Genomic DNA, 57,671 nt, shown 5'->3' with positions numbered 1-57,671 from the left:
CCAGTGGCCAAGTAATCCATAAAGAAATCGGTACTGGCATCACGGGGTGATTCGTAATACCCCAGGCCGTTCTGGTATTTATAACCCGACAAGACCGCAATGGGCTCAAAGCCCGATGCCCGACTATCTTTCAGGTGAACATATTCCATTGCCCGATCGGTCTTTAAGACCAATCGAACTTTGATCAGATCGCCAGGCTTCAGGCTTGTTTGTTGCGTTACGGGTGTTATAACCGGGCCACTTGGTGAATCATGCTGTACATATAGAGTTTTCTGAACGGATAAACCCGCGCTGCCAGGCATGACCTTATCCAGTGGTTCGAAATGCTGCCAGTATAAAGCACCCCAAGCTGGCCCGTCTGCTTTTTTCGTGATTTGAATTACACCCATTGCCGGTTTGATTTCGGAGGACGAGTAGGTCACTTTTTCGTAGCCGGTAATCGCATCGGCCTTTGTCACGCGACTTTCGATGGGTTGCCCACCCAGGCTAACCTGCGTTGTAACGCCCATACCCAACCAGTCACTTCCTCGAAGCAGCAATGCGTATATGGCCTCGGTAGTAGCCTTAGTCGATGACCACGATTGCGTCTGTTTCTGCCGAAGCAACCAGCGTTTCATATCATCGACTTCGGCCTGAATCGGGTTGATTTCGTCGAATGCTTCGATCAGATAGGCTTGTGTTTCAATGGGTGTCTGATACCAATATAAACCACTCTGATTATCCGGCCAGTACATACCCATCTCCTCGGACTTTCGCGACCGTTCGCGCATTGAGTTTACAATACCGTTGGCTGTTTTTGTATCGCCAAAGCGATTTAATGCCATTGCCGACAGGGCCTGTCCCTGTAAACTCTGATTTAACCAGTCGTCCGCTACGCGTTTTTTAACGTAGGCCAGCACAGTTTTATCCACAGGTTTATCGAGGTAAAAGCTACGGGCATATAGGTATTGCGTTGCCGAGAAATACCAGGGTGCAATCCGTTTATCTTTCGTTTTTTGTTCTTCTTTCTTCTGCTCATCAACCCAACGCTTCATTTCGGCATCAGCGTAGTGAATGGCATTGGTTTGCATCTCGCTTAACTCTGACTGCATCGCTTTGGGGAATTGGACGCCCAATTTCTGTAAATGGCCGAATCCGCTCAGGATATGCAGCGTTATGGACAAATTGGGTATTGTTCCACCAAACCAACTAAAGCCTCCTCCGGTCAGTTGAAGTTGCTTCAATTTCTCAAACGCCCTCAACTGCTCGCTCTCCATCCGGTTAGCATCCAGAAGCTGCCCTAGTTTCGCCTGCCGATCACTTTCGGAACGTGCATCGGCCAGCCAGGGCGAATTTTCCAGCGATACGGCCCTTAACTCTTCATTTTTTTCTAACGGGCTCTTAGGAGGATTTTTCTGCCATTCGGCAATTACCTGCTTAAACGCTGGCTTACTGGCCACAATTTGTGTCGCTAAACTATTGGCATACAACCGACTAAACAATTGCTCAGCGCACTCATAACGGTACTCCATCAGGTAAGGCAACGATTGCAGCGCGTACCAACTTGGGTTGCTCGTGACCTCTACCGTCAAGCGTTCGTGTTGTACAGGCAGCTCTGGATTGAGGCCCGTAAGCGGTTTAAGCTCAAATTCTTTCGTCTCATGGCCATTCACCCAAAACGGCTGAGAGTCTGTTACGAGCATCCGATTAGGCAGCACGGGCACTGTAAATTCTTCGCCATCCGTAAACGTACCCGACTGAGCGGTAAAGCGGCAGGTTACAGCCTCCAGATTGGCCGGTACGATTAACGTCCAGCCCACGGCCTGCCCTTGTCCGGCAGCCACGTTAACCACCGTTTGGGCGCTGGCGAGTTTAAGTTTCTGATTAATAGGCTCACCCGTAAGTGCATCCAGCAAGGTAAGGCTTGCGGTTACGGGCAATGATTTTTCGCTTAGGTTATTGATGCGGGCTGTTACCCGAATGGTATCGCCTTCGCGCAGGAACCGGGGCGAGTTAGCCGTAATCATCAACTCTTTCTGCGTAATAATCTCACGCTCCAACGTACCTGTTTTTAGGTCTTTCGTATGGGCAAAGGCCAGCAACCGCCAACGCGTGAGTGCTTCGGGCATCGTGAATTTCAGGATAACCCGCCCTTGCTCGTCGGTTTTGAGTTGTGATAAAAAGAAAGCTGTCTCGTTGAAATTTGTACGTGGGTTGATAAGTGGGGCTTGAGTTGATTGCGGATTCGATTCGCTATTGGCAGCCTGTTTCAATTCCGCAAAACTCATTCCCTCTGCTTTGGTCCGTGCCGCAGGAGCGGCATCTGCCATTGGGGCAGCCGCCACACTCATTTTAGCCATCGCCCCGCCCCTGATAGACATACCGGTGGCATACGGTCGGCCCAGATACTGAAGATCCATGCCTTGCCCACGTAATCCACCCGTCAATCGGTCATAGTTGCGAATGGGCACCGATGGCTCAGGTTTAGTGCGATAAAAGAGCGTATTGGCCGACTGAATACCAAAGCTGCTTGACTGCCATTCGTTGAAACCGGGCGAGTACAGTTGATAGAACGAGGTGGGCCAGTCGAGTCGATTAAATACATCCAGGGAAGCATCGTATAACGTGGCCACCAATTCGGCAGGCGCTTTATCTAACCCACCGATTTTCAACGTCCACTCTTCACGCTCACCGGGTTTGAGTTTAGTACGGAAAGTTTGCGTTTCGATCTGGAGTTCCTTGTTGGAGAAAGGCACATTAATCGTCTGCGATTTCTGATACATTCGCCCATTTTGAACCATCGTAAACTGTACCCCAAACCCACCACGCTGCTTTTCGGTAACGGGCAAGGTTACGCGCCGAGGCCGACCATCCGTTTTCAGCCATTCCTGCCGGGTAACTCTCTGATTTTCTTCCACGGTCATCAATACCCAGCCAGGCTGACTGTTACCCACCCAGAAAATGGCTTCTTCGCCCGGTTCGGCAGTGGCTTTACGAACCTGCACCCAGCTGTCGATACGGGCCGAAGCAGTCGGCTGCTTGTCGTTCACAAACGCAAAAAAGGCCTGCTCTTTTGTGCTTTCGCCACTCGCACTCGTAACGGTTAATTCCGCTACATATTCGCCGGGCGTGAATCGGCTTAGATCGGGCTTAATAAGCGAGTCGGCGGGGCTTGTGATGGTTTGCTGTTGAACCATTTCGCCCTTTGGCCAGGAGCGCGGATCGTTTTTATTCGCGAATACGTCGTTCGGGAATAGCTTTTCGAACTCCGCTTTGCTCAGCAGTTGACGATCGGGCCTGCTCCACAACCGATTCCGCAACGGCCGGGTTGGGGGTTGAAGTCGGTAAATTTTCAACTGCCCCGTTGCCGATACCTTCTCGCCCGATTGATTGGTGATACGAACCGGAAAGCTCGCTGGAACATCGCTCTCAATCTGCGCCGGAATAGCCAGACTAATTTGCAACGCCGAGTAGCCAATACGTAGCGTTTGGGTGGCACTACGCGTTTCTCCGGCCTTGTCTGTTACATCAATCGTTACGTCGAAATCAAAAATCGGGTTGCTCTCCCGAGCCTGGTCACGATCAGGAGTCGCCGTAAACGAAATACGCAGGTTGCCTTGCGCATCTGTTTTGGCAGTACTGTTCACGATTTCGGCCTGATTGTTATTTCGTGGGCTTATATTCCGGCCCCAATACCCCCAATCCCAGCGCGGACGAAGTTTCCGAACAACCCGATAACGCACATCGGCCCCATCGACAACGGCTCCCGAGAATGTTTTTACCTCAGCAGAAAGCTCAACCGTCTGACCTAGCTTGAATGCCTGCTTTATGGGCTGAATTTTCACCTCAAAGGTTGGGCGTTTATATTCCTCGACCCGAATACTAGTGCTTCCGTAGGGCGTCTGTACTATCATTTCGCCTGTCAACCGACCAACGGGGGCTGTGAAGCTGGCGTTGAACGTACCGAACTCGTTCGTTTTTAGCGTTTGCGTGGCAATCCGTTCGCCATTTTGATCCAGAAAATCGAGCGTAACATCCTGACTAGAACGAACGGCAAACACATTCTCTTTGCCTGCATACAGCAACCCTTTCACATAAATAAGCTGACCAGGCCGGTAAATGGCCCGATCAGTGAACAACTTGGCATAGGTCTGCTCCTGTTCCGCTGGTTGCCCATCGTTGTATCGATAAAAATATTGCTGATCCGACAAAAGCGAATCGTACCCATTGGTAATTAAGTAGTAGAAATTTGCCTGCGAAGGCATATCGCCCGGCTGAATCTTCGTCTGTCCATTGTCGTCGGTTATAAACCGTTTTCCAGCAATAGAAGGCCGATTTGTGGCGCCTACAATCGAAACGGAAGCCTTTTTGATTGGCTCACCCGTTACTCGATTGGTTACGGATACGGTCGTAAGCTGTCTTGATTGGGCAGTAGCTAACTGGCCCGAAAAATAACTTAACGCCGAGACGGTAAAGACTGCATATTGAACGGACTCGGTTTTCTCCTGAAACGCATTATCCGTCGTTGCCAGCAGCAGATAATGGCCTATCGGTAAGCCCGCCAACGGTAGTTCAACCGAATGTTGATTCAAATCGCCATCGTCTGGTAACGCAACACTCTTTTCTACGACAGCCGTACGTTTTAGCCACGCGCTGTATAGTTTTTTCTTCTGTTCCTCATTCGGATAATTGTCTCGATACGTCTGTACGTACGAAGCGGATACCCGAACAATTCGATACGTGACCTTTGCCACATTCTGATAAGTCAACAGGGCCCGGAATGGCTTCTCCGGACTATTCACCTGCTCAACCTGAACGGAATAAGTAGGTAGCAGGAGTCGGTACAATAATTGAGCCGCTTGTTTGCCCGACATCGTTTTGGGAAACCGCTTGACCAAATCCCGGCAAATGTCGGCAGCCTGCTTCCGGTTCCAGCGGGAAGGATTGGGCTTTATGGGCTCTGAGGTTGGCTCATCGCTATCGTCCAGCGGGCGAACAGGATTTCCATAGTTTGTCAGAAACTCAGCCAGTTGGTAGGCGTAAACGGCTTCGGATGGCTGATTTTTAAACCGGGTAATTTGCGTTTCAAGGGCTTTTCGATAGAGTGAATCCCGTTCTGGCAAACTACTAGTTCGGTGTACAAATGCCAGGCGCAAAACGTCGGCATCGACGAGTGCATCTGGCGTAGCATCCGATACATGAAACGCCAGCAGTTGTTGGTACAGCCGCAGTGCCTGATAACGTCCTGATAATGAATCCAGACTCTGAATTGACAGCTTGATAAATGCCTCAGGAGCCGCAAAGTAATTTGGCTGATCTAACTCAAACCGAAAAACGGGTTTTAATAAATCAGGTTCGGTATTCTGGAAAAAACTGATAGCGCGATGCGCCAACAGGTCGTACAGCGTAGGCCATAGTAATCGTGCTTCGGGATCGCCTTTTTCCAGGAGCGCATCATACGTAGCGATGGGCGTTTTCTGGAGTAACTCACTTGGCTGAACCGAAGCGAGATAGGCCGACGTAACCGCTTCAACCAGGTGTGGGGCATCCCAGGTGGTAAAATTGTTGGTCGAGTCCGCTGGAGTCGTTGGTTTTTGCGGTGTTGCATTTCCCGCACCTACCGTGGCTCGATTATAAAATTTGTAGCGGTTTTGCTGAAAATAACGCCAGTACACCTCAGCCAATGCCGACTCTAACACAGACTTAGCAGGTTTGGGGGTTTCCTGAACATCAGTCCGCAGCGACTGAATCAATTCGACATACGCGTCCTCATCGGAACTACTACGAAAAATCATCCGGGCTATAGCGGCTTTTGCTAGCTGCGGATAATTTTTCTGGCCCTTGGCTTCTTTGTATATGCGATTGGCGATTTCCAGCGCCGATTTTGGCAGTCCTTTGCCCGCCAGCGAGTCAGCGCGTTTCCAATCTCGGGCATAGTCGGGTTGTGGCTTAGGTTGTTCTGGTGCGGCCAAGGTAAATAGGGCTATAAAAAGTGTCAGGAACTGGTGCATAGTTGATATTAAAAAGCAATCGTTGGGATAGATGAACAGCGTGCTGTTTTTTCACAACGTTTGTCACTATGACTCTGGTTTAGTGGAAAGGGTTTAATACTATCCATTCAGTATCTTTAGCCTTATCTACTAGCCAACGATCAATCTTATGCCCAACATCTTACTATTCATCGCTTACCTCGTCACATTACACACTCCACCAAAGCCCGAAAAAACATATCCAATCGGGCAGATTAAAACTAATAAAGGCGAGATACTTTTCTGGCTGTATGACGAAACGCCCAACCATAAGGCAAGCTTCATTAAACTGGCGAATCAAAACTATTGGGATACGCTTACCTTCAATCGGGTTATCAATAATTTCGTTGCACAAGGTGGCTGCCCTGATACGCCAGCCGGTTTTGCTGATTCGCCTTATCTACTGAAACCAGAATTCAGACCGACCATTCGGCACATTTATGGAGCGGTTGGTGCCGGACGTGATAATAACCCGCAAATGCTCTCGGCAGGTTGTCAATTTTATATTGTGCAAAACAAAAAGGGCGAACATCGGCTCGACGATAAATTCACCGTATTCGGTCAGGTTTTTAAGGGGATGGAGGTTGTTGATGCGATTGTTGCCGTTAAAACCGATTCTACCGACACACCCTTATCACCCATCAAATTGGATGTGAACGTGCTCAACCTAAGCGCAGCGGATTTAAAAAAGCTGGGCTATACGGTTAAAGATTAGTTCAGCAAATCATTCCACGACTTCGTGATGGTAGATGTAAGCATCTGCCATCTTAGGTTTCTCAAAACCTACTTTCATTCGTTAGGTTTTGAGAAACCTTCCTGTGTCGGTTACTAATAACCGACACCACATAGAAAATTAACCCTACTGCTTCAACAAAAACGCCGTTAAATCAGCTAGTTGCTGATTCGATAAGCCCATCGCTGTAGGGTCAGGCATGAGGCTGGTTTTATATTGTTTTCGAGAGAAAATAGCATCGGCAGGAATTGTGTGTTTGGGTCCTTTTATGCCTCTGATAACCACAGCCTGCTCATTGTCGCTTACTAAAAAACCGTAATAGGTATTTCCCTTTTTCGTCGTGATTAGCCAGGGTTCGTAGCCGAAGGCAATACCTGCATTCGGGTGAATGATGGCATCTAATAACCCGTTTTTATCGAATTTCTGATGAATCTGCGTCAGTTCAGGACCAACGTCGGCTCCAAATTCACCGTGCCGATGGCAGGTAGCACAGTTGGCTTTGAAAATCGTTAGGCCATTTTGCCCGTCGCCCGTTAACATAGCAACCTGAGCAATGGCAGGGTCCGAACTACTGGCAGTCGCCAGCACAACGGGAGCTGTTGGGGTAGCAGTTGGAGCTGGTGTCGGAACTGACGTTGGGGTTGACGGCACGGCCTGCAAGGGAGCAGCTTCAACAGCGGTAGACTCTTTTGCTACGACTACTTCAGGTTTGGGCAAGAAATATTCTTTCGCCATTGTCCGAACGGTCTGATCGGAATTTTTTAGAATCGTTGGCGCTACAGCCTTTATTAATTTATCCGAGAGCTTTTTATCGGCGGCCAGCCCAACCAGAATTTTGCCACCTTCAGCGTCACGGGCCATTTCCAGGGCGACTTTTCGTTTTTCGGCATCGGTCTTGTATTCATCCAAAAGCACCTGCCGATTGGTTAACATTCTCTGTTCTTCGTCCGACACCTTGGTTGGCATCACTTCATCCCAATTCAGGAATTTGGCCCAGTCGTTACCGCGTCGGAAATTCAGCCAATACAACGCTTGTTCAGCCACGTCTTTATCGGCTGATTTCGACAACTCAGCCATTGCCTTAGCAGCGGATTCGCTTTTAATAAAACCTATTGTAACAATAGCCTGCTTTCGGGCATCAGCCGTCAGGGAGGAAGCTTCAGCTCGTTTTTTTAGCATGGTCACAGCCGATGGTGGATGTAGCTCCCAAACGAGATTAGCCGTTTTCTGATCCCAGTTGACTGGATTTTCGGGCATGGTTTGGCGCAGGTTGAAGAACAAGGCTTCCTCTTTTCCATCTGCCGCTTTCCCCAGGGCATCCAGATACCACCGATCCTGACCGTCGTAACCTTTCACTAAATTCATCAGCATAAATCGGCATTCGTCATAGGGAACATCGCGTAAGGCAATTGCCACTTCCCTCCGAACAGCAGGACTCCGATCCGTTGCCAGATTCCCCAACAGCGGCAACAGCGCCTTTTGCGAAGCCGTCAACGACTGAATGGATTTAGAATTTTCGGGCGTTATACTTCGCAAGGCCCGAAGTGCCGCAACCCGAACAGGTGCATCAACCGCTTTTAAAAGTCGTTCTACTTCAAATTGTCCTTCAGCACCGAGTTGAGCCAGCAGAAAAATCGCTCGTGCCCGATAAAACTGATTTGGCGAGGAAAGCAACGCCATAACCGGCTCAATAACCTTTTCGCCCTGTTCGCGCAAGGCCTCAAAGCCCAGCATTCGCACGTTAACGGCTGGATTCAGAAGGGCTGCAATTTGACCCTGCGTTGTTCGAAGATCAATTTTTGGCGCTTTTAGGTTCTTGCCTTTAGGCGTTATGCGATAAATCCGCCCATAACCTTTATGATCCTGCATTTGGTGACCTCCTACAATTGGATCATACCAATCGGCAATGTAAATGGCTCCATCTGTACCAACCGCTACATCGCTAGGCCGAAACCATTTACGCGTATCATTTTCGACCGCATCCCATTTGTAATTTGGGTCTACTTCGGGAAACGAACTGATGAAATCGGTGCGCGGAAGTCGATAACCTGCCCCCATCGGCTCTGGTTTGTAGCCAAAAATCACATTACGCCCAGCCTCGGCACTGAGCAGCATACCCCGGTACTGTGGCCCAAGCTCATCGCCTTCATACATAACCATTCCCGTAGGCGAGCCCGCACCTGTAATATCTCCGGAAGGCATAACCCCCGGATCTTCCTGGTGCCAGTGGGCGGTTGGAACCGTTTGACCGGGCCGTTGATCACCCTGCCAGTAGCGGGTACCATCGCTACTGAAATAGCCCGCATTTCCACCTTCCATTAACCAGCTTGTGCGGCAGGCAACCACCTGGTCGTCGTTATCATTTTGCCACATGTTGCCGTACGAATCCAGCGCAGTTTCGTAGTTATTCCGAAAATTATGCGCCATTACTTTCAGGCCCGAACCATCTGGATTAACGCGCAAGGCCATTCCACCCGTCCAGACTCGGCCATCGTCGCTAACCTGGTTACCCCGATTTAGTTTATTGTAAGGCGTCCCACCTACGTACAAACTACCAGAACGCAATGTCCAGCCTTCGGTATCAGTAACAATGTGTGGGCCAGCATTTCCGGTGTTGAAATAATACCTTCCGTCGGGTCCGGCAACAACTGCATGGAGCGAGTGATCGTGATCTAATCCGCCGAAACCGGTCAGCATAATTTCCTTTTTATCGGCTTTATCGTCGCCGTTCTCATCGGTATAGATAATCAGATTGGGTGAGGCCGAAACGACAACTCGATTACCAATAACTGCAATTCCCATAGGTGACACCAAATCGGGGTCTGTTACAAAGACTTTGCTATCATCGGCTTTGCCATCACCATTGGTATCTTCCAGAATTACGATACGCTCCCCTTCCGGGTGATTCAGTCGGCTTTCGGGCTTATTATTGAATTTTCGATAGTTAACGGCTTCGGTGATCCAGACCCGCCCTCGGGCATCGATGTCCATATTGGTCGGGTTGTAAAACATGGGGGCTTCAGCCCAGAGCGTCGCTTCAAGATCGTTGGGGAGATAAAGTGTGTTTGAATCGGCCACCGTCGCAATGTGTCGGTGCGGATTTTGCTCGAAATCTGGAGACAGATTCAGTTGTGGATTTGATTGAAACGTTTGCCCCGCCAGATACAAAAAACCGACTGTAGTGAGCGCGAAAGGATTCAGCGAAAAGATTGTTTTCATTCGTTACTTACTTCAGGTTCCAGGTTTAAGGTTTCACGTGCCATGTTATGCGCTGGAGTGATTTTGCGTCAGCCAACCTGGAACATGAAACCTTAAACTTGAAACAATAAAAAATCAACTAAACAGCGTTCTAACCGTCTTATTATTATCAATATAACTTTCCAGCATCGGCTTACCCTTCGGAACAGCTCCTTCAATTTGCAACCAGCCGGTATAGCCAATTTCGTCTATCACCTGCCGAACTTTTGACAAATCAACAATTCCCTGACCGAGCAGATGGTCGTTTTCTTTCAGGTGGATTTCGCAGATATGGTTTTTACCAAGTGTACGAATTTCGTCAAAAATAGGATAACCCATTACGGAAGAATTACAGACATCGTAATAAACCTGGATTGCTGGCGAACCCACGGCATCCAGAATAGCCATATGTTCGGCCGCCGATAGCCAGGATTCGATACCCAGAACAACGCCCGCCTTTTCGGCTTTGGGGGCAACCGCTTTCAACCGATCAATCACAACCTGGGTTCCTTTTGGATCGTTACGCAGATCATTATTGCTAAAAAAAGCCAGCAACACGTTTTTTACACCCAACGAATGAGCTACGTCTACGCTATCCTGTACCCATTGTTCGGTCCGAGGATCTGATTTATACGGTATTTCATTCAGCAAACCGATAGCCAAACCGCCAATGGCAACGCCCGCCTGTTTAGCCGCATCTTTGAAAGCACGCTGCATTTCGGGGCGCCGTAGATGGTCCTGATCGGCCTTTGTATTCAAACTAAGCTGTACCCCATCCAGCCCAATTTGCTTAGCCACTTTAAATGAATTTATATCGCCCGTCGGACCAATTGACCAATCGCAGGCACCAATTTTGAACCTACTTTTAGTTAAAACTGGGTAAGTCATGCCTGGATACAGTAAGGTCGACAAACCGATACCCAATGAGTAACGTAATGCATTGCGACGTTTCATACATTCTTAAGCGCTAAGGGAGTTTACCAAAGGTACGTATCTATAAAACATCAAGCATTAATTATCGTAGAACGTATATAATTGTAATAAGAAAATAGTTTTTTTTATGCGCGCTTCCAACTGTTTGATAGTGAGTGCGGTCATAGGGTTGTCAACGTTGCTATGCAGGATGAATACCAATTAGTCGAAGGATGCCGACGGCAGGACCGGATTGTGCAGCGACAGCTCTATGAGCGGTTTGCCGGGAAGCTCTTTGTCGTTTGCAAACGATATATCAAAGATCCTGACGAAGCTGAAGATGTATTACAGGATGCGTTTATAAAGGTTTATCAGCACATCGACTCCTTCCGATTCGAATGTCCGCTGGAAGCTTGGTTAAAACGGATCGTGATTAATACGGCGTTGAAGTTTTTGCGAAAACAAAAGCCCTGGGAACATACCAGCGATGTGCAGGAATTGGCCCCAGTGCTACCCCAGGCCGACGAAAGTTTGCCTGCGCTGAATTATAAATATTTGCTTCAACTGATTCAGGAACTTCCTCCCGGTTGTCGCACCGTGTTTAACTTATATGCAATTGAAGGTTATAACCATCCCGAAATTGCTGAGTTACTCGACATTGCCGAAGGAACATCTAAATCACAATATGCCCGCGCCAGAAATCTACTGCAACAAAAACTACAAGCTGATAAACGATTTGCAGATGGGTATCCTGCCGAAGGACACTCGTGAAGAATAACGAAGATGGACGAATTAGATAAAAATAGACCGGACGATTTCTGGCGGAAGGCATTCGATGAAGCCGCCGAGACACCTCCTCTTCGGGTTTGGGATTCTATCGAACGTCGATTAGATGAGTCTAACGACACGAAGATAATACCACTCTGGGGATTGGGGCTGATTTCGTCGCGACCAGCTGCCTGGGGAATGGGCGTGGCTGCTGCGGTAACATTACTACTAATTGGGTGGTGGGCTGGTTCTGCTCAGGTAGGTAGCAACCAACCTGCTACAATTGCCCAGCATAGCGAGTCAAGCGAACGGATAAACAACAAGACGCTTACGCCTAAAAGCACGAACGTAGACGAAGCATTGGCTCAGTCTTCACCTGAAGTTACTCCCACTAAGAAATCAGGCTTGTCTTCGGCGAGAGTAGGTTCGGATGCTTCGTTAACTGCATCGACGATTGGCGAACAAACCAGTCGTGTGCTGGCTCAGATCAAAGCTAACACGGATACAAAAGACCAATCGATTATTAGTCAACGCATGGCGATGAGAGCTAGTCTTGTGATGGGGACTAAAAGTTCATCAATACCGCCAGGTATCGAAAATGGGGCGCTTTCGTTGGCTTCTGGTGGGTCTATGTCTGTTAATTCTTTTGCGGCCCGAACAGTAGCAACAACAATAGAACCGTCGAATTCATCGAAAATAGCCCGCTTTGAACCTCTTTCAGGAAAATCATTGCGCTTTCGTGATATAAGTCAGATTCATCGTATTGTCTGGCACCGTCCTACAGAGGTGGCGCTAACGCCAGAAACCTTCAAATCCAAACAAAAGAGTCGTGATGTTTGGGCGTCGGCCACGGTTATGCCCGGTTCATTCAACCCGATGGTAGCCGTACAAACGACTTCCATTGCGAATGCGAATTATGCCAATCTGAATGCATCAAAAAATACAACAACCGGCTCATCGATTAGTAGTCGGGCTAATTTTTCGGTTGCTTACCAGGCTGGTGCTGGTGTTCAGTTAAGCGAACGGTGGTCGTTAGAATCCGGGATTGGCTACTTATCTGGACGGTCAACCGTTGAAACACCGGCTCAGACATCAGCAGCCTCGCTTGTAGCGCTTACCGGACGCAATACAACATCGGGGAACTTGTATGTAGATGCGCTGAAAAGCAGCTTCCAAGGTAATGATCTGGCAGCCGCTTCACCCGTTTTTACTAATGGTGCGGGCAATGCCTATCAACAGGCAAATTACGCCGGTTCAATACATCAGATTCTGACGAATAATTACCAGTATATGCAGGTACCTCTTCAGGTAGGTTACCAGCTTCGCCCTCGCAAACGGCTCAGCTTAGCTGTACTCGGCGGGCTGATTACCAATATTTTCGTTCGAAACACAGTGGGTAATGAAGTGGTTGTTACGGCAAAGGATGGCGTCTACCGTCCTCTTTCGCTGGCGGCTACGATGGGGGCTCGCCTACGCTATCGACCTACTCAGCAATGGTCAGCTTCGCTGGCAGGTGTTTATCAGCCTTCGTTGGGATTAGGGACTCAGCCTGAGGCACAGGTGCAAACTCACCCGACTTCTGCTGGTATGAGTTTTGGCGTTGATTACCACTTTTGATTTCTCGTATCATGAAAACCATCTCAATTGCCGTCTTATTTCTTGTTGGTTTGGGCCGTTGTACAAGCAGCCTCTCGCCCCAGGAATCAATTAGTGATGACTTAATTATCCGTACGGGAACAAGATTCGGAATGTGTATGGGTACGCAATGTGTAAAAGACTTCGTTTTTAACGGGACCAGCGTTACCCTAACCCAGAAAAACGTACAACCTCGAGCACAGTCTACGTCTCAAAGTTGCCAATCAACCATTAGCCTCTCCGACTGGCAAAGTCTTAAAGCGAATGCTAATCTGGATGCCTTTAGTAAAAAAGATACCATAATCGGTTGTCCCGATTGTGCCGACGGTGGAGCCGAATACATAGAATTACAGCTTGGTGAACAGAAGCACCGAGTTACCTTTCCATATGGGGAAACTATCCCTGGTTTCGAGTCGCTGGTAAGTTCTCTACGGAGCCAGCGCGCAACGACTAAAGACTGTTTATAGCCTATTCTTGTATTGATATTTACTATACCTCTGTACCAATACAAGCTAAAAAACGTAAAGCGCTATGAAATCGACCCTTTTTTCAACGTTATTGACGGTTACAGCGGGTGTTTTTCTAACCACTATTAGTTGTAAAAATAGCGACGTCAGCCCACCGCCGAGTACAGCGAGCGACTTGCGCGTATCGGCACCTTTTGCCAGTCAAACAACCCAGTTTGCGTTCGATGTCTCCAAGCAGGTAGTTGCCGAAGAAGGACAAACGAATAACGTCTTTATTTCTCCGCTGAGCCTACATATTGCGTTAGGCATGATCCTGAATGGAGCCAACGGACAAACGGCTCAGGAGATTCAGAAAACACTGAAATTAGATACTCAGACTCTCGCCGAAGCCAATAACACCTACCAGAATCTACTAGAGAATCTACCCGGTGTAGATTCTAAGGTTACGCTCTCTTTGGCCAACTCAGTGTGGTATCGGAATACGTTTTCGGTGGAAACTTCTTTCCAGGATTTACTGAAACAATCGTTTCAGGCAGAAGTATCGGCGCAGAATTTCGACGATGCGGCTACAGTGGGTAAAATCAACAATTGGGCAAGCCAGAAAACCAACGGTAAAATCCCGAAAGTACTTGACCGGATTGAATCCAGCGATATCATGTTTCTGATGAACGCACTGTATTTCAAAGGGAACTGGACAACCCAATTCAAACCTGAGCAAACGATTGACAGTCCGTTCAAACTAGCATCGGGCACAACAACAACTGTGCGGATGATGCGGCTTAATACGGCGTTAAAACACGCTTCCCGGTCAACGTATACCGCTTTTGAACTACCTTATGGCTCCGGCAACTTTGCCATGACGGTGTTATTACCTACTGAGAGTACGACTGCCGATGCGCTGATAAATAGCTTCAGTGGTGACGAATGGACACAGCTACAACAAGCCATGACGTCGAGTATGATTGATATTGGGTTGCCTAAATTCACGCTGACTTATGCCATCAATCTAAACAAAACACTGAGTACGCTCGGTATGCCAACGGCCTTCACGGATGGAGCTGATTTCACGAAAATAAACAAGCAAGGCGGACTTACGCTTAGCTTTGTAAAACAGAACACATTTGTGGCTGTAGATGAGCAAGGGACCGAAGCAGCAGCCGTTACAACTGGAGGCATATCGGTAACGTCGGCGCCTGTACCTATTCTGTGTAATCGCCCCTTTATCTTTGTCATTCACGAAAAAGCGTCGGGCACTATTCTTTTCGTCGGTAAAATTGCCGATCCCACTAAAACGAGTAACACATGAGATTCGTAGCCATTAGCTGCCTGATGCTTATTACGTTGGTCCTGAGTCAATGTACAAAATCTCAGCCCGAATTAGCGCCAAAAATAGCAGAGCTGATTGGAACCTGGCAGCTTGTTGACTCCGATTCTACGTACGCCGTAACACTCATATTCACCTTAGATACCGACAACCCACCGCACGATATTACCTCATTTAAAGCCAGTGGTAAGTCGTCGATCAATACATACAACCTGAATTTATTTGCCGCTATTGATGGTCTTATGGTGGCCGACCAGTTGGGGAGTACAAAAGTAGCCGGATCGCCTGCGGCAACGCAGTTTGAGCAACAGTACTTCAAGAATTTGAAAGCGGTTGCCCGCTTCGAATTACCAACAGCCAATGAATTAAGGCTATATCATGGTGGCGATTTACCCCGCGTATTGGTGTATAAAAAACTGAACTGATTATGAAAACTGTACGAATCCTCCCCTTTACTATTTTTTTAATTCTATTGGTTTTCAGCTGTGAAAAACGCATTTGCGGTTGCGTTTTCCCGCCATCTCCCCTATCCGGCGAATGGATGCTAACGACTATTACCTACGGCTTATCACAAAAAACAGTCACCGCTGCAGACGCCGGTTATTCTGAAACGTTGACTATCGATGGTGTTACAAATTCGGGTAATTTCCGAAAGGTGCGGAACGGATTACCTATTTCAGACAGCCGCTATTCGCTCTCATTTACAAAGGGCGGCAGCACCGAAGGAATCATTTATTTTGAGAAAGATACCACACAACAAGATTTCCGGCTTTCCGAAACGGTGCTCTATTTAGGTGAGCGTATTCCACGTGGAGCCGTTATTGCCGATGGTTCGACCTACGCGTATAAAAAACAATAATTGCCTTTTTGTGTAAGATCAATATTGCCCGGTCGTGTTCAAGACAGCCGGGCAATTTATTTTCCAGACGGTTCCAACGCTTTCATATCACAGAGAATCATTGTTTTAGCCAACAACCATGATCTCTATGAAAGCTTATATACTCGCCTTAATTCTTCCTTTATTTTACCTGACCAGTTGTACAGACAACTGCGAGCAGACAAGAACGTATCGAAAATATACACCGATCCAGCTCGCCCTGTCTGATCTTCGTCAACCAATTTCTTCTGGATCGCCCCAAACGCTTGTCAATCCGGGAAAGCTGTATGTAAAAGACCAGTATGTATTTATCGTAGAAGTCAAGAAAGGCATTCACGTTTTTGACAATAGCAATCCATCCAATCCAAGAGCCATTTCGTTTCTTCCAATTCCGGGCAATGTCGATATAGCCGTGCGTGATAATATTCTCTACGCCGACAGCTACATCGATCTGGTAGCGCTGGACATTAGCAATCCAACGGCTATTAAAGAAGTGAGCCGGGCCGAAACGGGTTTTACATATGGTGCGGTAGGGCGCACCTCCTGGTCATACGACAAACAAACCATGAAAATCTATGATCAGCGAGAAGACATTGCGACAGAAACGGTTAAAACTGACTGTGAGGGCACGTTTAATGTACTCCCCTATTTGGTACCTATTGCGTGGTTTGGTCGGTACTATGAAACCTTCGCCTTTGCCGATGTTGCTTATAACTCAATGAAATCACCAACTGCGCCAACAACCGGAACGGGTGGATCAATGGCGCGTTTTGCCATCATGAATAATCAGTTGTATGTAGTCAATAGCTCGTCTTTACAACTGTTCGATATCTCCCAGCCAGCGACGCCAGTAAAAGGCAAAACAGTTTCCCTAGGCTGGAGCGTCGAAACGATTTTCCCGTACCGTAACAATCTGTTTATTGGCACCACTACGGGTATGTACATCTACGATGCTACCAGCCCAGCCGAACCAAAGCAGCTTTCAGCCTTTTCGCACGTTCGTTCCTGCGATCCGGTCGTGGTACACGAAAACTACGCCTATGTGACACTGCGTGGCACCAGTACATGTGGCGTTGCGGGTACCCAGGATGTACTCGATGTTATTGATATTACAAACCTGACATCCCCCCGCGTAGTCAAAACCTATCCTCTCGACACTCCTTACGGGCTCGGCATCGATTATCCAACGTTGTTTGTGTGTCAGGGTAATAAAGGATTGAGTGTTTTTGATGCTTCAAATCCGCTTGATTTAAAAGCTCAGCAAACGTTCGCGAATGTGAACGCATTTGATGTTATTCCGCTCTCGAAAACCCTGCTTACCATCGGTAAAGATGGCTTGTACCAGTATGATTATTCCAATCCTACTGCGCTACGATTACTCAGTAAAATTGACGCCAGTCCTGCAAACTAATCTCTACTGCACCATGAAAACATTTACGTATCTAGTTGTGCTTTTTAGTCTATCTAATAGCCTTGTACAGGCTCAGAAAGAGCCAGGTAAGGCCAGTCGTTGGCGAACAACTGTTGAGATGGGGATTCAGGCAGGACGAGTACGTCCAGATCCATCCGACGCTTATAACTATTATGGCAATTATATCTATTTGCCGAACTATTATAACTATTCTTCGATTCGGCCTGCTGGTAACCGAATCGGCTTAACAATTCATACGTTTGTAGGTTATACACTGCGACCACAACTTATAACTGGGCTCGCTTTGGGTGTTGATTACTATAATAACTCCGCTTTTATACCACTAGCAGGGGCTATTCAGGGCGATATTTTTGGTCATACCAAACGCCTGACAACTTTTTACACACTTGAAAGCGGTTATGCCATTGCAGGTCCAAATCCACACGACAGTGAACTAAAAGGGGGCTGGTTGTGGAGTCCGGGAATAGGACTTCGGATCAACAAAGGGAACGGAACCGGATTTTTGATTAGTGCAGGCTACAAACATCAGGAAGCCAGACAAGTAGCTTCAGTAGATGGTGTTCAGGTTCTGTCACAAATAGAAGATCGCTCCTATAACCGATTGTTTTTCAGGATGGGATTTAGTTTTTAATTGAAATCAACTTACAACGACAATACATGAAAACTTCACTGCTGAATACGTTTCCAGAAGCCTTGCTAAGTATGATGAGATCTATCTTTTTCGGACCGCATCGGTTCCATTCAAGAAATTATTGTCTTGTACCTGTAACCAAGGCATAGGTGTCTCCGTCTCAACGTTGCTGTTGGGTTAAGAGACTAGTGACCGCACACTAAAAAGTAAGTAGAAGTAGCTCATCTAACCCATAAATTGGCCTAGATTTAAACTTAATCATATCCACCCTATACAGCCTTACGGGTGCGAAACAATTGTTATGAAAAAGATCACAGTAGCAGTCATTGGTGGTACACTCTTCATCGCCGGATATTATCAGGCGCGCAAGCAAACTGAATATATGACGTCGAAACCAATGGTACATTCAACATCTTTGGCAAAACCAATGACACTTCCGCTTAAAACGCAGTCAACATTTGCTTTTCGCTTAGATCGCTCTCTTGTAAGCAGCAATTAATTCTGCTTTTAGTTAATACAAAAAATCCCCGCTGAGCACTCAGCGGGGATTTTTTGTATATAAGTACGCTTATAACTAAGCCATTGCAAACTTGCTCTGGTTGCGTTTGCGTTCGTTTTCGTCCAGATAGATTTTACGAATCCGCATCGACTTCGGTGTTACTTCTAGGTATTCATCTTTCTGGATGTACTCCATGTTCTCTTCGAGTGAGAACGAGATTTTCGGAGCAATTTTCACGTTGTTATCCGAACCCGAAGCCCGCATGTTGGTCAACTGTTTCGCGGTCGTCACGTTAACCACAATGTCGTTCTGACGGTTGTGTTCGCCAATTACCTGACCCGTATAAATTTCATCACCTGGTTCGATAAAGAACGATCCACGATCCTGCAGTTTATCAATCGAATAAGCCGTAGACACACCGCTGGTCATTGAGATCAACGAACCGTTGATCCGCTCTGGAATTGGCCCTTTATACTCCTGATATTCTTTGAAACGGTGACTCATTACAGCCTCCCCGAAGGTAGCCGTCAGAACGTTCGACCGAAGACCGATTAGACCACGCGAAGGAATATCAAATTCAAGGTGTTGCAAGTCGCCTTTTGGCTCCATAATCAGCAATTCGCCCTTACGTTGCGTTGCCAATTCGATAACCTTACCGGCCGTTTCTTCAGGTACGTCTACAACGAGGGTTTCAATAGGCTCCAACTTACGACCGTCTTCATCCTCTTTGTATAATACCTGTGGTTGACCAACTTGTAATTCATAACCTTCCCGACGCATCGTTTCGATCAGAACCGACAAGTGCAGAATACCACGACCATAAACCAGGAAGCGGTCTTCGCTATCTGTATTCTCTACACGCAGCGCAAGGTTTTTCTCAATTTCTTTGTAAAGCCGCTCACGCAGGTGACGTGAAGTCACGAACTTACCTTCTTTACCGAAGAATGGCGAGTTATTGATCGTGAACAACATGTTCATGGTTGGCTCATCTACCGAAATACGGCTAAGTGGTTCAGGCTTGTCGTAATCCGTCAGCGTATCGCCAATCTCGAAGTCTTCAAGGCCCGTTACAGCACAAATATCACCACATTGAACTTCGGCAACTTTCTGTTTCCCAAGACCTTCAAATGTGTGCAGTTCTTTGATACGAACCCGTTTCACGGTACCGTCCGACTTGGCAAGGCCCATGCTGGCGCCTTCTTTCAGTGTACCCCGGTGTACCCGACCGATTGCAATCCGACCTACGAAAGCCGAATAATCGAGCGAGGTAACCTGCATCTGAGGTAAGCCTTCGTTTACGGGAGCAGCAGGTATGTTCTCAACGATGGTGTCGAGCAGGTAAGTGATGTTGTCGGTTGGGGTTTTCCAATCTGGACCCATCCAGCCCTGTTTCGACGAACCGTATACCGTTGGGAAATCCAATTGGTCTTCGGTAGCACCGAGATTGAACATCAGATCGAAAACCTGTTCGTGTACTTCGTCAGGGCGGCAATTTTCTTTGTCGACCTTGTTTACAATAACAATGGGTTTCAGGCCCAATTGCAGCGCTTTGCTCAACACGAAGCGTGTTTGCGGCATAGCTCCTTCAAAAGCATCGACCAACAGACAAACGCCATCGGCCATTTTCAGTACCCGCTCAACCTCACCACCAAAATCACTGTGGCCTGGCGTATCAATGATGTTGATTTTAACATCTTTGTAACGTACCGATACGTTTTTCGATACGATGGTAATGCCCCGCTCACGCTCCAGGTCATTGTTGTCCAAAATCAGATCGCCGAACTCCTGATTTTCCCGAAAGAGTTTTGACGCGTGAATAATTTTGTCAACCAGAGTCGTTTTGCCGTGGTCAACGTGGGCGATGATTGCTATATTGCGAATTGATTGCATACAGTTTTAACCGGGATTTGTTTGATTATACTGATTACCCGGATTTTGAAAAATCATTGAAGAAAGGACCGTAGCTTATCATGCTAATAAGCATAATCAAACGAATCCCAGTTCAGGCAATTTTTCTGCAAAGGTAAGAAAAAATATGCTGAAACACAGATTTTTACAACTAATAAAACGAAAAAAGGCCCATCTAAGGGCCTGACTCTTATATAAATACAATTTCTTACTGGTAGCTTAATGATTCGGGCAACCACAAGGGTTTTTCTTTCGGAAAAGTCCCGTATTAAATAGGCCACCACGTCGGGGTTTATAGCCTTTTCGCTTACGGCCAATAGCCGAAACCTCCGTCTTTGTAGTACTAGTAGATGCCAGGGTTTGGACGGGCACGTCAATCAGCATCAGCGATGCAGCTATCATCAGAAATACTTGCGTCTTTTTCATTGTTGAACCCGGTTTTATCTAGTTAACGGCAAAATTAACTACTTTCGTCAACCTGCCAGCTATATTTATTTAATGACTAACAATCCTGATTTCCTGATCGTTTACGGCACACTTCGCCCGCCTTTCGATAATTCCTTTGCTCAATACCTCCGCCAGCGAGGTCGTAATGTCGGCGAAGGCCAATTTAAGGGACAGGTTTTCGACATGGGAAGCTACCCTGGAGCTATTTATAACGAGAGCAGCAACGCCTACGTATACGGAACCGTTTTCAATATAAGCAACCAGAAATCGGCTATTTTGACCTATCTGGATTACTACGAAGGCGTTGGGGAGGATTTTGAACAACCTACCGAATTTATTCGAGCGATTATCCCAGTATCGTTCAATGACACACTAACCGACTGCTGGATTTATTTATATAATCTTCCAACGGACGACAAGCCCCTGATTGAATCCGGCGATTACTCGAAATTGATCGGGAACCCCTATCAATCGCCTGCTTAATAACGATTTCTAAAACATAAAAAGCATCGGCTTAGCTAAGCCGATGCTTTTTTGTACTCCCTCTTTTTAATTAATTAACGTGGCCCACGGGACCGACCACCCCCGTAGAAACCGCCACCTCCTCCACGGCGGGCATTAGGACTACCCCCTCCATAGTATCGAGGGCCAGGAGAATAATAGCGGGGGGCAGGCCGGACAATTACAGGGGGTCTATAGTAGCCATAAGGTCGTGCATATCCGTACCCATATGGATATGGGTTATAACCGTATCCATAATAGGGGCGAGGGCCGTAACCCACACCAGTACTTACGTAAGCCGGTCCGCAACTAGTCATCAGGACAACTAGCAAACCAGCCGTAAGTAAGGGCAAAAGTTTTATCGTTTTCATGACTTTTCGTTTAAAATTAACTTGTTGAACCATCTACTTATGTCTGGATTAACCGAACCTCATAAGGCTGATTAATCCAGACAGTTACTCTACCTCAATTTATCTACCAGCGGTGGCCACCGTGGCCATAACCACGACCACCCCAAAATCCACCATGCCCATAACCGATGCGACCACCATAATTATAGCCATATCCATAATTGGGATATGGGCGAACAACGACTGGAGGGGCAACAACAACTGGCGGAGGAGTCACAACAACTCTTGGTGGAACAACTACAACCGGTGGCTGAACTGGATACGCTTGCCCATATTGGTTATAACCATAATTCCCATTCGGATACGCCTGGCCATAGCCATTATTATATCCATTTGGGTAGCCCTGATTGGGGTAATTCTGCCCATAACCATTTGGATAAGCTGGGCTGCAATTACTCCCATTTGGGTAACCCTGGCCGTAGCCGTTACCCGGTCCATATTGTCCGAAACTAACAGTAGCTATACCTAAAAGCAGGCCAGCTAATACGCCACTCCATTTTATCGTTTTCATCTTCTTGGTGAGTTTTGCTCGATTTGTAGGTTAGACTGAACAAAAGCTCCCGCGTTTAATGGAAACTAGAAGAAAGCGGTTAAAGTTTAATTAAAAGCCTGACCATGAGAACACAGTCAGGCTTTACCGTACGAATTCTGAGCTAATTAAGCCTTCAATTTATTTTTCAAATAAGCTAGTGCCAGCTTGTACGCGTCAGCGGCTGCTTCTTTGTTATAAACCGGATTGCTGGGGTTCGCGAAACCATGACCGGCGTCGTACATTTTCACCGTCACTTTCTCGCCCGCTTTCGCCATATTCTCTTCAAATGCCTTCACCGATTCAGGCGTGATGCCTTTATCCTGACTACCGAAAAAGCCCAATACATCGGTATCTAATGTTTTCAGTTTCTCAACATCCTGCTCTGGACGACCGTAGTACATAATGCAGCCTTTAGCCTGTTTGCCTTCCAGCATAGCTGATTGTAGCGACAGCATACCACCAAAGCACCAGCCTACGCTGGCAAATTCGGCTTTGGGACCCGCATAGGCAATGGCCCCTTTTTGAATGTTGGTGAGCCGTTCTTTATTAGCGCCTTGCATTAATTTCCCGGCTTCAGAAGGCTCGGTAGCCACTTTACCGTCATACATATCTACCGCCAGTACGTTAACATCTTTAAGGTCGTTGTAGAACGTTTCAGATTGTTGTTTGATGTTGTCGTTCAGGCCCCACCATTCCTGATAAACCAGCAGCCATTTGTTCGATGGCTTTTTCGCTTTCAGCAGGAATCCATTGGCCGACTGACCGTCTGGCGTGGAGAATTTAATCATTTCGCCAGCACCGGTGTAAGTAAATGGGAGAGGAGCTTCGTGCAAACGTTGGAAAGCCGGATCAGCAGCCATCGCCGACATATCATTTCCAACACCGTTGGTAGTAGAATTATGACATAGCGGAATTGTCGCTTCTGCTGGTTCAGCTGACTTCGGAATTAGATACGAAAACAGGGACATGAAAAACGATAGTCCGGTTATGAATACAATTTTCATAGGGTTTGTTATGATTATTAGTTGACAATATTTTTTCGACAGGATTAACAGGATTTTCAGGATTTATTGAATGGGCCGTAGTAAAACAAATCTTGAAAATCCTGTTGAAAAACCGTTTAGCAAGGAATTTGATTAACAACTTAGGCTTTTACTAATTCAAAAATCGTAATCTCGGGCAAAATACCGACCCGACCGGGGTAGCCAATATAGCCATATCCCCGATTGACATAGAGTCGTTGATCGCCTTCCTGATACAATCCAGCCCATTGCTTATAGAAATACTGCGCCGGGCTCCATCTGACATCGCCAACTTCTACACCGAACTGAGCACCGTGCGTATGACCACTGAACTGCACATCGATATCCTTGTACTTCTTATTGACTTCGGCATCCCAGTGTGTAGGATCGTGGGAGAGGAGGAGCTTGACGGGGTAATCTTCTGTTCCTTTGTAGGCTTTGGCGAGGTCACCGGCCCGTAAGGCCGCTGGTCCAAAACCCAAGTTCTGAACACCAATGAGCGCGATTTTATCACCACCCTGTTCCAGAATCTTATTCTCATCCATCATGATATTCCAGCCCATTTGTTTGTGAGCTGCGACCACGTTCATTACGTTTTGTCGCTCAGCCTGTGGGCTTGACCACTGTACGTATTTACCGTAGTCATGGTTGCCTAAGGTTGAATAAACACCCAGTGGCGCTTTTACTTTATCAAATACATCGATGTAGCTATTAACCTCTTCGGCATGGCTGTTAACGAGATCCCCCGTAAAAAAGACCATATCGGGTTTCTGGCCAAGTAACATCTCAACGCCACCTTTTACGGCAGTTTTGTTGAAAAAACTACCTGAATGAATGTCCGAAATCTGGGCAATGGTCATGCCATGAAAGCCCGATGGCAGATTTTTGAGCGGGAGTTTAATCCGTCGGATTCTATAGTCGTGTGCTCCCGAAAGTATTCCCCAGGTAAAGCCTACAAAAGGCACAGCACCAACAACCAGAGCCGTTTTCATCAGGAAATCCGAGCGGGTAATGGTATCGGTAGAGGGGATCGTCTGGCGGGTTGTATCTTCAACGGCTTCACGCACTTCAGGCTTGTAAAACAGCGATACAAGCCAGCGGAAGAAGCGGCCGATGTCATCAATCAGGATAATCAGAACGGCAAAAATCTTTGAGAAATAGGGGATAGCGATGGCTGCCCACAAAAATGTACGGGTGTTGCGGCTGATGGAATCCGGTGGCAGGAGTTGCATGATAACGTACAACAGCAACGACACCGCTGTAAAACCCCAAAAGGCAATAGCAATAATTCGTTGCGTACTTTCTGAAGCCGACCGGCTCAGTGTTTTAACAGCCTGAAAGACATACCAGTCAATCAGCAGAAGAATGGCAGGAAGAATGAAAAATAAGGCGGTACGGTTCATGAATTAGCGAATGAAGGACATAGTTGCCTAACGGAATCAGCATCCGTAAAGTTTGACAGTATATAGCGTGTTTTCGTTATTTATACCTCGCCAGCTCAATTACTTACTTCGTAAATATATTCGCCATTGTATGTTTGTCAAAACCCGGCCATCCTATGAATTCCTACACTGCCCAGAAAATTACAGAGTCAATAATGATCAATGGTGATGTCACAAAACCAGTTTGGCAGAATGCCGTCTGGAGTCATCGATTTGTAGATATGGCGACGGGCGGGCCGGGCATGTACGATACCAAAGCGGCTATTCTCTGGAATGACACGCATTTGTACGTTGCTTTCTGGGCTGAGGAGCCTTTTGTAGAGGCTCATTTAACCGAACGTGATTCCATTATCTTCCTCGAAAACGACCTCGAATTATTCATCGATGGGGGAGACTGCTATTACGAGCTGGAAGTAAACGCTCGAAATACGCTTTATGAAGTGTTTTTTATCTGGAAAGACGCCTATCAGCGCGGAAGTCGATTCGATGTGCCGCAATTTGATGTGCATCACCCACAGGCGATGACATTCGGTGGTGATTCTGATCGAAATGGAGCTTCGTTCTGGTACGGCACACATCCTCGGGGACTGCGGTGGGCGTTTCTGAATTATGACATGCCGGGTCTGGAAACTGCCGTTCATATTGATGGTACACTCAATAACAACAGTGATATTGACAACGGCTGGAGTCTGGAAATAGCCATCCCCTGGAACAGTATGACCTGGTTGGCCAACGGACGAAGTCTCCCTCCTCAACCGGGCGACGAATGGCGTATGTTTCTGGGCCGATTCCAGAAATTGATGGTTTCAGGCGCCGAAGTTCAACCCCACCCAGCTATGGTGATGAGTCCACACGGTGTTTACGACACGCACATGCCTGAACGCTGGAGCCGGATTGTGTTTGAGTAACCATATTTATTCTAACGAGAAATATGGGCGTTTTTGTCATGACAACCGGTCTAGAAGACCATCCCGACGTAGGTATGGCCTGGACAACCAAAGATTATTTGTTCAAGGCAAACTTACAATCCCGACGCAGGAGGGATCTTCGGAGTAGACTAATCAATGAGCTACTCCGAAGATCCCTCCTGCGTCGGGATGACAAAAAACAATTAGCGATAACTACCGGAATCAATAACAAAGCTACAAAGCGATAACAGCCGATGATTTCGAAATCATCGGCTGTTATCGCTTTTATAATCCCTTACGCTAACTCTTCTTCCAATTCCTCTTTAGGCTCCAAAGCTGGATCTTTTTTACCAAACCATTTCATCCGAATACGCTCGTTGATCCAGTACATACAAGGCACAATAACGAGTGTCAGGATGGTGGAGAACGTCAGACCGAAGATGATTGTCCAAGCCAAAATGTTCCAGAATACGGAGCTATCACCACCGACGATAATGTGTGGATCGAAATCGCGGAACAGACCTACGAAATCAACAGTGATACCTAACGCTAGCGGAATCAGACCCAATACAGCCGCCGATGCCGTCAGCAATACCGGCGTCAGACGGATACCACCTGCTTCGATGATGGCTTTTCGGAGAGGCACACCCCGGCCCCGTAGTTCTTCAATGAACTCAATAAGTAGAATCCCGTTTTTCACCACGATACCAGCCAGGGAGATAATACCAACCCCCGACATAATAACCGAGAAATCTTTGTTGAAAATAACGAACCCAAGCAGTACGCCAATCAGCGAGAACAGGATGGTTACGAAAATAATCAGCGGTTTCACGACCGAGTTAAATTGCGTGGCCATGATCAGGTAGATCAGTAGCATGGCAATACCGAAGGCCGACACCAGGAAGTTCATCGATTCTTGTTGGTCTTCCTGCTCACCACCCATCTTGACCTTGTAGCCATTCGGAACGTCCATATCATCAATAACATCCTGAATCTGAGCCACAATTTCGTTGGCGTTGTAGCCCGGCACAACATCAGAACTTAGTGTAACGATACGTTCCTGATTCTTCCGGTTTATCTGACTAAAGGTCGTCGAATAGCTAATGTTTGCCACCGACGTAATAGGAACCTGACGTAATTGGCCACCCATTACCATGTCGCGATAAACAATGTTCAGACTCAGGAGCTTATCAATTTGACTACGATCGTCCTGTTGTAAGCGAACCATGATCGGGTACTCGTCTTTAGCGTCCCGGAATTTCGAAACTTCCAGACCAAACAAAGCTGTCCGAATGGCCAAGGCAACCTGACCCGACGAGATACCTTCGCGTTCTGCTTTATCGCGATCGATGTCGATTACAATCTCGGGCTTGTTGGTAATCAGGTCAGACTTCAACTGGTCGATCCCCTGAATACCCGCCTGAGCAATTTTTTGACGAACCTGCTTTTCCAGTTTCTTGAGCTCATCGAACTCTTCGCCCGCAATTTCAATTGCAATTGGTTTACCAGTTGGCGGTCCATTCGATTCACGCTCTACCGAAATTTCACTACCAGGCAACCCACTAACTGCCTTCCGAACTTTACTCAACAGCGAATCGGTCGAGATGCCGTGCCGTTCTTCGTTTGGCTTAAAGGCAACCGTAACCTTCGATTTCTGCGGAGTCGCCGAGCGGTCCGGGTTCATTGGGTCGCCAGCGTTTTTACCCACGTTCGAGATAACCGAGTTAACAATATCCGTCGCCTTGTTATCATCCAAAACCTTAAATACGCGCTTCTCAATGACGCGGGTAACGGAATCGGTTACGCGGGCATCGGTACCAACGGGCATTACGTTGTACACATATATGTAATCAGGCTCACCGCTGGGGAAGAAGAGCACTTTTGGTTTAGCAATACCAACAATGATGAAGGTAAGAATCAGCAAACCAAATGCGCCAACAATAGCCCAGGCCGGACGCCAGCCAGTCAATATCCACGAAATCAGCTTGCGATAACCGTTCTTGAGTGCAGGCAATAATGTTTCCTGGAAAGGCACAATCAGTCTGGGTGTCAGCACGTAGTGGTTAAACACGTACAGAATAATGAACAGGACAAACAGATTACCAATGCCTCGGTCAATTACGTAGCCAATACCCGCCAACACGGTCATGATAATAAGCGGCCGTCTGATTTCGGCAAACGACTGCTTGTCTTCGTGATGGTCGTCTTCATGCCGTTTCATGAACGTAACCGCAAAAACCGGGTTGATCACGTAAGCCACAAACAACGAAGCGAACAGCGTTAGAATCAGCGTCAGAGGTAGAAACTTCATGAATTCACCCACAATACCCGGCCAGAATAAGAGCGGGAAGAACGGCGCAATGGTCGTCAGTGTACCTGACAATACCGGTACGAATACCTCACCCGCAGCGGCTTTCACGGCCTGTTTGATGTTCCAGTTTTTGTTCTCATTGAAGAGTCGGTGGGAGTTCTCGATAACCACAATGGCATCATCAACCACCAGCCCCAAACCAAGCAGGAAGGCAAACAGTACCATCGTATTCAGCGTAAACGACGCACCCACCATTGGCCCAAGAACGGGCATCAGCACGAAGGCAACCAGCGCCGATAAGGGTACGGACAAGCCAACGAAAATAGCGTCGCGAACACCCATGAAGAACATGAGCACTAATACCACAAAGATGAAGCCCAGAACAACCGTGTTAATCAGGTCATTGACGTTTTCGCGGGTACGTTCCGATTGGTCGGCAGTGATTTTCACGTCCAAACCTTCCGGGAAACGCGATTCTTTGTATTCTTCGATGGTTTTCTCGATCCGGTCGGCCGCCGAGATAAGGTTTGCCCCGGCTCGTTTGATCACGTTCAGCGTTACAACCGACTTGTTATTCAAGCGGGCAAAATCCTGCTGTTCTTCAAAGTTATCCCGCACCTGGGCAATGTCACCAAGGCGAACCGTAGCACCGGTTGCCGTCCGAATTTGCAGATTCTCAAGTTGCGTAACATCGGTAAACTCACCTTTCACACGAACCGTTCTTCGCACACCGTCAATCGGTAATTCACCACCTGATACGTTGATGTTTTCGCCCTGAATCGCTTGCTGAATATCGGAAAAAGCCAGACCTGCCGACTGCATTCGTGGCAAGTTGACATTGATCTGAATTTCGCGTTCCAGCGCACCAACGATGTCTACCCGACGAATTTCGGGCATCCCTTCAATCACATCCTGTAAGTCTTCGGCATATTCTTTCAATTGTTTCAGCGAGAAGCTACCCGCCATGTTGATGTTCATGATCGCCATTTCGGAGAAGTCAACATCCTGTGCGGTTGGACCTGAGTCAAGCTTTTGTGGCAGATCGGGCTTTGCTTTGTCGATAGCATCGCGAACCCGTTGCAACGCTTCGGCCGATTCTACATCGGGGTTAAACTCAACTAGAATAACCGATACGTCCTGCAACGCATTGGATTTGATGCGCTTAACACCCGAAATCGACTTGAGCTGTTTCTCGATCTGCTTGTTGATCGTGTTCTCAATATCGGCAGGAGCCGTACCGACGTATACCGTGTTGATATACACCTGCGGCACTTTGATGTCGGGAAACTGCTCTTTGGGCAGGTTATTATACACGAACAGCCCGCCAAGCGTAATCAGGAAGGTGAATATGTAAATCGCCGTCCGGTTCTCAACGCACCAGTTGGTAAAGCCGAGGGTTTTATACTGTTCAAATTTCATAAAAGTTGTTGGTTGGTTGTAGAGACGCAATCCCTTGCGTCTTTTTAATCATTATGCTTCATTAACCCCCTGCGTCTCATACCTGGCTGGCATGGCTGACGCGAATGAGACGCAAGGGATTGCGTCTCTACTAATAATTAATTTGTTGTCCGTCAACTAAATCCTGATAACCAGCCGTAACGATTTGATCGCCCGCCTGTAGTCCTTGCGTAATGGCAATCTGACCACCGTACGATTGCCCCGTTTTTACGGTCTTCGCTTTAGCGATTTTTTTGCCTCCTTCGTTTACAGCTACGTACACGAGCTGACCGTTCTCCGTACTCTGAATCAGGTTTTGATTAATCACAATGGCATTCCCCTGCGTGGCGTCGTTGATTTTGATACGAGCCAGCATATTGGGTTTCAAGGCATTATCGGAGGGTAGGGGAGCCTCGATCGTAAATGTCCGGGTAGCAGGATCTACCATCGTAGCCACAAATGATATGCGCGAGTTCAGGGTTTTATTCAGATCAGGGAAGTCAATCACAACAGGATCGCCTTTCCGAACGCTACCCGAATACGAGTCCGCTACTTTAGCAACTACTTTCAACTGCGACAGATTTACCACCCGAACCAGCCCCATACCGGGTGCTGCTGACTGACCAACTTTAACGATGACCTGATCGACAACGCCCGAGATAGGCGCCGTTACGGTCGACTGTCCCAACTGCGCATTCAGCGTAGCTAATCGGCGTTCGAGCGATTCTTTGTTATTCTTCGCCTGTAGGTATTGGATTTCGGTACCGATTTGCTGTTTCCATAGAGCGGCTTGTTTCTCATACACGGTATTTACAAGCGAAAGCTGGGTTTTCACTTCAGATAGTGACTCGCGCAGAACTTCGTCATCAACTTTGGCAATGGGCTGACCGGCCCGAACGTTATCGCCTTCTTTCACGAAAACAGCCGTAACAACACCGCCCGATTTTGGCGAGACCAGTACGTTGTTTTTAGCATCAATCGATCCCTGTAATTCAACAAAGTGCTTGAATGTAGAGGCTGCCAGTGGAGACACCGTTACATCTTTCACGCGGGTTTCCTCGGCCTTTTTCGGATCGAGCTTGTTAACCTCAGCTTCCAGCGATTTGATTTTCGTCGTTAATTCTGCCTGCTGCGATTTCAACTGAGCTAGTTCTTCGCGTTTACCTTGCAGATCATTCGATTTTTTTTCCTGTGAGCAGGCAGCTAATAAACTCACAAGAATAAGGGCGTAATATGGTTTCATCCGTAGCATTTTAAAGATTCATTTCAGGTTTAAATAGCCATAATTCAGTCCCTTAACATGAAACATAGAACTTGAAATATGGAACACGCAAACTGTTTAATTGCCTGTGTAAAGCTTTCCATTCGCTTTGTCGGCATCGACTTTGGTTTGCAGGAAGTTGTACAAGGATGCGAAGTAGTTCGTTTGGGCCTGTCGATACGAATTTTCAGCATCCAGTACTTCAATATTCGAACCAACCCCTTCCTGGTATTTGATTTTGGTTACGCGGGCAACTTCCTGAGCCAGATCGACATTCCGCTTTTGCGTACGTAGCGTTTGCAGGCTGTTTCCCAGCGTAATTGTCGACTGGCGGATTTGCAGATCAATCGTATTTTTTAGCAATTGGCCGCTATTCTGTGCCTTCTGCAACGTAAACCGCTTCTGTTGCGATTGGTATTTCTTCTGAAAGCCATCGAAAACCGGAACAGATAGGTTAATTCCTATCATCGACGAATTGAACCAGGGTGAACCAATTACTTCGCCAAATTTATTTCGGCCCGTGTTGTAGCCGTAGTTGGCGAAAGCAGTGAGTCGCGGATAGTACAGCTTGGCAATATTCTGAACATCCAGATCAGCCAGTTCAATCTGCGATTGCAAGGTCGAGAATTCAATTCGTTGATTGTAATCAAACTCAGCGGCTGATTGCATCGTAGTTCGTTCAACGGCATCGAGGTCAATATCCTGAATCTGCTCTGTCAGCGTGATATTGTCATTTATCCCTAGTCCCATCTGAAACTTGAGCAGGTAATAACTCAACTCCACCAAGTTCTTAACATTCTGACGTTCAGCCTTCAGGTTATTAACCTGCACTTCAAGGCGGCTTACATCAATCTTTTCGGCAAACCCCTGCTTGTTTAGCCCTTGTGTATTTCGATACAACGTGTCAACCCGGGCAATATTCAGATCCAATAATTTGATCTGCTGCTCATTCACCAATACACCATAATAGGCTTTGGCAACTTGTTCAGCAACACTAATTTTCGAGGCTTTTACATTTTTCTGGGCCAATTGCCGATAGGTATCAGCGGCACGCAGACCTAGTCGATACGACGCATCAAATAAAAGTTGGTTTAACGTACCGGTCGCACTACCTGAATAAGCTACGCCAAACTGAACAGCAACTGGAGGGTCACTGTCGGCAGCATTCACGTTAAAAAATTTGGCCGGAAGAAAAGCTCGTTGAATAATTAGATTATCCGATATTGATCCAGCCACACTTACCTGCGGCAAAGCGACTCCACGCAACTCCTGAATCCGTGCTTCAGCACTCAGCGCATCCAGTCCAGAGTTTTTAACATTTATATTATTGTCAATGGCATACTTGATCGCTTCATTCAGCGAGAATTCCTGCCGGGTTTGGGCCAGCACCGGACCTGAACTACTCAATAATCCGAGCAGCCAGATTAGCACTGTTTTTCTGGTATTACTTAACCTCATGGTTGTATTGATTAACGTACTGATTGTAAATGGTGAAGCCTTTTTCGGTTAGCATTCCTCGTACAAAGTGATGCATCAGTTCGGCCTGTACATCGTGCATCGAATATTGATCGGTTGGGAATAGATCGTGGTTAAATGCTAACTCGATTTGTTCGACCCGTAAGCGGGCTAGAATGGTCGGATTTATGTCGGAACGATATATGCCTTGAGAAATACCTTTTTGTATATTTTCAAGAATTGATCTCATAATCTGTCCCTCCTTATATTGCCGAAATAGGGCAAATGCTTGTGGGTAATATCGTTTTATATCGATCAACAGATTAGGGCTAACCTGATCTGTATTCTTTCGTATCATATTCAGGACGCCTAGTATTTCTTCAACCGGATTAGAGGTTTCGGTTACCATACAGTCCATTTCTGATTGATCTCTACCCGTTTTATCCTGTATAACCTGGTATAAGATCTGTTCCTTATCATTAAAATGCTGGTAAATCGTTTTCTTCGAAATACCAAGTTGGTGGGCAATATCTTCCATCGTTACGGACCGTACACCGTATTTCCAGAACAACCGTTCGGCCTCAGCCAGAATCCTCTCCTTCATCAAATAATAGAACTTTTACATGATGAACTTTGGAAACTCAAATATAGTTCTGAGTTTCCATCTAATTTTTGAGATTATGATGAACGGCCTAAATAGCGGAGTAAAACCACTAAAAAGCCCGACGAATTTGGTCGTTCGTCGGGCTTTTTCTATCCGTAAAATGTACAGTTTGGCTTACGGAGTTGGGTAGTTTTTAGCAGCATCGTCGAGTACAAGTACCCAATCCTGCCCATAGCCAGCCGACGGGGGAGTAAATTTCTGCTGGCCTTTATTCGTTATGGAACCACTCTCTTTTACCTCGCCCGTACGGGGATTAAGCCAGGCTGTCTTTAGCGTTTGACCCGAAATTTTGTCCAGATTCACGGTAAATGGCTTACCAATCGTGCTGTAAACAAAGGCATAATCCTTGCCTCGGGTGGCCTGAATCCGCTCGGCGGGCGCATAATTATTCTCGACAATCAGCGATTGGTCTGGAACCCGGTCGAGCAGTGGCCGCGACTCCATTAATCGGCGAACAATCTTCATCTGATTCGCGCCGGGTAGCTCAAGCGCATCCTGCCAATAGATGTGTGGAGCATTCACAGCAGGACGATTTGGACTGTACATTTGCCAGATATCGTGACAGCCGTAGGTATGGCCATGCGCTCCGGCAAACAAATCGAGGTACGCATAGATCCGAACATCATAGGCATTAGATATACCCAGGTCTTTCGCGTTAAAACAAACTGGATGGTCTTCATAGATTGGTTCGGCATCCATCGTCGGCTTGGTTGGGGTGCGATTATAGCTGACGGTGATTTTGTCATAAATCGGTGTGTCCCGGCAGTGGCCATTCTGGTGCATGTTAAAATCTAGCCACGCATCTTGATGAAACCACTTCGAGGAGCCGCCATCCTGAACAGAATTGGGTTGCGGGTGGAAGGTCATCAGCGCTTTATCACTACCGCCAACACCCGCTTCGATGCCCTCGGCCATTGCCCGCCAAATAGCTACATCGTCAGAACCATCGCGTGGGGTCCGATCACCGCCCAAGACCCAGATGATATTCTGCCGGTTTTTATACCGATTACCCAGCCATTGACCATACACTCGGGCATTTTTTGGGTTAAATACTTCGGGGCCATTTCCCCACGAACTCTTAAACACCTTATCGCCCCAGGTGGGCAGAAAACCAATCACCAGATTATTCTCAGCCGCCTTATCGACAATGTAATCAACGTGTTTAAAGTAGGCTTCGTTGGGCGTTGTCGGATCGTTATTGAGTAGGGGTTTGTCGCCAAGTGCGTTGGGCACGTTCAACCCATCAAATTCGGCTAAAGCGACCGCTTGAATTACGGTGAAGCCCTGTTCGGCTCTTCGTTTAAGATAGCGATCAGCCTCTTCGCGATTCAGGCGGTGGAATAATTCCCAGGCGGTATCGCCCAGATAAAAGAAAGGAGTCCCGTCCTGATGAACCAGATACCGGTGATTATCAGATACTTTCAGCGGGCCATTTTTGAACGTTCCCTGAGCTAGTACATTCAGCGCAATCAGCATCAGGGCGACTATAGATACGATTTGTCTCATACCTAACTAAGTCGCATAGAGAAGCAATCTAATCACGCGTAATCTCAAAAAAACGCACATCGGCTTGTACGTTCTTGATAAGCTCATGTGTCCGCTCCGGCCGGGCGTCGGTAATGAAAAGCTGCCCGAATGCACCTTCATCCATTTGCTGAATAAGCTTACCGATTCGGCGGTCGTCCAGCTTATCGAAAATATCATCTAATAGCAAAATCGGTTTGATTCCTTTTGCGGCTTGTAACTGATCGAATTGTGCCAGTTTCAGGCCAATTACAAACGTTTTCTGTTGCCCCTGCGAACCAAATTTCTTAAGCGGGACAGGTGCGGGACCCTCTGGGCCAACTTCTCGCTCACCAATCAGGAAGGCATAGTCGTCTTTATGGATTCCCATTGTTGTCCGCTGCAAAACCGTGTCTCGTCGGCGGAAATGGCGGAATTCATCGGCAAAATTCGGGTTACTCACTTCTGATTCATAGACAATCGTAACGCGCTCACGGTCATCGCTCAAGTAGGCGTAATGCTTTCGAAAATCAGGTAAAAACTCATCAACAAACTGCTTTCGTCGATCATGAATTTTCTGCCCCAACTCAAGCAAGGGCTCGTCGTAGGTATCGAGCAAATCATTATCTACCTGATTGCGTTCGGCAAAAAGCTTGAGTACACTATTCCGCTGTTTCAACACCTGCTGATACATCAGGTAATTGCGCAGGTACTCGGCATCCAGTTGCGAAAGCACGCCATCGAAAAAATGCCGCCGGTCTTCGCTATGCTCCCGAACCAGATCAGTGTCGTTAGGCGCCATCAGCACTACCGGAAAACGCCCGATGTGATCGCTAAGGCGGTCATAGGGTTTTTTATCGGCCATTAGCACCTTTCGCTGGCCACGCTGCAAACTGATCGTTATCTGTACGGAACGGCTTTGTTCCTGAAAAATTCCGTCGATGATGAAGTAATCGGCATCGTGCAGAATACTTAATGCGTCCTGACTCTGAAAAGCGCTTTTGCTGAGCGCCAGGAAATAAACCGCATCCAGGAGGTTGGTTTTACCACTCCCGTTGGCTCCCACAATCACATTTACCTGCGGCCCAAACACATACCGGCCATCTTCATAGTTTTTAAAATTGGTCAGGCTCAGTTTTTCGAGGTACATAGATATAGCGTGTAACGCGATAATGCGTAATTTCGCGGCTGTCAACCTTGATAGAATAGATTTTTTTCAAAAAAAATCTATTCTATCAAGGTTGACATGGCAACAAAGATATAGTCGGTTTGTTAGAAGAAACAGCCTATGTAGTAGTTGTCGACACTTCGTTAGCCTAACGCTCAGGCGATTAGCTGATAGTCAGTGATTATAGATTTTATCGAACTTCATTCCTCATGGCAAGCGTCAAAGAGAAATCCAAACAAAATGGTAAGGCTCCGGCAGCCGAAAAAACGCAGCATCCGAAAGAGCGGTATATGTACTGGTATGAGTCGATGCAATTACAGCGGAAATTTGAAGAGAAAGCTGGTCAATTGTACGGTCAACAGAAAATTCGGGGGTTTTGCCATCTTTACATAGGCCAGGAGGCTTGTTCGTCGGGTTCGTATTCGGCCTTAACGAAAGATGATAAATGGATTACCGCTTATCGTGACCATGGTATCCCACTCGCGTTAGGTTCTGACCCAAAAGCCATTATGGCCGAACTGTTTGGCAAACAAACTGGCTCGTCGAAAGGGAAAGGTGGTTCGATGCACATCTTCGACAAATCGGTCAATTTTGTCGGCGGTCATGGTATCGTTGGTGCTCAAATTCCTATGGGAGCCGGCATCGCCTTTGCCGAAAAATACAATAAGACCAATAACCTCTGTATCACGTTCATGGGCGATGGCGCTGTTCGTCAGGGTGCCCTGCACGAAGCCTTCAATATGGCCATGTTATGGAAAATCCCCGTCATTTTCGTTGTTGAAAACAACGGCTATGCCATGGGAACATCGGTAGCTCGTACTTCGAATGTTACTGATCTGTACACTTTAGCTGAAGCTTACGATATGCCTTCTGAGCCTGTTGATGCAATGAGTGTTGAAGCGGTTCACGAAGCCGTTAGCCGCGCTGCTGATCGTGCACGTGCTGGCGAAGGCCCAACGTTCCTTGAGTTCCGCACTTACCGGTATCGTGGTCACTCGATGTCCGATCCTCAGAAATATCGGAAGAAAGAAGAAGTTGAGGAATACAAAATGCGTGACCCAATCGAGCAGGTTAAAGCGGCTATTCTTGAAAAAGGATATGCAACCCAAGAAGACCTGACGGCCATTGATCAGAAAATTAAAGGTATTGTAGATGAATCTGTTCAGTTCGCAGAAGAGTCTCCATACCCAACAGCCGACGAAGCGTTCAAGGATGTCTATGTGCAAAAGGATTACCCGTTCCTTACGGAATAGACTATTTGCAACTTTTAGTTGGCCTTATTAGGCTCATTTCCAAAGAAAAAGGTCCGAGGTATCCATCTTGGACCTTTTTCTTTGAACTTTCAGACTTATTTCATTGTATATACATTAAATGTAATAACATTTAAATTTAAAAATTTAAACAGTTTCACCCATTAACTTATTTCAATCGTATGGAAACGCTGATCAATGGTCTTCACCACGTCACGACTTTAGCTGGCGATACGCAACGCAATGTTGATTACTATACCGATATCCTCGGGCTTCGTTTGGTTAAAAAAACGGTCAATTTCGATGCTCCTGATGTATACCATCTTTATTACGGCAACGAAACAGGTTCACCAGGTACGATTTTAACATTCTTTCCGTATGGTGGCATACCACGCGGCCGGAAAGGGGTAGGGCAGTTGACTTATACTGCATTTTCGGCCCCAACTGCGTCGCTTCGGTTCTGGATGGATCGGTTGCATGAGCGGAACATTCCGTACGCTGGCCCTTACAAACGCTTTTCGGAAACGTATATTCGGTTCGAGGATTTCGATGGTATGGGCATTGAAATCGTTTTCAACGATGATGATCAACGTCCGGGCTGGGACAATGGTCGGATTCCAGCCGAGTTTGCCGTCCGTGGCTTTCATACTGTGACCTTGAATGAAATTAACCCTGATAAGACGGTTAAACTCCTGACTGAACTTATGCAACACACATTGGTAGGAGAGGAGGAAGGTCGTTTCCGGTTCAAAGCAGGAAATGGTGGACCGGGCAATTTTGTCGATGTTTTACATTCACCTAAAGATGTGCACGCGTTGCAGGGCGCTGGCTCTGTTCACCACGTTGCCTTTTCGACTAACACTGATGAAACCCAATTGACTATCCAACATCAACTGGCTGAAGCAGGTTACCATGTGACGCCGGTTCAGGATCGTAACTATTTCAACAGTATTTATTTCCGCGAACCCGGTGGAATTCTGTTTGAAGTGGCCACCAATCCCCCAGGATTTGCCGTCGATGAGCCCGTTTCCGAATTGGGAACTGCCCTGAAATTGCCTCCTCAATACGAACCTCGTCGGGCCAAAATTGAAGCTGAATTGCCTGAGATAGTAGTTAAATAAATGGTTTATGGTATTTGGTTTACGGTAGTTGACGCACAACCTACCGTAAACCAAATACCATAAAATAACCACCTTATTATGATACACAACCCTAACAATATTCGTACGGCAGGGAAGCCTCTGGAAGAAGCGTCGAAAGTCATGATCATGGTGCATGGTCGGGGTGGATCGGCCAGAGATATCTTGTCACTTGCCGAGTACATTGATGATAAGGACTTTGCCTTTGTTGCTCCCGAAGCGCAGGGTAATACCTGGTACCCGTATTCTTTTCTGCGTCCGCTTGAAGAAAACGAACCGTATTTATCATCGGCCTTAGAAGTTTTAGCAAGTCTACGCGCCCGTTTGCAATCGGACTTTAATTTTAAGTTGCCGCAAATTTATTGGCTTGGTTTCTCACAGGGAGCTTGTCTCACACTGGAGTTTATCGCTCGGAATGCGACTGAATACGGTGGCGTGTTTGGATTAAGTGGTGGCTTGATCGGCCCGCCTAACCTTGCTCGTTCTTATGAAGGTTCGTTAGCAAATACACCTATTTTTTTAGGCTGTAGTGATATTGATCCGCACATTCCAAAAGCGCGTGTTCTGGAATCGGAGACGGTATTTCGGCAGATGGGTGCCAACGTTACGGCGAAATTGTATCCAAATTTTCCGCACTCCATTAACGAAGATGAATTAAACGTTGTTAATTTGCTGATAGCCGAAGCCCACTAAACGCTGGCTTCTACTTTAACAGCAATGCCTATGAGCCAATACATGGTTGAATTTGACCTTCCAGCTGTAATGGATGAAGGTTTCGAGAACCGGATTCCTGCCCAACGGCTCAAAGTGGAGGAATTAATGGAAAAGGGATTTTTACTGTCTTACTCTCTTTCGGTCGATCGCCAAAAACTCTGGTGTATTTTTAAAGCCGATTCAGAACTGGAAGTAATGGAATCGATTTCGGAATTTCCGCTCATCAAGTATATGACACCAATGATTACCGAATTGATGTTTCATAACATGGTAGCCGCCCGAATTCCTCTCTTTTCATTGAATTAATATGAACCAAAAACCCTCTCAATCGGAGGGTTTTTTCATGTCCAAAGGATGTACCTTTGTAGGCATTTCACACCTAAAAACACTTAAGTAACCAGGGTTTAACTGGTTACATACGATTATAACTGATTGATAATCAGTTTCACGTGGAACTATTTCTTTGTCCACTTGCTTGTCCAAATTTTCAGAAAAAACCCATGAATCCCAACATTCTAATCAGCCGATCAGAGCGTGAACTGGAAGCCCGATATGCCAATGATTTCATTGCCCATATCGATGGAAAGGACGTACAAACATTGCGCCAGTTTTACGAGGAAATTGCTGAACTACTAGAAATTCCAAATTTTGGTTTTACGCTCGAAGCGCTGAACAATTCGTTAAATGACTTACAATGGCTCGAAGATGAGCGGATTGTTTTTTACTTCACCAACACGACTGAGCTAATTAACAAGGAACGTGACCCGGCCAAAATGGGTAGCTTGCTGAGCATACTTGATGCCACGGCTGAAGACTGGAAGTGGGTAGATGACGAAGAAGACATTGAGCAGAAAGAGATCGTGATTGTTTTTGAGGACAGCGACCGAATTCGTAAATTATTGGATAAGGAAAATATTGAGTATACGTTCCTGTCCGAATTGAAATAAGCGGTTAACGCAACAAATTTCCAAAACCTACTGTTACCCTTTTATGCCGCCGGAATGTTCTTCCAGCGGCTTTTCGTGTTTGACATACAACCTGACTAACGCTTGAAACCAGATGAATTGCTCGGCTTATACGCCGACGATAGTTTTATAAAATTGCTGGCCGAACCATTTACTCGCAAGCCAGTAGCCAATGAACCTCAACGGCTACAAATAAAAGGGTTAGCAGGTAGTCTGGACGCAGTGTTAGCATCGTCGATCTTTAAATCGGTTGGCGGAAATCACCTGTATATCTTAACCGACCGCGACGAAGCCTCCTACTTCTTTAACGATTTGCAAAACTTGCTCGGCCAGGAAGTTTTGCTTTTCCCGATGTCGTATAAAAAGCCGTATCAGTACGAAGAAGTCGAGAACGCAAATGTACTGATGCGGGCCGAAGTGCTAAACAAACTCAACCCGGCCCCGAAAGATGGCTTGTTGATGGTGACCTACCCTGAAGCCTTATCCGAAAAGGTTATCAACAAACGCTCATTACAGGCCAATACCTTAACAATTCGGGTGGGCGAGAAGCTCGATACACATTTCGTGGCAGAACTGCTTCAAACCTATGAATTTGAGAAAACCGATTTCGTCTATGAAGCAGGTCAGTTCTCGGTTCGTGGTGGAATTATAGACGTATTCTCCTTCGCGAGTGAGTTTCCCTTTCGGATCGATTTGTTCGATGACGAAGTAGAGAGTATTCGAAAATTCAACCCTGAGTCCCAGTTATCCACAGATGCTGTCGAGTTTATCAACATTATTCCCAACATTCAGACTAAACTTGTCCAGGAAACTCGAGAACCATTTTTTGATTTTCTGCCAGAGTCGACAACCATTTGGGCAAAAGACATCGAATTTACGCTGGAGATTATTGAGAAATGCTACGAAAACGCTGAGCAGAGTTTCACTTCAGTTGTAGCGAGTAGCGGGGGGATTCAGGTAGTTTCGGACCCTGGCAGTTTATTTGAAACCCGTCGGACGTTTTTGAATGAGTTAAAACGATATCGGACAGTTGAGTTTGGACGCAAGTTTTATTTCAAAACAGATGGGAAACAACAGTATAGCTCCAAGCCTCAACCATCGTTCAACAAGGATTTTAAACGGTTGGCCGATACACTTGGGGAAAACCAAGCCAAAGGCTTCACCAACATTATAACAGCAGAATCATTTAAACAACTTGATCGACTCCGAACAATTTTCGAGGAACTAGATCCATTTGTAAAATTTCAGCCTTTGAACATTGGGTTGCGGGAGGGATTTATCGACGACGCCTTAAAAATTGCCTGTTTTACGGATCACCAAATTTTTGATCGATACTATAAATACCGCGTTCAGGATAAGTTTTCGAAATCGAAAGCCTTAACACTCCGCGAGTTAAAAACCTTGCAACCGGGCGATTATGTCACACACATCGACTATGGTATCGGTCGGTTTGCGGGCCTGGAGAAAGTAGATCATGCAGGCAATGAACAGGAAGCTATCCGCCTAATTTATAGAGATAATGACATCCTTTTAGTAAGTATTCACAGCTTACACAAAATTGCCAAATATAGCGGTAGAGAGGGTGGGCCTCCGACCATGAGTAAACTCGGTACGCAGGAATGGGAGCAGAAAAAATCGCGGATTCGAAAGCAGGTTAAAGACATTGCGCGGGAGCTGATCTCACTGTATGCCAAGCGAAGAGCTGCTCCGGGTTATGCCTACAGCCGCGACAGTTTCTTACAAGTCGAACTTGAATCGTCATTCCTGTACGAAGACACACCCGATCAGGCTAAAGCGACTAACGATGTCAAAGATGATATGGAAAAGCCGCACCCAATGGACCGACTGGTTTGTGGAGATGTAGGCTTTGGAAAAACCGAAATCGCGATTCGGGCGGCATTTAAAGCGGTTACCGACAATAAGCAGGTTGCGGTACTGGTGCCAACAACAATTCTGGCCATGCAGCATTTTAAAACGTTCAGCGAACGCATGGCCGATTTCCCGGTTAAAATTGAGTACATAAACCGATTCCGAACCGCAGCCCAAACGAAAGAGATTCTGAAAGGTGTTTCATCTGGCGAAATAGGCATTTTGATCGGAACACACCGAATTGTCAATAAAGACATCAAATTCAAGGATTTAGGCCTTTTAATCATTGATGAAGAGCAAAAGTTTGGTGTAAAAACCAAAGATCGATTAAAAGAAATGCGAGTGGAAGTAGATGTGTTAACGCTCACCGCTACGCCCATTCCCAGAACGCTTCACTTCTCGCTGATGGGCGCTCGTGATCTTTCTGTCATAGCAACGCCACCACCCAACCGGCAACCCGTTACGACCGAAGTACACCCTTACAACGAAGTAATTATCAGAGATGCTGTTAGTTACGAGATTCGCCGGGGAGGGCAGGTCTTTTTTGTTCATAACCGTGTCAGCGATATTGAATCCATAGGCAATTTAATCATGCGACTCGTGCCAGAAGCTCGCGTTGGTGTAGCCCATGGACAAATGGAAGGTGAAAAATTGGAGCGAATCATGACCCGATTTATAGAGGGCGATTACGATGTATTGATGTCGACCAATATTATCGAATCGGGTCTCGACATTCCGAACGCGAACACCATCCTGATTAATAATGCGCACTATTTCGGACTTTCGGATTTGCACCAGATGCGCGGTAGGGTAGGGCGATCGAATCGGAAAGCCTTCTGTTATTTATTAACGCCACCACCTTCAGTGATGACAGCCGACGCACGCAAACGGCTCCAGACTCTGGAGGACTTTTCAGATTTGGGCGAAGGGTTTAAAATTGCCATGCGTGATTTAGATATTCGGGGAGCCGGAAATTTACTCGGTGCCGAACAGAGTGGCTTCGTTAATGACCTGGGTTTTGAAATGTACCATAAAGTACTCGATGAAGCCGTTCAGGAGTTACGTGAAAACGAATTTAAAGACCTGTTTGAAACCAAACCCGGCGATCTGAAATTATCTTTACCAGATACCATTATTGAGACTGATTTGCAGGTTGTTATTCCTGAGAAATACGTCTCAAATATATCAGAACGTTTGGCGTTATATACTCGTCTGGATAGCCTTCAAAATAAGGAAGAACTGCAGGCATTCCGTCAGGAAGTGATCGACCGATTCGGACCTTTACCAGAAGAAGTCGAAAACCTCATTAAAATGGTCAATGTTCGCTGGAAAGCTGAGCAGTTATACCTTGAAAAACTGACGCTTAAGAATAATATCCTGAAAGGATACTTCGTTTCTAACGGGAACGACGACTTCTTCAAATCGGACCAATTTGGCAAGGTAATTGAGTATCTCAAGCGAAACCCAACCAAATGCTCATTAAAAGAATCGAAGGGAAGACCCATTATTACGCATATAGATGTGTATTCCGTTGAGCAATTGGATGAAATATTGGAGTCGATGACAAATTAATTACGATTTTTGTACCTACGTTTTACACAAAATAGAGCAATGATTCAAAAGTATCACCTGCAACGAGCGGCTTATGTGCTACTGGCAACAGCGGCCCTGGCATCCTGTAAGCCCAAGCACCCGACCAGTGTGCAGCCCGGTAACAAGAGTACGGCGACGGGTATTGCTTACAACCAGAAAGACGGCTTTCAGGTTAAAAAATTCGCAGGACAGAAAGCAGGTCCAAACCTTGTTTTTATTGAAGGTGGTCGATTTACAATGGGTGCCCTTGAAGAAGACGTGATGAACTCGCGTGACAATAAAGAGCGCACGGTTTCGATTCAATCGTTCTATATGGATGAAACCGAAATGGCCAATGTTCACTACCTCGAATACCTGAATGCCATTCAGCGTGATTCATCAGAGGAAGTGGTGAAAGCAGCTTTGCCAGATACAACAGTTTGGTCGAATCCATTGTCCTTTAACGACTCTTATGTTACGCAGTATCTCCGTTATCCTGCATTCCGGTATTATCCAGTGGTGGGTGTATCGTGGGTTCAGGCTACGGACTATGCTACCTGGCGGTCTAACGCTGTAAATAATGAACTGGCTAAAAATGGTGGTCCAAAAAAGAAAGGGGGCGGTTTTTCATTGAAACGAAAATCTAAAAAAGCCGATGATGCCGCACTAGCCGAAGCAACCACAGCTGCTCCTGCAAGACCTAGCCTGGAAAGTGGTACAATTTTACCAGATTACCGGCTACCAACCGAAGCTGAATGGGAATACGCAGCCAAAGCTTTGATCGGAACACAATACATGGACGAGAACCAAATCAATCAGCGGATTTATCCCTGGGATGGCTCGTCAGTTCGGAATCCTAAGAAAGGCCGCAAACAAGGTCAAATGCTAGCGAACTTCAAACGTGGTCGTGGTGACTATGCCGGTATTGCCGGACGTTCAAATGATGGCGCTATTATCACGGCTGAAATCTACGCCTATCCTGCTAATGATTTTGGTCTGTATAACATGGCTGGTAATGTAAACGAATGGGTGATGGACGTTTATCGGCCACTTTCCTATCAGGACGTTAGTGATTTGAATCCTGTTCGCAGAAATGGCTATGTAGATGATTCAAAGAATTACGACAGCAAGAATAAACAATCATTGATTGACGATAAACTACGTGTTTATAAAGGCGGCTCCTGGAATGATGTTGCTTACTGGTTATCGCCTGGTACACGTCGGTTCCTGGATCAGGATTCAGCCACGGCAATGATTGGCTTCCGTTGTGCAATGATCGGCGTTGGTCGGAATAAATAAGACTCAATAGTTTTCTAAAGACAGAGGGCATCCAGCATTGGGTGCCCTCTGTCTTTATGGCCTAAAGCTTATCGATCAGCTACCGCAAGAGTTAATACACTTACTGATTTACAACCAGCTTTTACCAATTCAACGGCACACGCTTCAATTGTTGCACCGGTGGTTAATACGTCATCAACGATAATAACGTTTTTATCTTTGATAGCTTCAGGCTTCACAACTGCAAACACCGTGTTGACATTTTCCCATCGTTCCAAGCGATTTTTGTGCGTTTGCGATGCTTTAAAAGTCTTGCGAATTAATACATCTGTTCGCATAGGGATTTCAAGCGCATCAGATAATCCTTCCGCAATCCAATCAGCCTGATTATAACCCCGTTTCCGAAAACGACTCTTATGCAACGGAACACCAATTAGTACGTCTATAACTTGTAGAGATTTGCAGTCCGTTTTTAATTGCTGACCGTACCAGTTGGCCAGTTCTTTAGCAGCTTCTTTTTGGCCTTTGTATTTAAAGCTGTGGATTAAATTTTGTACAATTCCACCCTTTGTAAAATGCAGATAAGAAGCTAAAAAATAAACAGGCACTTTTCCGGCAAACTTATTGAGGAGATTTTGATCATAAGGCTCAACATGCTGCCTCGTTTCTGGCAAATTAATTCGACAAGCCGTACATAATATACGCTCATTTGCACCTAATGACTCTTTACAGCCTAAGCAGAGAGAAGGAAAAAGCAGATCCGTAAAATCGGCTACAAATGACTGTATAAACCGAAACATAGTTTGTATTCGTTTGTACTATAAAACGTTGTAATTTAGAGAGAAGAATAATTGAAGAGATACTGTGGAAGCAAAAAGTATAGATATATCGTGGGATGAGTTACTTGACCAGTTGCAATCGCTGGTGGGAAAACGACCTGCTGACCTTAATGCCGTTCTCTTTTTAATTGGCGTGCAAGAGTTAGGTACTGGTCCCAAACGTTTCTCTAAAGAAGCGAAACAAGACTTAATGCACATTGCCGTGTGCCGAGTATTAAGCCAGTCGGGGTATTACACATTTGAAGGAAAAGATAAAGACGGTTGGCCACGCTGGACGCTAACTAAACCGATTCCGCACGGAGACCTATTAGCGCAGGAGACCTTTTTAAAACAACACGTTATTCAGTATTTCGAGACTCTATTCGTTTAACTACTCAACCTGAATTCCTATGCAATCTTCAACCGCTTACACAACTCTTTTACAACGCATAGACGAATACAAAAAACGCTACTTCCAAAACCAGCTGGTAAAAGGAAGTTTATTTTTTGTTGCTCTATTGGGTAGTGGTTATTTGTTCATCAACACGGCAGAATTTATTGGCAAGTTCAATTCAGTCGGTCGGGGAGCCCTATTTTTTGGGTTTCTGCTGACAATTCTGGTTGGTTTGTATTTATTCATTATTCGCCCGTTAATGAGCTTGTACGGGCTAAATAAACCCTTGTCAAATGATGAGGCCGCCCGGCAAATTGGAACGTTTTTTCCGGAAGTAGGGGATAAGCTCTTGAATACACTTCAACTCCAGCGTATCTCATCAGATCAAAGTGATTTGCTTCAGGCTAGTCTAAATCAGCGATCACAGCAGTTATTAATTAACCGTTTTTCGAATGCAATTCAGATTAGTCGCAATCGTCAATTTCTTAAATACGCCATACCTCCGCTTGCGCTTATCCTGTTAATTCTGGTCGTGAATCCAACGTTCTTTACCAAATCATCGACACGACTTGTTAACTATAATAAAGAGTTTGCTGAAGAAGCTCCCTTCAAATTTGTTATCCAAAACAAATCGCTTAAAGCCTTCAGAAATGAAGATTTTCTGCTTAACGTAAAACTGACTGGAGATGCCATTCCACAAGCCGTGTATGTTGTTGCAAATGGAACACGCTTTAAATTAGAGCCAACAGGTGACCAGTTTTCATACAATTTTGATAACCTACAACGCGATCTAGATTTTCATCTTGAAGCCGCCGGATTTAATTCAGAAGGATATAAAGTAGCCCTTATTGACCGCCCGGCCGTTCTTTCATTTAATGTTAAACTCAACTATCCGGCTTATCTAAATAAACCTGCGGAGCAACTTTCTAATGTGGGTAATCTACTGGTTCCGCAAGGAACAGTAGTGAATTGGGAGTTTGCTGCTGATCACACCGATTCGTTATCACTGCGCTTTAATACTGATTTAAAACCATTACCGGCTCGTTTAATCGAAGATAACATGTTCGTGCTGAATCGTCGGTTAATGCAAAATGCGACTTATACTGTATCGCTGAAAAACGGACAAATTAATACACCTTCAACAATACAATATAACATCCAAGTAATTCCGGATCGATTTCCGCAAATTTCAGTTGATCGAATTCAAGATACAGTTACCTATAATTATATAGCTCTTTCGGGTCTTGTTTCTGACGATTACGGATTCTCTAAGCTGAGACTTAATTACAAAATCAATCGAAACGGGAAAGAGTCAGCTTTGTATAGTAAAGACATCCCGGTCAATCGTTCGACCACTTCACAGAATTTTGTCTATAACTGGTCACTAGACAGCCTCAAGCTTGGGCAAGAAGATAAGCTTGAGTATTACGTACAAGTGTGGGATAACGATGGAGTTAATGGCCCAAAATCGAGCCGCTCAAATCAATTAAATTTTGTCGTACCCTCAAACGCCGAAATTCAGAAACAGGTTGATAAGTCTGCCGAAAAGACTGAACAGCAAATCGATAATGCACTGAGCAAGACGCAAGAGATCAAGAAGGAATTAAATCAGATGGAAGATCGCATGCGAACCAAGAAATCATCTGATTTTCAGGACAAAAAGCAGCTTCAAGACGTCCTACAAAAACGAGAAGAGCTACTCAAGGAAATACAGAAATTACAGGAGCAATTCCAAAAAACAAACGATACACAGCAGCGATTCTCGGAAAAAAATCAGGCTATGCAAGACAAATTGGAACAGCTAAAGAAGCTATTCAATGAACTTCTAGACCCTGAATCGAAGCAACTATATGAGCAACTAAAGCAGTTATTAGAGCGTAAACAAGATGAAAAAGCATCGGATATGCTTGACAAATTGAGTCGCAAAGAAAAGAATATGGAGCGTGATTTAGACCGTGCGCTTAAGCTTTTCAAACAAATGCAACTGGAACAAAAGGTTAATAACATTGCTGAGAACCTTGAAAAACAAGCAGAGAACTTAGAGAAACAGGCAGAAGAAAATGCCAAGAAAAACGAGACATCCCAAGAGCAGCAAAAGCAGCAGGAAAAATCGCAGGAAGATTTCAAAAACACTAAGGATCAGCTAGATGAGCTTCAGAAACAGGCAGAAAAAGACGAGTTAAATAAGCCTGAATCTTCTGAGGAAGAGCAGAAGGAGATTGAGAAGGATATGGAAGAAGCCATGAAAAATATGAAGAGCGACCAAGGAAAGCAGGCGGCTTCAAAACAGAAAAAATCGGCAAAATCCATGCGCGCTATGAGTAAAGCAATGAAAGAATCCATGCAATCATCTGAAATGGAAGAGATGCAGGAAAACATGGATGACTTGCGTAATATCCTTGATAATCTGATTACGCTTTCGTTTGGTCAGGAGAAAGTGATGAAAGATTTTCGGGGAATGAGTCTTCAAGACCCTCGCGTCACCAAACTTTCACAGGAGCAACTGAAGCTTCAAGATGACGCCAAAATCATTGAAGATAGCTTAAATGCCCTTGCCAGCCGGGTTGTACAGATTCAATCATTTGTGACCCGCGAGCTAACCAATATGAAATCTTATATGGACGAAAGTGTTCAACAATTACGTGATCGTCGTTTAAGTATGGCCTCCTCTAAGCAACAGTTTGCAATGACCTCAATCAATAATCTTGCTTTGATGCTTAGTGATGTGTTGAAGAATATGCAGCAGCAGATGAATGCTATGGCAATGCCAGGAAAAGGAAAAGGCGGCAAAAAAGGGCAGAATCCTAGTGGTATGGGCGAGATGCAAAAACAGCTCAATGCGAAAATGCAGCAGCTTCAGAAGGGAGGTAAAACAGGTAGAGGGTTATCTGAAGAGCTATCCCAAATGGCAGCCGAACAAGCTATGATTCGCCAAATGCTTAAAAAACTTGAAGAAAACGCGAAAGGAACTGAAGCTGGTAAACAACAGGAAAAACAAGTAAAGGACTTACTGGAAAAAATGGATGAATCTGAAACTGATTTGGTCAACAAACGTGTAAATCCTAACCTCATCAATCGTCAGAATGAAATTCTAACTCGTTTGTTGGAGTCAGAAAAAGCACTTAAGCAACAAGAGGAAGATCCTAAACGGCAGGCTGAAACAGCTAAATCAACCAAACGCAGCACACCTTCTTTCTTTGATTCGACTAACTTACAACAGAAAACAAAACAAGTTGAAGTACTTCGCTCTGTTACTCCAAACTATAATCTTTTCTACAAAAAAGAAGCGAATCAGTATTTACAGAAAGTAAGCAAGTAAATTACGCTTTCAATTAAAACCGCTGACTTGGCACGAAGGTCAGCGGTTTTTTGTTGCCTTTTCATCAGATTTCAATCACGTTTTATCTTTTCAGCAACTTTCAACAATTTTGTGAAAAGTTTCCACGTGAAACATTTTTCAAAAATCACTAAAAATGTATTCTTCTTACGACGTCATTGTTGTTGGTGCAGGTCATGCGGGATGTGAAGCGGCAAGTGCAGCTGCGACGATGGGTTCTCGAGTATTACTGATCACAATGAACATGCAAACAATCGCACAAATGTCCTGCAACCCAGCAATGGGTGGCGTAGCCAAAGGACAGATTGTCCGAGAAGTTGATGCGCTGGGTGGATTATCAGGAATTATCAGCGATAAAAGCATGATTCAATTTCGCATGCTCAATCGTTCGAAAGGGCCAGCCATGTGGAGTCCACGCTGCCAGAGCGATCGAAATTTATTTGCTTGGGAATGGAGAAAAGCGTTGGAAGAAAATAAAAACATTGATTTCTGGCAGGATACTGTCAACGAAGTTATTGTAAATGATGGAAGAGTAGTTGGTGTAAAAACCAGCTTGGGTGTAGAATTTTCAGCCAAATCGGTAGTCTTGACAAACGGTACGTTTTTAAACGGCAAGATGTTCATTGGTGAAAAAGTATTCGGAGGAGGGCGAACGGCAGAGCGGTCAGCAACAGGCTTAACAGAACAATTGGTAAGTTTAGGCTTTGAATCTGGTCGAATGAAAACCGGTACACCTCCACGAGTTGATGGTCGGAGTCTCGATTATAACAAAATGGAAGAGCAACTTGGAGATGAAAATCCAGGAAAGTTTTCCTATACAAATACACCGAAACTGAGCAAACAACGGAGTTGCTGGATTACTTATACCAATCAGGCAGTACACGACGAGCTAAAAACAGGTTTCGAAAAATCACCTATGTTTACGGGTCGGATAAAAGGATTAGGCCCTCGCTATTGTCCATCCGTTGAAGATAAAATTAATCGATTTGCAGATAAGGATCGGCATCAAATTTTCGTGGAACCTGAGGGATGGGATACCGTTGAAGTGTATGTAAATGGATTTTCAACGTCGCTTCCAGAAACTGTCCAGTATAATGCCCTGCGGAAAATCGAAGGATTTGAGAACGTACGAATGTTTCGTCCAGGCTATGCCGTTGAGTATGATTTCTTTCCACCTACCCAATTAAAGCCCACTCTAGAGACACAATTAGTACAAAATCTCTTTTTTGCAGGGCAAATAAATGGCACAACAGGTTATGAAGAAGCAGCTTGTCAAGGGCTGATGGCAGGCATCAATGCGCATCGAAATGCGCACGAAGAGGCCGAATTTACGATCAAACGCTCGGAGGGATATATAGGTGTATTGATTGATGATCTGATTACAAAAGGTACAGAAGAGCCTTACCGTATGTTTACTTCAAGAGCTGAGTACCGAACTTTGCTGCGTCAGGACAATGCGGATTTAAGACTAACAGAAAAAGGATATGCCATCGGTTTAGCCTCTCAGGAACGGTATGATAATATGCTTGTAAAACGCGATGGCCTAGCAGAATTAACCGAAGCTATACGGGCTACAAGAGTAAAGCCAGAGGAAATAAACGATTGGTTAGCCTCTAAAAATAGTGCGGTACTACGTGAAAAAAGCAGCCTCTATACATTACTGAAACGCCCTGAAATAGATCAGGAAGATGTAAAAGAGCTGTTAAAACTAGTTCCTAATATGCCTGGGGTAGGGGAGGAGATCATTGAGCAAACCGTTATAGAAATTAAATACGAAGACTATTTGAATCGAGAAAAACAAAATGCGGACAAGCTGGATAAATGGGAAAACCTATCGATCAATCCCGCTTTTGATTATGATCGACTCAAAGCACTTTCGTTTGAAGGAAAAGAAAAGTTGAAGCGCTTACGTCCAGCAACCATCGGCCAAGCCTCCCGAATTAGCGGTGTGAGCCCATCCGATGTTTCGATTTTATTGGTCTATATGGGCCGCTAGAAAAGTGGGTTCTGATTGTACAATCAAAATGATTTTATGATCAGAACCTTTTTGTATCCCTACAATTTTGATCGCGAATTTGGAAACGATAACAGAATGCCCCGTTTGTGGCAACAATCAATTTAAGCCATTTTTAGTCTGTAACGACTATTTAGTTAGCCAGCAAAAATTCGCTATACAGGAATGTAGGAGGTGCAATTTTCGATTAACCAATCCTCGGCCAGATGCCAATTCAATTGGCCAGTATTATAAATCGGAGGATTACGTATCTCATAATGACGAGGGGAAAGGCTTGGTCAATACCGCATACCGTATCGTTCGTAATTATACATTGCGCTCTAAACTCAACTTGATTAATAAGTTGAATGGAGGAAAAGGTCGGCTACTGGACGTCGGTTGCGGAACAGGAGCTTTCCTCGAAAATTGTAAAAATGCCGGTTGGGAAGTGATGGGTATGGAACCCGACACGGATGCTCGCGCAGTTGCTCAGAAAAAATTACAAGTTGAAATTAAACCTAATTTAAACGCCTTAGTAGGTGAGAAGCCGTTTGACATTATTTCTCTTTGGCATGTACTTGAACATATTCCAAATGTCAATGAAGTCATTCCTCAACTACATAAACTATTAGCTAAGACAGGTACACTACTAATTGCTGTACCTAATTCGGACTCGTATGACGCTCATTACTTTAAAGAGTATTGGGCTGCCTATGATGTCCCTCGTCACCTCTACCATTTTACGCCAACAACGATAAAGCCACTTTTTCAAAAACATGGCTTTGCCTTAGTTGATCAGAAACCCATGGTATTCGATGCCTTTTATATCGCAATGTTGAGCACTCGCTACCAAAGTGGAAAAACAGATTATCTGAAAAGTATACGAGTAGGCTTATCATCAAATAATGCAGCTAATCGAACCGGTAATTCGTCTAGCTTAATTTATCTATTCCAGAAAGCTTAATAAAGGCTATAATTTATAAGTAAGCCAGCTTAGCCTTTCGTTAGGGCATAATAATTGCCAGCAAAAGGTCATAGTTAGGCTTATTTTTTCCTTGTAAGGTAAAGGTCTATTCTAAATTAAAAAAGTGAAATTTTAGTGTGAATAAGCCTGTGTATAACTAAACAGTAGGCGTGGAAAACGTGTTCAAAAGGATTGACCGTGATGTGGATTGAATCAATAGTAATCCACAATGGAAAGAAAGAGGGCCCACGATGTGGAGAAAGCCCTACATATCACAATCAACTCCACAAACTTTCCCCACTTAAAACTGTGCACAAATCTTATGCACAAATCCACAAATACTTAACACACAAAATGTGGAAAAAATGTTATTTATTTAAAAATGAGTAAATTAAGTGTGGATAAGCAAAAGTTAGTTCGTGGATAACATGCTTTTTTTGTCCACAATAGTTAATTAGTCTGGTGGACAACTTATTTATTCACATTTCCACATGACTAATGAGTATAATAACGTTTCTTTTAAAAAGCTTTTTTATATAATGTTAATAAGGTCAAAAGTCTTTGTTACGTTGCTATGGCTGTTGTCAGCCGGGTTGGTGTATGGCCAAGGGGGGACAACGCTGGCCGAAGAATATTACAAGGCGGGCGAGTTTGAAAAGGCCGCAAACGAATATGCCAAGCTGTTGAAAACAGACGTGACCTGGACAAGACTGACGCGGTATATCACAAGCCTCCAAAAAACAAATAAAGGCGAAGAAGCTGTCAAGTATTTACGAAAGCAGCAGCGTAGTGATGAAGCCAATCGATCGTACTATGAATTAGTGAGTGGGCAACTAGCCACGCAGCAAGGTGATACGACACAGGCGCAAATTCAGTACACGGCGGCTTTGCAATCAAGTAAATCGTCGATTGCGAAACTGGAAAAGCTGGCAACGGCCTTTAATGAAGTTGGTGAAACGCGCTGGGCTGTCAAAACGCTTGAAACGGCGCGAGAGGTCAGCAAAGATCCAACGTCGTATAGCGAAGATTTAATGGCCCTCTATCGAGCGACTGGGCAGACAGAGAAAGCAATCGACGAAATTATCACGACCAGTAAGCAGACAGATAAAAAAGAAACGGTTCTGGCCGCTCTGCAGGGATTTATCAACACAAAAGATGAACCACTTGTAGAAAAAGCACTTTATACAAAAATCCAGCAGGAGCCAAATGAGTTGGCATACAATGAGCTTCTGATTTGGTATTTCGTGCAAAAGCAGAAGTTTAGCCGGGCGTTGTTGCAGGAGAAAGCTACTGATAAACGAATGAAGCTAAATGGCAGTCGTGTCTATGATTTAGGCATGTTGGCTATGAACAATAAAGAATATAAAGCAGCTGCAGATGCATTTGAATATGTAACAACAACTTATCCACAAGGTCAGCTTTATCCATTTGCTCGTCGGTTAGTTATCAGTGCTCGTGAGGAACAGGTTAAGAATACATACCCAATTGATAAGCTTGAAATTAGAAAATTGATCGCCGATTATCAGCGTATGCTACAGGAAATTGGTACCAATACCAAAACACTGGAAGCTCTCAGAAGTACAGCTAACCTCTACGGCAACTATCTTGATAGCAAAGACACTGCGTTAACGGTACTGGATTTGGCAATTGATTTAGGGAAGGCCGATAAAAATTTCGTAGATCGTTGTAAACTTGACAAGGGTGATATTTATCTGCTGAAAGGTGAGCCCTGGGAATCCACATTGTTGTATTCTCAAGTGGAAAAGTCTCAAAAAGAAGAGCTATTGGGTTATGAGGCAAAACTTAAAAATGCCAAACTTCACTATTACAAAGGCAATTTCTCGGTAGCGAAGGATTTATTAGATGTACTTAAACTGGCTACATCTCGTGAAATTGCTAATGATGCTGAACAGCTTAGTTTATTAATTGTGGATAACACAGGTATGGATAGTACAGAAGCTGCCATGCGCTGGTATGCTGATACGGAATTACTTCTTTTGCAGAACAAAACAGATGAAGCTGTGGATAACCTCAATAAAATGTTGACAAAGTATAGCGATCACAGCATTGCAGATGAAGTACTCTGGCTTCGGGCAAACACCTACATGAAGCAAGGAAAAAATGCTGAAGCGCTTGAGGACCTGAAACTAATTGTTAATAAGTATCCTAATGACATTCTAGGCGATGATGCTTTATTCACCCAAGGTAAAATCTACGATGAGCGCTTGAAAGATAAAGCGGCTGCCATGGACGCCTATCAGAAGGTACTTACCAAATATCCAGGAAGCATATATGGGGCTGAAGCTCGTAAGCGATACCGGGCTTTACGGGGAGATACTGTGAATTAACTTTGGGATTTATTATCCACAAAAAAGCCAGCAATTTGTGGATTGCTGGCTTTTTTGTGGATAACTGATTAGGCTACTGTTTGAAGCAAGGATTCTTTAAAAGCCTCGTATTGAGCCGGAATAAAAATACTATGTTTAGGGCGATCGGCTAATTCGGCTAGTCGCTCGGGCACATCAACAGTTAAATTCAGTACTTCTTCAACGAGTGGTTTAAATTTCGATGGATGAGCCGTGGCTAGTGCAATACCAATGCTATTCTGCTTCGATTCAACTAGGAAATCTTGTGCGCCCATAATACCTATAGCCGTATGAGGGCAAGCTATATAGCCATATTTCGCATAAATTTTCTGCATTCCAGCCCGTGTTGTATCATCATCATAAAAATAGCCTGAAACATTGGCTTTAAACCGATCAAAATCATCTCCGTATAAATGGGAAAGCCGAACGAAATTACTTGGACTACCGACATCCATGGCATTTGAAATAGTTGCCACAGATTCTTTGGGAGTGTAAGTTCCAGTTGTTAAGTAGTCGGGAACAACATGATTGAGGTTAGTTGCTGCAACGAAATGATCAACTGGCAGACCCATTTGTTGAACCATGACTCCAGCGCTCAGATTACCAAAATTTCCACTGGGTGTTGAAAAAACGATAGGTTTTTGATGATGCCGAACCTGACCGTAGGCTCGAACGTAATAAAAGCCTTGGGGAATCAACCGAAAAATATTGATCGAATTGGCTGAAGAGAGCGAAAGCTGCGCATTTAATTCAGCATCAACAAAAGCTTGTTTGACTATAGCCTGACAATCGTCGAAAGAGCCGTCAACTTCAAATGCCTGAACGTTTCCACCAAGGGTTGTCAACTGCTTTTCTTGTAAATCGCTAACACGGCCGCTTGGGTAAAGAATAGAAACCCGAACTCCAGGAACATTGTGAAAACCCATAGCAACTGCACCACCTGTATCACCGGAAGTAGCTACCAGAATATTAATTTCTTTATCACTACGCTTCGAGTAATAAGACATTAAGGCCGCCATATAACGTGCACCAACATCTTTAAAGGCTAACGAAGGGCCATGAAATAACTCTAAGACAGCCGTTCTACCTGCTTCCAGATTAACAACAGGAGTGTCAAACGGAAATGCCCGATGCGTTAACTCTTCTAAATCTGCTTTACTAATCTCATCGCCAAATAGCGCTTTACTGATCTCAAAACCGATTTCGGCTAACGATTGCCCAGAAATATTATCAAAAAATTGAGTGCCTAAATGAGGTAGGGGAGTGGGCATGTATAACCCCTTATCAGCTGGCATGCTGTGAAAAAGAGCTTGCTCAGGTGTTACGGTTATTCCTGGATTGTTTGTACTGTAAAAACGCATAAGCAAAAAATCGAAATAAGGCTGCAAAGTACGGTAAATCAGCCCAATGAATCGAAAATTACCCGTTAAATGTGGAAAACTATTGTTGATTAGTGGATAAGTTAGGCAATACGTAAATTTGTAAAAACATACACTTCATTATGTCCTTCGGATTTTTTAATGCCCCCATACCGGCAAATGAGCCGGTCAAAGAATACCGACCAGGTTCGCCCGAACGCGAAGCAGTTAAAGTAGCATTAGCTGATTTCCGTGCCAACGAAACGGATATCCCAATGTATATCGGCGGAAAAGAAGTTAGAACTGAACGTAAACTTCGCGTAGCTCCGCCCCATGATCATCAACATACACTAGGTTATTTTTATGAAGGCGATGCCCAACACGTTGAGCAGGCAATAGAAGCAGCGCTCTCCGCAAAAGAAGCCTGGGCTAATTTATCCTGGGAACATCGGGCCAGTATTTTCTTAAAAGCCGCCGATCTGCTTGCAGGCCCATATCGAGCACAAATTAATGCTGCAACAATGCTCGGACAGTCGAAAAATGCATATCAGGCAGAAATTGATTCAGCTTGTGAATTAATAGATTTCCTTCGATTCAATGTGCATTATGCGACAGAGATATACCAGCAACAACCTAATTCCTCCCCCGGAGTATGGAATCGATTGGAGTATCGCCCGCTCGAAGGCTTTGTTTTTGCTTTGACACCATTCAATTTTACGGCTATTGCTGGTAATCTGCCTACGTCTGCAGCTTTAATGGGTAACACTGTCGTTTGGAAGCCGGCGTACACGCAAGCTCTTTCAGCTAAAGTAATTATGGATGTGCTGAATGAAGCTGGTTTACCTAAGGGAGTGATTAATTTGATTTTTGTTGATGGACCCGTGGCTGGTGACATTATTTTTAACCATGCCGACTTTGCTGGTATTCATTTTACAGGGAGCACAGGAGTTTTTCAACAAATTTGGGGCACAATTGGAGCCAATATCCACAAATACAAAAGTTATCCACGTATTGTAGGTGAAACCGGTGGAAAAGACTTTGTATTAGTTCATGAATCGGCCCATGCCGACGAAGTAGCTACAGGGTTAGTCCGTGGTGCATTTGAATATCAGGGGCAAAAATGTTCAGCAGCCTCCCGCGCATACCTTCCTTCGACGCTTTGGCCAGCGGTTGAAGCAAAAATGAAGGAATTCTTAGCTGAGATAAAAATGGGTGGAACCGAGGATTTTACCAATTTTATTAATGCTGTCATCGACGAACGAGCTTTTAAAAAAATCACGGCATATATAGATGAAGCTAAAAAAAGTACCCAAGTGACGGTTGTGGCAGGTGGTAACTACGACGGTTCAAAAGGCTACTTTATAGAACCAACAGTTTTGAAAGTAATTGATCCAACTTACCGAACAATGTGTGAGGAGATTTTTGGCCCGGTATTATCTATATATGTTTACGAGCCGTCTGAATTCGATAAAATTATTGAAACGGTTAATACAACCTCTCCTTATGCCCTAACGGGCTCTATTTTCGCTAAGGATCGATATATAATAGAGGAAGTCACCCATAAGCTCCAAAATGCTGCTGGTAACTTTTATATTAATGATAAACCCACAGGAGCAGTAGTTGGTCAACAACCTTTTGGAGGGGCGAGAGCATCGGGCACAAATGATAAAGCAGGCTCTGCCTTGAATCTATATCGCTGGGTTTCAGCCAGAACTATTAAAGAAACTTATGTTTCTCCCAAAAATTATGGCTACCCGTTTCTACAGCCTGAATAATTTTTTGAAAAAAGTTTGAAATAATACTTGCGTAAAGAAATATAAAAGCATAATTTTGCACTCCCAAATCAGAAGAAAGGGCGAGCATTTTAAAGATAAACGCCTTTTTATCAAGAGTTTAGAAATGGGATTTGAAAAAAGTTGTTAAAAATATTTTTCAACTTTTACTTGACAAGAAAGATTGAGTGTCGTACCTTTGCACTCCCAAATATAAGGAAGGCCAACAACGGTTGGCCACCATCTCGAAAGAGAAACAGTTCTTTGACGTATTGACATTAATAGATTAGCACTTATAAGGCTATAAACATCGAGATCGCTTCTGATCTCAACTAGAATTTACGATGGAGAGTTTGATCCTGGCTCAGGATGAACGCTAGCGGCAGGCCT

Annotated in this window: 42 protein-coding genes (1 of these 42 running past the window's edge); 25 read left to right on the top strand and 17 right to left on the bottom strand. The window is 45.3% G+C overall.

Features of this window, described 5'->3' with window-relative positions:
- On the bottom strand, positions 1 to 5,990 hold the 5' portion of the coding sequence (locus ACYVGR_RS10235) for an alpha-2-macroglobulin family protein (RefSeq protein WP_460956184.1). It extends 133 nt beyond the left edge of the window; only the first 5,990 of its 6,123 coding nucleotides appear in the window; its start codon is at positions 5,988 to 5,990; its stop codon lies off the left edge, out of view.
- A gap of 148 nt (positions 5,991 to 6,138) precedes the next feature.
- On the opposite strand from ACYVGR_RS10235, the gene ACYVGR_RS10230 reads away from it, so the two are divergent.
- Complete coding sequence (locus ACYVGR_RS10230; protein WP_460956182.1) at positions 6,139 to 6,723, top strand: peptidylprolyl isomerase; 585 nt, start codon at positions 6,139 to 6,141, stop codon at positions 6,721 to 6,723.
- 144 nt (positions 6,724 to 6,867) lie between these two features.
- Here ACYVGR_RS10230 and ACYVGR_RS10225 read toward each other — a convergent pair whose 3' ends face one another.
- Entirely contained in the window at positions 6,868 to 9,960 is a 3,093-nt protein-coding gene (locus tag ACYVGR_RS10225; protein WP_460956180.1) for a PVC-type heme-binding CxxCH protein, read from the bottom strand.
- A gap of 114 nt (positions 9,961 to 10,074) precedes the next feature.
- Positions 10,075 to 10,932, bottom strand: coding sequence for a sugar phosphate isomerase/epimerase family protein (locus ACYVGR_RS10220; protein WP_460956178.1), 858 nt, complete (start codon positions 10,930 to 10,932; stop codon positions 10,075 to 10,077).
- Between the two features lie 162 nt (positions 10,933 to 11,094).
- Between ACYVGR_RS10220 and ACYVGR_RS10215 the strand changes: the two genes are divergently transcribed.
- The 9 genes from ACYVGR_RS10215 to ACYVGR_RS10175 all read left to right on the top strand — a co-directional run bounded on the left by ACYVGR_RS10215 (position 11,095) and on the right by ACYVGR_RS10175 (position 18,523).
- A complete protein-coding gene (locus tag ACYVGR_RS10215) occupies positions 11,095 to 11,661 on the top strand; it encodes an RNA polymerase sigma factor (protein ID WP_460956176.1) in 567 nt (188 codons plus the stop codon).
- Positions 11,662 to 11,673: 12 nt separating this feature from the next.
- On the top strand, positions 11,674 to 13,275 hold the full coding sequence (locus ACYVGR_RS10210) for a hypothetical protein (RefSeq protein ID WP_460956174.1): 1,602 nt from the start codon (positions 11,674 to 11,676) through the stop codon (positions 13,273 to 13,275).
- An 11-nt stretch (positions 13,276 to 13,286) separates the two neighbouring features.
- Positions 13,287 to 13,760 (top strand): hypothetical protein, encoded by a 474-nt coding sequence (locus tag ACYVGR_RS10205; protein WP_460956172.1) that lies wholly within the window; start codon positions 13,287 to 13,289, stop codon positions 13,758 to 13,760.
- Between the two features lie 64 nt (positions 13,761 to 13,824).
- Positions 13,825 to 15,066 (top strand): serpin family protein, encoded by a 1,242-nt coding sequence (locus ACYVGR_RS10200; protein WP_460956170.1) that lies wholly within the window; start codon positions 13,825 to 13,827, stop codon positions 15,064 to 15,066.
- Positions 15,063 to 15,509, top strand: a complete 447-nt coding sequence (locus ACYVGR_RS10195; protein WP_460956168.1) for an META domain-containing protein — start codon at positions 15,063 to 15,065, stop codon at positions 15,507 to 15,509. Before ACYVGR_RS10200 ends, ACYVGR_RS10195 begins: the two co-directional genes overlap by 4 nt.
- 2 nt (positions 15,510 to 15,511) lie before the next feature.
- Positions 15,512 to 15,943 carry a hypothetical protein gene (locus ACYVGR_RS10190; RefSeq protein ID WP_460956166.1) on the top strand — a complete coding sequence of 144 codons (432 nt, stop codon included), beginning with the start codon at positions 15,512 to 15,514 and terminating at the stop codon, positions 15,941 to 15,943.
- A gap of 127 nt (positions 15,944 to 16,070) precedes the next feature.
- Positions 16,071 to 17,372 (top strand): LVIVD repeat-containing protein, encoded by a 1,302-nt coding sequence (locus tag ACYVGR_RS10185; RefSeq protein WP_460956164.1) that lies wholly within the window; start codon positions 16,071 to 16,073, stop codon positions 17,370 to 17,372.
- 13 nt (positions 17,373 to 17,385) lie between these two features.
- Positions 17,386 to 18,024, top strand: coding sequence for a hypothetical protein (locus ACYVGR_RS10180; protein WP_460956162.1), 639 nt, complete (start codon positions 17,386 to 17,388; stop codon positions 18,022 to 18,024).
- Between the two features lie 301 nt (positions 18,025 to 18,325).
- The gene (locus ACYVGR_RS10175) at positions 18,326 to 18,523 is read left to right on the top strand and encodes a hypothetical protein (protein WP_460956160.1); all 198 of its coding nucleotides are present in this window, start codon (positions 18,326 to 18,328) and stop codon (positions 18,521 to 18,523) included.
- Between the two features lie 75 nt (positions 18,524 to 18,598).
- Here ACYVGR_RS10175 and typA read toward each other — a convergent pair whose 3' ends face one another.
- A complete protein-coding gene (gene typA / locus ACYVGR_RS10170; RefSeq protein WP_460956158.1) occupies positions 18,599 to 20,413 on the bottom strand; it encodes a translational GTPase TypA in 1,815 nt (604 codons plus the stop codon).
- A gap of 237 nt (positions 20,414 to 20,650) precedes the next feature.
- A complete protein-coding gene (locus tag ACYVGR_RS10165) occupies positions 20,651 to 20,857 on the bottom strand; it encodes a hypothetical protein (protein WP_460956156.1) in 207 nt (68 codons plus the stop codon).
- A 72-nt stretch (positions 20,858 to 20,929) separates the two neighbouring features.
- Here ACYVGR_RS10165 and ACYVGR_RS10160 point away from each other — a divergent pair, with 72 nt between their 5' ends.
- Positions 20,930 to 21,361, top strand: coding sequence for a gamma-glutamylcyclotransferase family protein (locus tag ACYVGR_RS10160; protein ID WP_460956154.1), 432 nt, complete (start codon positions 20,930 to 20,932; stop codon positions 21,359 to 21,361).
- A 74-nt stretch (positions 21,362 to 21,435) separates the two neighbouring features.
- On the opposite strand, the gene ACYVGR_RS10155 is transcribed toward ACYVGR_RS10160, so the two are convergent.
- The 4 genes from ACYVGR_RS10155 to ACYVGR_RS10140 all read right to left on the bottom strand — a co-directional run bounded on the left by ACYVGR_RS10155 (position 21,436) and on the right by ACYVGR_RS10140 (position 24,746).
- A complete protein-coding gene (locus ACYVGR_RS10155) occupies positions 21,436 to 21,750 on the bottom strand; it encodes a hypothetical protein (protein ID WP_460956152.1) in 315 nt (104 codons plus the stop codon).
- Between the two features lie 103 nt (positions 21,751 to 21,853).
- Positions 21,854 to 22,300, bottom strand: a complete 447-nt coding sequence (locus ACYVGR_RS10150; RefSeq protein WP_460956150.1) for a hypothetical protein — start codon at positions 22,298 to 22,300, stop codon at positions 21,854 to 21,856.
- A 146-nt stretch (positions 22,301 to 22,446) separates the two neighbouring features.
- On the bottom strand, positions 22,447 to 23,325 hold the full coding sequence (locus tag ACYVGR_RS10145; protein ID WP_460956148.1) for a dienelactone hydrolase family protein: 879 nt from the start codon (positions 23,323 to 23,325) through the stop codon (positions 22,447 to 22,449).
- A 140-nt stretch (positions 23,326 to 23,465) separates the two neighbouring features.
- Complete coding sequence (locus ACYVGR_RS10140; protein ID WP_460956146.1) at positions 23,466 to 24,746, bottom strand: metallophosphoesterase; 1,281 nt, start codon at positions 24,744 to 24,746, stop codon at positions 23,466 to 23,468.
- 155 nt (positions 24,747 to 24,901) lie between these two features.
- On the opposite strand from ACYVGR_RS10140, the gene ACYVGR_RS10135 reads away from it, so the two are divergent.
- The gene (locus ACYVGR_RS10135; protein ID WP_460956144.1) at positions 24,902 to 25,693 is read left to right on the top strand and encodes a carbohydrate-binding family 9-like protein; all 792 of its coding nucleotides are present in this window, start codon (positions 24,902 to 24,904) and stop codon (positions 25,691 to 25,693) included.
- A 295-nt stretch (positions 25,694 to 25,988) separates the two neighbouring features.
- On the opposite strand, the gene ACYVGR_RS10130 is transcribed toward ACYVGR_RS10135, so the two are convergent.
- From ACYVGR_RS10130 to recF, 6 genes are all read right to left on the bottom strand, one after another.
- On the bottom strand, positions 25,989 to 29,423 hold the full coding sequence (locus ACYVGR_RS10130; RefSeq protein WP_460956142.1) for an efflux RND transporter permease subunit: 3,435 nt from the start codon (positions 29,421 to 29,423) through the stop codon (positions 25,989 to 25,991).
- A 130-nt stretch (positions 29,424 to 29,553) separates the two neighbouring features.
- Positions 29,554 to 30,684, bottom strand: coding sequence for an efflux RND transporter periplasmic adaptor subunit (locus tag ACYVGR_RS10125; protein ID WP_460956140.1), 1,131 nt, complete (start codon positions 30,682 to 30,684; stop codon positions 29,554 to 29,556).
- 96 nt (positions 30,685 to 30,780) lie between these two features.
- Positions 30,781 to 32,160 (bottom strand): TolC family protein, encoded by a 1,380-nt coding sequence (locus tag ACYVGR_RS10120; protein ID WP_460956138.1) that lies wholly within the window; start codon positions 32,158 to 32,160, stop codon positions 30,781 to 30,783.
- Positions 32,147 to 32,761: a TetR/AcrR family transcriptional regulator gene (locus ACYVGR_RS10115; protein ID WP_460956136.1), complete on the bottom strand. Its 615-nt coding sequence runs from the start codon at positions 32,759 to 32,761 to the stop codon at positions 32,147 to 32,149. Before ACYVGR_RS10115 ends, ACYVGR_RS10120 begins: the two co-directional genes overlap by 14 nt.
- 174 nt (positions 32,762 to 32,935) lie before the next feature.
- A complete protein-coding gene (locus ACYVGR_RS10110; RefSeq protein ID WP_460956134.1) occupies positions 32,936 to 34,327 on the bottom strand; it encodes a glycoside hydrolase family 140 protein in 1,392 nt (463 codons plus the stop codon).
- 28 nt (positions 34,328 to 34,355) lie between these two features.
- Entirely contained in the window at positions 34,356 to 35,474 is a 1,119-nt protein-coding gene (gene recF, locus ACYVGR_RS10105) for a DNA replication/repair protein RecF (protein ID WP_460956132.1), read from the bottom strand.
- A 227-nt stretch (positions 35,475 to 35,701) separates the two neighbouring features.
- Here recF and pdhA point away from each other — a divergent pair, with 227 nt between their 5' ends.
- The 7 genes from pdhA (at position 35,702) to ACYVGR_RS10070 (ending at position 44,300) form a co-directional block, all read left to right on the top strand.
- Positions 35,702 to 36,745: a pyruvate dehydrogenase (acetyl-transferring) E1 component subunit alpha gene (pdhA, locus tag ACYVGR_RS10100; protein ID WP_460956130.1), complete on the top strand. Its 1,044-nt coding sequence runs from the start codon at positions 35,702 to 35,704 to the stop codon at positions 36,743 to 36,745.
- 179 nt (positions 36,746 to 36,924) lie between these two features.
- The gene (locus ACYVGR_RS10095) at positions 36,925 to 37,863 is read left to right on the top strand and encodes a ring-cleaving dioxygenase (RefSeq protein ID WP_460956128.1); all 939 of its coding nucleotides are present in this window, start codon (positions 36,925 to 36,927) and stop codon (positions 37,861 to 37,863) included.
- A 78-nt stretch (positions 37,864 to 37,941) separates the two neighbouring features.
- Positions 37,942 to 38,574, top strand: a complete 633-nt coding sequence (locus tag ACYVGR_RS10090; RefSeq protein WP_460956126.1) for an alpha/beta hydrolase — start codon at positions 37,942 to 37,944, stop codon at positions 38,572 to 38,574.
- 30 nt (positions 38,575 to 38,604) lie between these two features.
- Positions 38,605 to 38,901: a muconolactone Delta-isomerase family protein gene (locus ACYVGR_RS10085; RefSeq protein ID WP_111350520.1), complete on the top strand. Its 297-nt coding sequence runs from the start codon at positions 38,605 to 38,607 to the stop codon at positions 38,899 to 38,901.
- Positions 38,902 to 39,095: 194 nt separating this feature from the next.
- The gene (locus ACYVGR_RS10080) at positions 39,096 to 39,542 is read left to right on the top strand and encodes a barstar family protein (protein ID WP_460956124.1); all 447 of its coding nucleotides are present in this window, start codon (positions 39,096 to 39,098) and stop codon (positions 39,540 to 39,542) included.
- 102 nt (positions 39,543 to 39,644) lie between these two features.
- Positions 39,645 to 43,001 carry a transcription-repair coupling factor gene (mfd, locus tag ACYVGR_RS10075; protein WP_460956121.1) on the top strand — a complete coding sequence of 1,119 codons (3,357 nt, stop codon included), beginning with the start codon at positions 39,645 to 39,647 and terminating at the stop codon, positions 42,999 to 43,001.
- Between the two features lie 39 nt (positions 43,002 to 43,040).
- Positions 43,041 to 44,300, top strand: coding sequence for an SUMF1/EgtB/PvdO family nonheme iron enzyme (locus ACYVGR_RS10070; protein WP_460956119.1), 1,260 nt, complete (start codon positions 43,041 to 43,043; stop codon positions 44,298 to 44,300).
- A gap of 68 nt (positions 44,301 to 44,368) precedes the next feature.
- Here ACYVGR_RS10070 and ACYVGR_RS10065 read toward each other — a convergent pair whose 3' ends face one another.
- On the bottom strand, positions 44,369 to 45,079 hold the full coding sequence (locus tag ACYVGR_RS10065; protein WP_460956117.1) for a ComF family protein: 711 nt from the start codon (positions 45,077 to 45,079) through the stop codon (positions 44,369 to 44,371).
- A gap of 64 nt (positions 45,080 to 45,143) precedes the next feature.
- Between ACYVGR_RS10065 and ACYVGR_RS10060 the strand changes: the two genes are divergently transcribed.
- The 5 genes from ACYVGR_RS10060 to ACYVGR_RS10040 all read left to right on the top strand — a co-directional run bounded on the left by ACYVGR_RS10060 (position 45,144) and on the right by ACYVGR_RS10040 (position 54,133).
- The gene (locus tag ACYVGR_RS10060) at positions 45,144 to 45,488 is read left to right on the top strand and encodes a hypothetical protein (RefSeq protein WP_460956115.1); all 345 of its coding nucleotides are present in this window, start codon (positions 45,144 to 45,146) and stop codon (positions 45,486 to 45,488) included.
- Between the two features lie 19 nt (positions 45,489 to 45,507).
- On the top strand, positions 45,508 to 48,810 hold the full coding sequence (locus ACYVGR_RS10055) for a DUF4175 family protein (RefSeq protein WP_460956113.1): 3,303 nt from the start codon (positions 45,508 to 45,510) through the stop codon (positions 48,808 to 48,810).
- Between the two features lie 154 nt (positions 48,811 to 48,964).
- Positions 48,965 to 50,824, top strand: a complete 1,860-nt coding sequence (mnmG, locus tag ACYVGR_RS10050; protein WP_460956111.1) for a tRNA uridine-5-carboxymethylaminomethyl(34) synthesis enzyme MnmG — start codon at positions 48,965 to 48,967, stop codon at positions 50,822 to 50,824.
- A gap of 79 nt (positions 50,825 to 50,903) precedes the next feature.
- Positions 50,904 to 51,785 carry a class I SAM-dependent methyltransferase gene (locus ACYVGR_RS10045; protein ID WP_460956109.1) on the top strand — a complete coding sequence of 294 codons (882 nt, stop codon included), beginning with the start codon at positions 50,904 to 50,906 and terminating at the stop codon, positions 51,783 to 51,785.
- Positions 51,786 to 52,324: 539 nt separating this feature from the next.
- Positions 52,325 to 54,133 carry a tetratricopeptide repeat protein gene (locus ACYVGR_RS10040; protein ID WP_460956107.1) on the top strand — a complete coding sequence of 603 codons (1,809 nt, stop codon included), beginning with the start codon at positions 52,325 to 52,327 and terminating at the stop codon, positions 54,131 to 54,133.
- A 68-nt stretch (positions 54,134 to 54,201) separates the two neighbouring features.
- Here ACYVGR_RS10040 and thrC read toward each other — a convergent pair whose 3' ends face one another.
- A complete protein-coding gene (gene thrC / locus ACYVGR_RS10035; RefSeq protein WP_460956105.1) occupies positions 54,202 to 55,512 on the bottom strand; it encodes a threonine synthase in 1,311 nt (436 codons plus the stop codon).
- 140 nt (positions 55,513 to 55,652) lie between these two features.
- Here thrC and pruA point away from each other — a divergent pair, with 140 nt between their 5' ends.
- The gene (pruA, locus tag ACYVGR_RS10030) at positions 55,653 to 57,284 is read left to right on the top strand and encodes an L-glutamate gamma-semialdehyde dehydrogenase (RefSeq protein ID WP_460956103.1); all 1,632 of its coding nucleotides are present in this window, start codon (positions 55,653 to 55,655) and stop codon (positions 57,282 to 57,284) included.
- Positions 57,285 to 57,671 lie beyond the last annotated feature (387 nt).

Source organism: Spirosoma litoris (genome assembly GCF_054776755.1).
Note: the sequence above shows the minus strand (reverse complement) of the source record. Positions and strands in the feature narration are given on the sequence as shown.

Bases quoted from the DNA above. Each gene is read 5' to 3' on its own strand.
- ACYVGR_RS10095 (WP_460956128.1), top strand. From the start codon at position 36,925: ATGGAAACGCTGATCAATGGTCTTCACCACGTCACGACTTTAGCTGGC.
- ACYVGR_RS10055 (WP_460956113.1), top strand. From the start codon at position 45,508: ATGCAATCTTCAACCGCTTACACAACTCTTTTACAACGCATAGACGAA.
- ACYVGR_RS10115 (WP_460956136.1), bottom strand. From the start codon at position 32,761: ATGAAGGAGAGGATTCTGGCTGAGGCCGAACGGTTGTTCTGGAAATAC.
- ACYVGR_RS10110 (WP_460956134.1), bottom strand. From the start codon at position 34,327: ATGAGACAAATCGTATCTATAGTCGCCCTGATGCTGATTGCGCTGAAT.
- recF (WP_460956132.1), bottom strand. From the start codon at position 35,474: ATGTACCTCGAAAAACTGAGCCTGACCAATTTTAAAAACTATGAAGAT.
- ACYVGR_RS10200 (WP_460956170.1), top strand. From the start codon at position 13,825: ATGAAATCGACCCTTTTTTCAACGTTATTGACGGTTACAGCGGGTGTT.
- ACYVGR_RS10205 (WP_460956172.1), top strand. From the start codon at position 13,287: ATGAAAACCATCTCAATTGCCGTCTTATTTCTTGTTGGTTTGGGCCGT.
- ACYVGR_RS10225 (WP_460956180.1), bottom strand. From the start codon at position 9,960: ATGAAAACAATCTTTTCGCTGAATCCTTTCGCGCTCACTACAGTCGGT.
- ACYVGR_RS10120 (WP_460956138.1), bottom strand. From the start codon at position 32,160: ATGAGGTTAAGTAATACCAGAAAAACAGTGCTAATCTGGCTGCTCGGA.
- ACYVGR_RS10130 (WP_460956142.1), bottom strand. From the start codon at position 29,423: ATGAAATTTGAACAGTATAAAACCCTCGGCTTTACCAACTGGTGCGTT.
- mnmG (WP_460956111.1), top strand. From the start codon at position 48,965: ATGTATTCTTCTTACGACGTCATTGTTGTTGGTGCAGGTCATGCGGGA.
- thrC (WP_460956105.1), bottom strand. From the start codon at position 55,512: ATGCGTTTTTACAGTACAAACAATCCAGGAATAACCGTAACACCTGAG.
- ACYVGR_RS10080 (WP_460956124.1), top strand. From the start codon at position 39,096: ATGAATCCCAACATTCTAATCAGCCGATCAGAGCGTGAACTGGAAGCC.
- ACYVGR_RS10185 (WP_460956164.1), top strand. From the start codon at position 16,071: ATGAAAGCTTATATACTCGCCTTAATTCTTCCTTTATTTTACCTGACC.
- ACYVGR_RS10145 (WP_460956148.1), bottom strand. From the start codon at position 23,325: ATGAAAATTGTATTCATAACCGGACTATCGTTTTTCATGTCCCTGTTT.
- ACYVGR_RS10165 (WP_460956156.1), bottom strand. From the start codon at position 20,857: ATGAAAAAGACGCAAGTATTTCTGATGATAGCTGCATCGCTGATGCTG.
- pdhA (WP_460956130.1), top strand. From the start codon at position 35,702: ATGGCAAGCGTCAAAGAGAAATCCAAACAAAATGGTAAGGCTCCGGCA.
- ACYVGR_RS10085 (WP_111350520.1), top strand. From the start codon at position 38,605: ATGAGCCAATACATGGTTGAATTTGACCTTCCAGCTGTAATGGATGAA.
- ACYVGR_RS10125 (WP_460956140.1), bottom strand. From the start codon at position 30,684: ATGAAACCATATTACGCCCTTATTCTTGTGAGTTTATTAGCTGCCTGC.
- ACYVGR_RS10175 (WP_460956160.1), top strand. From the start codon at position 18,326: ATGAAAAAGATCACAGTAGCAGTCATTGGTGGTACACTCTTCATCGCC.
- ACYVGR_RS10190 (WP_460956166.1), top strand. From the start codon at position 15,512: ATGAAAACTGTACGAATCCTCCCCTTTACTATTTTTTTAATTCTATTG.
- ACYVGR_RS10215 (WP_460956176.1), top strand. From the start codon at position 11,095: ATGCAGGATGAATACCAATTAGTCGAAGGATGCCGACGGCAGGACCGG.
- ACYVGR_RS10065 (WP_460956117.1), bottom strand. From the start codon at position 45,079: ATGTTTCGGTTTATACAGTCATTTGTAGCCGATTTTACGGATCTGCTT.
- ACYVGR_RS10135 (WP_460956144.1), top strand. From the start codon at position 24,902: ATGAATTCCTACACTGCCCAGAAAATTACAGAGTCAATAATGATCAAT.
- ACYVGR_RS10140 (WP_460956146.1), bottom strand. From the start codon at position 24,746: ATGAACCGTACCGCCTTATTTTTCATTCTTCCTGCCATTCTTCTGCTG.
- ACYVGR_RS10150 (WP_460956150.1), bottom strand. From the start codon at position 22,300: ATGAAAACGATAAAATGGAGTGGCGTATTAGCTGGCCTGCTTTTAGGT.
- ACYVGR_RS10155 (WP_460956152.1), bottom strand. From the start codon at position 21,750: ATGAAAACGATAAAACTTTTGCCCTTACTTACGGCTGGTTTGCTAGTT.
- ACYVGR_RS10195 (WP_460956168.1), top strand. From the start codon at position 15,063: ATGAGATTCGTAGCCATTAGCTGCCTGATGCTTATTACGTTGGTCCTG.
- ACYVGR_RS10040 (WP_460956107.1), top strand. From the start codon at position 52,325: ATGTTAATAAGGTCAAAAGTCTTTGTTACGTTGCTATGGCTGTTGTCA.
- ACYVGR_RS10230 (WP_460956182.1), top strand. From the start codon at position 6,139: ATGCCCAACATCTTACTATTCATCGCTTACCTCGTCACATTACACACT.
- ACYVGR_RS10090 (WP_460956126.1), top strand. From the start codon at position 37,942: ATGATACACAACCCTAACAATATTCGTACGGCAGGGAAGCCTCTGGAA.
- ACYVGR_RS10180 (WP_460956162.1), top strand. From the start codon at position 17,386: ATGAAAACATTTACGTATCTAGTTGTGCTTTTTAGTCTATCTAATAGC.
- ACYVGR_RS10070 (WP_460956119.1), top strand. From the start codon at position 43,041: ATGATTCAAAAGTATCACCTGCAACGAGCGGCTTATGTGCTACTGGCA.
- typA (WP_460956158.1), bottom strand. From the start codon at position 20,413: ATGCAATCAATTCGCAATATAGCAATCATCGCCCACGTTGACCACGGC.
- pruA (WP_460956103.1), top strand. From the start codon at position 55,653: ATGTCCTTCGGATTTTTTAATGCCCCCATACCGGCAAATGAGCCGGTC.
- ACYVGR_RS10220 (WP_460956178.1), bottom strand. From the start codon at position 10,932: ATGAAACGTCGCAATGCATTACGTTACTCATTGGGTATCGGTTTGTCG.
- ACYVGR_RS10160 (WP_460956154.1), top strand. From the start codon at position 20,930: ATGACTAACAATCCTGATTTCCTGATCGTTTACGGCACACTTCGCCCG.
- ACYVGR_RS10210 (WP_460956174.1), top strand. From the start codon at position 11,674: ATGGACGAATTAGATAAAAATAGACCGGACGATTTCTGGCGGAAGGCA.